The 55,275-nt window shown below is 64.2% G+C and carries 55 protein-coding genes and 1 pseudogene (2 of these 56 running past the window's edge); 22 read left to right on the top strand and 34 right to left on the bottom strand.

Annotated elements, in window-relative coordinates; translation table 11 throughout:
- Positions 1–1,206 carry the 3' portion of a Na/Pi cotransporter family protein gene (locus tag GYB81_RS16700; protein ID WP_161866083.1) on the top strand. It extends 630 nt beyond the left edge of the window, so only the last 1,206 of its 1,836 coding nucleotides appear in the window; the start codon falls outside the window, past its left edge; it ends in the stop codon at positions 1,204–1,206.
- A gap of 89 nt (positions 1,207–1,295) precedes the next feature.
- On the opposite strand, the gene ggt is transcribed toward GYB81_RS16700, so the two are convergent.
- The 7 genes from ggt to GYB81_RS16665 all read right to left on the bottom strand — a co-directional run bounded on the left by ggt (position 1,296) and on the right by GYB81_RS16665 (position 8,277).
- Positions 1,296–2,954, bottom strand: a complete 1,659-nt coding sequence (gene ggt, locus GYB81_RS16695; RefSeq protein WP_161866082.1) for a gamma-glutamyltransferase — start codon at positions 2,952–2,954, stop codon at positions 1,296–1,298.
- A 108-nt stretch (positions 2,955–3,062) separates the two neighbouring features.
- A complete protein-coding gene (locus tag GYB81_RS16690) occupies positions 3,063–3,314 on the bottom strand; it encodes a YfhL family 4Fe-4S dicluster ferredoxin (RefSeq protein ID WP_004373873.1) in 252 nt (83 codons plus the stop codon).
- Between the two features lie 155 nt (positions 3,315–3,469).
- On the bottom strand, positions 3,470–3,952 hold the full coding sequence (gene coaD, locus GYB81_RS16685) for a pantetheine-phosphate adenylyltransferase (protein WP_024309875.1): 483 nt from the start codon (positions 3,950–3,952) through the stop codon (positions 3,470–3,472).
- Between the two features lie 77 nt (positions 3,953–4,029).
- Positions 4,030–4,401, bottom strand: coding sequence for a phosphopantetheine adenylyltransferase (locus GYB81_RS16680; RefSeq protein ID WP_161866081.1), 372 nt, complete (start codon positions 4,399–4,401; stop codon positions 4,030–4,032).
- A 1-nt stretch (position 4,402) separates the two neighbouring features.
- A complete protein-coding gene (locus GYB81_RS16675; RefSeq protein WP_161866080.1) occupies positions 4,403–5,995 on the bottom strand; it encodes a GMC family oxidoreductase in 1,593 nt (530 codons plus the stop codon).
- A gap of 263 nt (positions 5,996–6,258) precedes the next feature.
- Entirely contained in the window at positions 6,259–6,804 is a 546-nt protein-coding gene (locus GYB81_RS16670) for a twin-arginine translocation pathway signal protein (protein WP_148119185.1), read from the bottom strand.
- A 42-nt stretch (positions 6,805–6,846) separates the two neighbouring features.
- Positions 6,847–8,277 (bottom strand): coniferyl aldehyde dehydrogenase, encoded by a 1,431-nt coding sequence (locus GYB81_RS16665; RefSeq protein WP_161866079.1) that lies wholly within the window; start codon positions 8,275–8,277, stop codon positions 6,847–6,849.
- Between the two features lie 210 nt (positions 8,278–8,487).
- Between GYB81_RS16665 and GYB81_RS16660 the strand changes: the two genes are divergently transcribed.
- A complete protein-coding gene (locus tag GYB81_RS16660) occupies positions 8,488–9,147 on the top strand; it encodes a TetR/AcrR family transcriptional regulator (RefSeq protein ID WP_161866078.1) in 660 nt (219 codons plus the stop codon).
- A 263-nt stretch (positions 9,148–9,410) separates the two neighbouring features.
- Here GYB81_RS16660 and GYB81_RS16655 read toward each other — a convergent pair whose 3' ends face one another.
- From GYB81_RS16655 to GYB81_RS16635, 5 genes are all read right to left on the bottom strand, one after another.
- Positions 9,411–10,394, bottom strand: coding sequence for a hydrolase (locus tag GYB81_RS16655; RefSeq protein WP_161866077.1), 984 nt, complete (start codon positions 10,392–10,394; stop codon positions 9,411–9,413).
- Positions 10,395–10,479: 85 nt separating this feature from the next.
- A complete protein-coding gene (locus GYB81_RS16650) occupies positions 10,480–10,698 on the bottom strand; it encodes a hypothetical protein (RefSeq protein WP_041769597.1) in 219 nt (72 codons plus the stop codon).
- Positions 10,695–11,297 carry a 16S rRNA (guanine(966)-N(2))-methyltransferase RsmD gene (gene rsmD, locus GYB81_RS16645; RefSeq protein WP_161866076.1) on the bottom strand — a complete coding sequence of 201 codons (603 nt, stop codon included), beginning with the start codon at positions 11,295–11,297 and terminating at the stop codon, positions 10,695–10,697. The genes GYB81_RS16650 and rsmD overlap by 4 nt, the downstream gene beginning before the upstream one ends.
- Positions 11,297–12,757, bottom strand: a complete 1,461-nt coding sequence (locus GYB81_RS16640; RefSeq protein ID WP_161866075.1) for a M16 family metallopeptidase — start codon at positions 12,755–12,757, stop codon at positions 11,297–11,299. Before GYB81_RS16640 ends, rsmD begins: the two co-directional genes overlap by 1 nt.
- On the bottom strand, positions 12,754–14,121 hold the full coding sequence (locus GYB81_RS16635; protein WP_161866074.1) for a M16 family metallopeptidase: 1,368 nt from the start codon (positions 14,119–14,121) through the stop codon (positions 12,754–12,756). Before GYB81_RS16635 ends, GYB81_RS16640 begins: the two co-directional genes overlap by 4 nt.
- A 142-nt stretch (positions 14,122–14,263) precedes the next feature.
- Between GYB81_RS16635 and ftsY the strand changes: the two genes are divergently transcribed.
- From ftsY to GYB81_RS16610, 5 genes are all read left to right on the top strand, one after another.
- The gene (ftsY, locus tag GYB81_RS16630; RefSeq protein WP_161866073.1) at positions 14,264–15,550 is read left to right on the top strand and encodes a signal recognition particle-docking protein FtsY; all 1,287 of its coding nucleotides are present in this window, start codon (positions 14,264–14,266) and stop codon (positions 15,548–15,550) included.
- Entirely contained in the window at positions 15,547–16,215 is a 669-nt protein-coding gene (gene ftsE / locus GYB81_RS16625) for a cell division ATP-binding protein FtsE (RefSeq protein WP_013717545.1), read from the top strand. Before ftsY ends, ftsE begins: the two co-directional genes overlap by 4 nt.
- Positions 16,215–17,231 carry a permease-like cell division protein FtsX gene (gene ftsX, locus GYB81_RS16620; protein ID WP_106733324.1) on the top strand — a complete coding sequence of 339 codons (1,017 nt, stop codon included), beginning with the start codon at positions 16,215–16,217 and terminating at the stop codon, positions 17,229–17,231. The genes ftsE and ftsX overlap by 1 nt, the downstream gene beginning before the upstream one ends.
- 144 nt (positions 17,232–17,375) lie before the next feature.
- Positions 17,376–18,230 (top strand): RNA polymerase sigma factor RpoH, encoded by an 855-nt coding sequence (gene rpoH / locus GYB81_RS16615; RefSeq protein ID WP_024309858.1) that lies wholly within the window; start codon positions 17,376–17,378, stop codon positions 18,228–18,230.
- 61 nt (positions 18,231–18,291) lie between these two features.
- A complete protein-coding gene (locus tag GYB81_RS16610; protein WP_161866072.1) occupies positions 18,292–18,903 on the top strand; it encodes a hypothetical protein in 612 nt (203 codons plus the stop codon).
- Here the strand turns inward: GYB81_RS16610 and mtgA are convergent, their stop codons facing one another.
- Complete coding sequence (gene mtgA, locus GYB81_RS16605) at positions 18,904–19,632, bottom strand: monofunctional biosynthetic peptidoglycan transglycosylase (RefSeq protein WP_161866071.1); 729 nt, start codon at positions 19,630–19,632, stop codon at positions 18,904–18,906. It abuts the gene before it with no gap.
- A gap of 336 nt (positions 19,633–19,968) precedes the next feature.
- On the opposite strand from mtgA, the gene GYB81_RS16600 reads away from it, so the two are divergent.
- The 5 genes from GYB81_RS16600 to GYB81_RS16580 all read left to right on the top strand — a co-directional run bounded on the left by GYB81_RS16600 (position 19,969) and on the right by GYB81_RS16580 (position 23,906).
- Complete coding sequence (locus GYB81_RS16600) at positions 19,969–20,340, top strand: DUF423 domain-containing protein (RefSeq protein WP_161866070.1); 372 nt, start codon at positions 19,969–19,971, stop codon at positions 20,338–20,340.
- Positions 20,341–20,442: 102 nt separating this feature from the next.
- Entirely contained in the window at positions 20,443–20,643 is a 201-nt protein-coding gene (gene thiS, locus GYB81_RS16595) for a sulfur carrier protein ThiS (protein WP_003463964.1), read from the top strand.
- Positions 20,644–20,661: 18 nt separating this feature from the next.
- Entirely contained in the window at positions 20,662–21,456 is a 795-nt protein-coding gene (locus GYB81_RS16590; protein ID WP_024309854.1) for a thiazole synthase, read from the top strand.
- A 67-nt stretch (positions 21,457–21,523) separates the two neighbouring features.
- Positions 21,524–22,240, top strand: coding sequence for a tRNA (guanosine(46)-N7)-methyltransferase TrmB (gene trmB / locus GYB81_RS16585; RefSeq protein WP_017363114.1), 717 nt, complete (start codon positions 21,524–21,526; stop codon positions 22,238–22,240).
- Positions 22,241–22,562: 322 nt separating this feature from the next.
- Entirely contained in the window at positions 22,563–23,906 is a 1,344-nt protein-coding gene (locus GYB81_RS16580; RefSeq protein ID WP_161866069.1) for a DUF1329 domain-containing protein, read from the top strand.
- Between the two features lie 7 nt (positions 23,907–23,913).
- On the opposite strand, the gene GYB81_RS16575 is transcribed toward GYB81_RS16580, so the two are convergent.
- Entirely contained in the window at positions 23,914–24,375 is a 462-nt protein-coding gene (locus GYB81_RS16575) for an N-acetyltransferase (RefSeq protein WP_161866068.1), read from the bottom strand.
- On the opposite strand from GYB81_RS16575, the gene GYB81_RS16570 reads away from it, so the two are divergent.
- The 3 genes and pseudogenes from GYB81_RS16570 (at position 24,374) to GYB81_RS25255 (ending at position 27,123) form a co-directional block, all read left to right on the top strand.
- Positions 24,374–24,922, top strand: coding sequence for a P-loop NTPase family protein (locus tag GYB81_RS16570; RefSeq protein ID WP_161866067.1), 549 nt, complete (start codon positions 24,374–24,376; stop codon positions 24,920–24,922). The two genes, GYB81_RS16575 and GYB81_RS16570, sit on opposite strands and share 2 nt — an antisense overlap.
- A gap of 242 nt (positions 24,923–25,164) precedes the next feature.
- Positions 25,165–26,265 (top strand): annotated as a pseudogene (locus tag GYB81_RS25260) (HAMP domain-containing protein); the annotation flags it as partial.
- A gap of 153 nt (positions 26,266–26,418) precedes the next feature.
- The gene (locus tag GYB81_RS25255; protein WP_438810715.1) at positions 26,419–27,123 is read left to right on the top strand and encodes a methyl-accepting chemotaxis protein; all 705 of its coding nucleotides are present in this window, start codon (positions 26,419–26,421) and stop codon (positions 27,121–27,123) included.
- Between the two features lie 179 nt (positions 27,124–27,302).
- Here the strand turns inward: GYB81_RS25255 and GYB81_RS16560 are convergent, their stop codons facing one another.
- The 11 genes from GYB81_RS16560 to GYB81_RS16510 all read right to left on the bottom strand — a co-directional run bounded on the left by GYB81_RS16560 (position 27,303) and on the right by GYB81_RS16510 (position 36,331).
- Positions 27,303–27,626 (bottom strand): DUF3392 domain-containing protein, encoded by a 324-nt coding sequence (locus tag GYB81_RS16560; protein ID WP_161866065.1) that lies wholly within the window; start codon positions 27,624–27,626, stop codon positions 27,303–27,305.
- A 98-nt stretch (positions 27,627–27,724) separates the two neighbouring features.
- Positions 27,725–28,885, bottom strand: a complete 1,161-nt coding sequence (gene hemW / locus GYB81_RS16555) for a radical SAM family heme chaperone HemW (protein ID WP_161866064.1) — start codon at positions 28,883–28,885, stop codon at positions 27,725–27,727.
- Positions 28,882–29,478, bottom strand: coding sequence for an RdgB/HAM1 family non-canonical purine NTP pyrophosphatase (rdgB, locus tag GYB81_RS16550; protein ID WP_161866063.1), 597 nt, complete (start codon positions 29,476–29,478; stop codon positions 28,882–28,884). The genes hemW and rdgB overlap by 4 nt, the downstream gene beginning before the upstream one ends.
- Positions 29,471–29,887: a DUF4426 domain-containing protein gene (locus tag GYB81_RS16545; RefSeq protein ID WP_161866062.1), complete on the bottom strand. Its 417-nt coding sequence runs from the start codon at positions 29,885–29,887 to the stop codon at positions 29,471–29,473. The genes rdgB and GYB81_RS16545 overlap by 8 nt, the downstream gene beginning before the upstream one ends.
- 14 nt (positions 29,888–29,901) lie before the next feature.
- A complete protein-coding gene (gene metW, locus GYB81_RS16540; RefSeq protein ID WP_161866206.1) occupies positions 29,902–30,519 on the bottom strand; it encodes a methionine biosynthesis protein MetW in 618 nt (205 codons plus the stop codon).
- 2 nt (positions 30,520–30,521) lie between these two features.
- Entirely contained in the window at positions 30,522–31,661 is a 1,140-nt protein-coding gene (metX, locus tag GYB81_RS16535) for a homoserine O-succinyltransferase MetX (protein ID WP_161866061.1), read from the bottom strand.
- 84 nt (positions 31,662–31,745) lie between these two features.
- Positions 31,746–33,722 carry a dynamin family protein gene (locus GYB81_RS16530; protein ID WP_161866060.1) on the bottom strand — a complete coding sequence of 659 codons (1,977 nt, stop codon included), beginning with the start codon at positions 33,720–33,722 and terminating at the stop codon, positions 31,746–31,748.
- Between the two features lie 182 nt (positions 33,723–33,904).
- Positions 33,905–34,198, bottom strand: a complete 294-nt coding sequence (locus GYB81_RS16525; protein WP_161866059.1) for a DUF167 domain-containing protein — start codon at positions 34,196–34,198, stop codon at positions 33,905–33,907.
- Complete coding sequence (locus GYB81_RS16520; protein WP_161866058.1) at positions 34,199–34,792, bottom strand: YggT family protein; 594 nt, start codon at positions 34,790–34,792, stop codon at positions 34,199–34,201.
- Positions 34,793–34,802: 10 nt separating this feature from the next.
- On the bottom strand, positions 34,803–35,621 hold the full coding sequence (gene proC / locus GYB81_RS16515; RefSeq protein WP_161866057.1) for a pyrroline-5-carboxylate reductase: 819 nt from the start codon (positions 35,619–35,621) through the stop codon (positions 34,803–34,805).
- A gap of 17 nt (positions 35,622–35,638) precedes the next feature.
- Complete coding sequence (locus GYB81_RS16510) at positions 35,639–36,331, bottom strand: YggS family pyridoxal phosphate-dependent enzyme (RefSeq protein ID WP_161866056.1); 693 nt, start codon at positions 36,329–36,331, stop codon at positions 35,639–35,641.
- Positions 36,332–36,407: 76 nt separating this feature from the next.
- Here GYB81_RS16510 and GYB81_RS16505 point away from each other — a divergent pair, with 76 nt between their 5' ends.
- Positions 36,408–37,442: a type IV pilus twitching motility protein PilT gene (locus GYB81_RS16505; RefSeq protein WP_004373763.1), complete on the top strand. Its 1,035-nt coding sequence runs from the start codon at positions 36,408–36,410 to the stop codon at positions 37,440–37,442.
- An 87-nt stretch (positions 37,443–37,529) separates the two neighbouring features.
- Positions 37,530–38,675, top strand: coding sequence for a PilT/PilU family type 4a pilus ATPase (locus tag GYB81_RS16500; RefSeq protein WP_161866055.1), 1,146 nt, complete (start codon positions 37,530–37,532; stop codon positions 38,673–38,675).
- Here the strand turns inward: GYB81_RS16500 and GYB81_RS16495 are convergent.
- Together GYB81_RS16495 and GYB81_RS16490 are read right to left on the bottom strand one after the other, a co-directional pair.
- A complete protein-coding gene (locus GYB81_RS16495; RefSeq protein ID WP_161866054.1) occupies positions 38,641–39,528 on the bottom strand; it encodes a TIGR03915 family putative DNA repair protein in 888 nt (295 codons plus the stop codon). The two genes, GYB81_RS16500 and GYB81_RS16495, sit on opposite strands and share 35 nt — an antisense overlap.
- Entirely contained in the window at positions 39,528–40,739 is a 1,212-nt protein-coding gene (locus tag GYB81_RS16490; RefSeq protein ID WP_161866053.1) for a putative DNA modification/repair radical SAM protein, read from the bottom strand. The genes GYB81_RS16495 and GYB81_RS16490 overlap by 1 nt, the downstream gene beginning before the upstream one ends.
- Before the next feature lie 147 nt (positions 40,740–40,886).
- On the opposite strand from GYB81_RS16490, the gene GYB81_RS16485 reads away from it, so the two are divergent.
- Positions 40,887–41,285 carry an NINE protein gene (locus GYB81_RS16485; RefSeq protein ID WP_161866052.1) on the top strand — a complete coding sequence of 133 codons (399 nt, stop codon included), beginning with the start codon at positions 40,887–40,889 and terminating at the stop codon, positions 41,283–41,285.
- A gap of 136 nt (positions 41,286–41,421) precedes the next feature.
- On the opposite strand, the gene ntrC is transcribed toward GYB81_RS16485, so the two are convergent.
- From ntrC to glnA, 5 genes are all read right to left on the bottom strand, one after another.
- Positions 41,422–42,855, bottom strand: coding sequence for a nitrogen regulation protein NR(I) (ntrC, locus tag GYB81_RS16480; RefSeq protein WP_004373752.1), 1,434 nt, complete (start codon positions 42,853–42,855; stop codon positions 41,422–41,424).
- Entirely contained in the window at positions 42,852–43,940 is a 1,089-nt protein-coding gene (gene glnL / locus GYB81_RS16475; protein ID WP_129482515.1) for a nitrogen regulation protein NR(II), read from the bottom strand. Before glnL ends, ntrC begins: the two co-directional genes overlap by 4 nt.
- Positions 43,941–44,198: 258 nt before the next feature.
- Positions 44,199–44,813, bottom strand: coding sequence for a DUF4124 domain-containing protein (locus GYB81_RS16470; protein ID WP_161866051.1), 615 nt, complete (start codon positions 44,811–44,813; stop codon positions 44,199–44,201).
- Positions 44,814–44,815: 2 nt separating this feature from the next.
- Entirely contained in the window at positions 44,816–45,382 is a 567-nt protein-coding gene (locus GYB81_RS16465) for a DUF4124 domain-containing protein (RefSeq protein WP_161866050.1), read from the bottom strand.
- 276 nt (positions 45,383–45,658) lie between these two features.
- Entirely contained in the window at positions 45,659–47,065 is a 1,407-nt protein-coding gene (glnA, locus tag GYB81_RS16460; RefSeq protein WP_013717510.1) for a glutamate--ammonia ligase, read from the bottom strand.
- A gap of 329 nt (positions 47,066–47,394) precedes the next feature.
- On the opposite strand from glnA, the gene thiI reads away from it, so the two are divergent.
- The gene (thiI, locus tag GYB81_RS16455) at positions 47,395–48,849 is read left to right on the top strand and encodes a tRNA uracil 4-sulfurtransferase ThiI (protein ID WP_161866048.1); all 1,455 of its coding nucleotides are present in this window, start codon (positions 47,395–47,397) and stop codon (positions 48,847–48,849) included.
- Positions 48,850–48,999: 150 nt separating this feature from the next.
- A complete protein-coding gene (gene typA, locus GYB81_RS16450; protein ID WP_161866047.1) occupies positions 49,000–50,820 on the top strand; it encodes a translational GTPase TypA in 1,821 nt (606 codons plus the stop codon).
- A 282-nt stretch (positions 50,821–51,102) separates the two neighbouring features.
- Here typA and gbca read toward each other — a convergent pair whose 3' ends face one another.
- Complete coding sequence (gbca, locus tag GYB81_RS16445; RefSeq protein ID WP_161866046.1) at positions 51,103–52,395, bottom strand: glycine betaine monooxygenase oxygenase subunit; 1,293 nt, start codon at positions 52,393–52,395, stop codon at positions 51,103–51,105.
- 315 nt (positions 52,396–52,710) lie between these two features.
- Between gbca and gbcB the strand changes: the two genes are divergently transcribed.
- Entirely contained in the window at positions 52,711–53,817 is a 1,107-nt protein-coding gene (gbcB, locus tag GYB81_RS16440) for a glycine betaine monooxygenase reductase subunit (protein WP_161866045.1), read from the top strand.
- Positions 53,818–53,923: 106 nt separating this feature from the next.
- Here the strand turns inward: gbcB and GYB81_RS16435 are convergent, their stop codons facing one another.
- Positions 53,924–54,964: a threonine aldolase family protein gene (locus GYB81_RS16435; RefSeq protein ID WP_161866044.1), complete on the bottom strand. Its 1,041-nt coding sequence runs from the start codon at positions 54,962–54,964 to the stop codon at positions 53,924–53,926.
- Positions 54,965–55,203: 239 nt separating this feature from the next.
- Here GYB81_RS16435 and GYB81_RS16430 point away from each other — a divergent pair, with 239 nt between their 5' ends.
- Positions 55,204–55,275, top strand: partial view of a hypothetical protein gene (locus GYB81_RS16430; RefSeq protein ID WP_161866043.1) — the 5' portion only. Its footprint extends 228 nt past the window's final position; 72 of the gene's 300 nt are visible here — the first part of the coding sequence; the start codon lies at positions 55,204–55,206; its stop codon lies beyond the right edge, outside the window.

Here is a 55,275-nt window from a genome sequence, read left to right as displayed (position 1 = left end):
CAATCGAGCCATGCCACCTTGATGCTGACCCTGGCCGCGCTGGCCAGCGGTCAACTGGAGCTGGGGCAGAGCCTGGCCATCGCCATCGGCTCGAACATCGGCAGTAGCGTCACCACCGCCTTCGTCGGCTCGCTCGGCGGCAATCGCAGCGGCCAGCGCCTGGCCCTGGCCCATGTGCTGTTCAACATCAGCACCGGCCTGCTCGCCTTCTGTCTGCTCGGCCCGCTGACCTGGCTGGTGCATGCCCTGGCCGAGCCACTGGGCCTGGGCGAGAACAGCCTGATCCAGCTGGCGATGTTCCATACCCTGTTCAACGCCATGGGCGTGGCGCTGTTCTGGCCGTTGCAGGGGCGCCTGGCGCAGTTGTTGATTCGCTGGCTGCCGGAGCGGGCCGAGCCGCAGGTACTGATCGCCGAGGTGGCGCCTGCGCAGGTGGCCGAGCCCGAGCCGACCCAGGCGCGTTATCTCAACGAGCGTGCGCTGGACTCGGTGGAGTCGGCGTCCGTCGCGGTGGTGCAGGAGCTCGGGCATCTTGGCCGCCTGAGCCTGGAGGTGATCTGCCATGCGCTCTACCTGCCGGTGGATCAGCTGGCGCAGGCCAGGGCGGACGAACAGTTGCTGCAGGCCAGACCCGCGCAGGCGGGATTCGACGCCGACCAGCTCTATCGCCGTCATATCAAGGGCGTGTACGGCGATCTGCTGAGCTTCATGGGGCGTATGGAACTGCCCATGGACGAAGCACACCAGCAGTTCTGGGTCAGTTGCCAGCTGGCGGCACTGCAACTGGTGGACGCGGTCAAGGATGCCAAGCATCTGCAGAAGAACCTCGGCCATTACCTGGAGCAGCCGCCTTCGGGCGCACGCACCTGTTATGTCGAATTGCGCCGCCACCTGTTGCTGGCCTTGCACGAGTTGCGTGAACTGGCCCGCGCCGAGCTGGAGGATGAGGCCTGGCGTTCGCGTCTGGCCTGGCTGGACGAGCAGGCAGCGACCTTCGATGCACAGTTCCGCCAGCGTCTGTTCAGTGAGGTGCGTTACGGCCACCTCGATGGCCTGCAGACCAGCTCGCTGATGAACGATCTGGGCTATGCCAGCCGCATCTTCCAGAGCCTGCGCAACGTGCTGATGCTGGGTAGCGAGCAGGCGCTGTTCCGTGAGCTGCGCAAGTTCGGTGATGAGCAGGAGAGCCTGATCCGGCTCTCCTGACACAAGGCGTAGCCCGGATGAAATCCGGGAGCGGTTGTGCAGTTTCCCCGGATTGCATCCGGGGTACGGTCACCTGCGGTCGATGCGCATCAGGGCGTCGCTTCACCTATCCCGCGCGGGTCGCTGGCGGCCTGCACCTCGCCGCTGACCTTGTCCCAGAACAACACCTGCTGGTTGCCGTACGGCCGATCCAGGCGTTTGAGTGCGTAGCCGCGTTCCTGCAGCTCGGCGATCTGCTGGTCGCTGAAGGTATCCGGCTCGTGCTCGATCACATCGGGCATGAACTGGTGATGGTAGCGTGCCACTGCGGGCCAGCGCTCGACGGGCTGGTCGTCCAGGTACTCGAGCATCGACAGCAGCACCATGCTCGGAATGCGGCTGCCGCCCGGTGTACCGAAGGCGGCGAATTCATCGCTGCTTTCGATGAAGCTCGGGCTCATGGACGACAGCGGACGTTTGCCGCCGGCTATGGCATTGGCCTGGCTGCCGGCCAGACCATAGGCGTTGGCGCCCTGTACGTCGGCAGCGAAATCGTCCATCTCGTCGTTGAGCAGCACACCGGTGCCGGGCACGGTGAAGGCCGCGCCGAAGGGCAGGTTGATCGACAGCGTGGCGGCGACTGCGTTGCCTTCTGCATCGAGCACGGCGAAGTGCGTGGTGTGGTCCCCTTCATGCCAGGTGCCGGCCGGCGGCAGGCTGGCGCTGGGTGTGGCCTGCTCCGTCTCTATACTGCCGGCGAGTACGGCCAGGTGCCCGGGCGAGAGCAATTGATCCACTGGATTCCTGACGAAGTCCGGGTCGCCCAACAGGCCGCGATCACGATAAGCGCGGCGCAGCGCCTCCACCACGTAATGCACGCGCTGCACCGGCTCGGCGTCGCGCCAGGGCAGTTGAGCAAGCATCGCCAGGCTCTGCGCCAGGGCCACGCCGCCTGCTGAGGGTGGCGGTGCGCTGATCAGCTCGCGGCCGTCTTCGAGGGCGAAACGCAGCGGCGCGCGATGAACGATGCGGTACTCGCGAAGGTCGTCCAGAGTCCAGATACCGCCAGCATGGCGCACACCGGTCACCAGGCGCTCCGCCACCGGCCCTGAATAGAAACCTCCACGGCCGTGCGCGGCCAGTGCTTGCAGGGTGGCGGCGAGATCGGGCTGGCGCAGCAGATGGCCTTCGCCGGGGATTTCACCCTGGTCGAGGAACAGCCTGGCGCTCTCGGGATCATCGCGCAGCGCCGACAGGCGCCAGGTCGCGCGTTCGCGGTAGACGCGATCCACCGAAAAGCCCTCGCTGGCCAGGCGAATCGCCGGAGCCAGGCTGGCTTTCAGGGGCAGGCGGCCGTGCTTCTCGGCCAGCTCGACCAATGCTGCCGGCAGCCCTGGAATGGCAGCGGCCAGCGCGCCATTGAGCGACAACTCGCGCTGCACCTTGCCTTCGCGGACATAGAGGTCCGGCTTGGCCTCCAGTGGCGCGCGCTCACGGGCGTCGAGGAAGTCGTAACCGGGGGCGTCGCCAGCAGTGCGCAACAGAAAGAAGCCGCCACCACCCAGGCCGGAGCCATAGGGCTCGACCACCGCCAGGGCGGCGCTGGCGGCTACGGCTGCGTCGAAGGCATTGCCGCCGGCGTCGAGCATCTGCTGCGCTGCAGCGGTGGCGGCGGGGTGGGCAGTGGCAATGGCGGGTTGCTGCGGAGCGGCCTGAGCCAGCAGGCTGGCGCCGAGCAGCAGGGTCGATAGCAGGAGTTTGCGCAACATGCGATCTACCAGAGGCGGCTGAAGGAAGCTTGCAGCTTAACAGCCTCGCTCGGGCGAGGGGGCAACGGGCGCGGAGAAAGCAGGAGGCCGCCGGCCTCCTCGGAAGCCTCAGGCCTTGCCGGTGATGATGCGGTACTTCTGCATCAGTTCATCCTTGCTCTCGACGTTGTTCTCGTCGAGCGGAATGCAGTCCACCGGGCAGACCTGCTGGCATTGCGGCTCGTCGTAATGGCCGACGCACTCGGTGCACAGGTTGGGGTCGATCACGTAGATCTCCTCACCCTGGGAAATGGCGCCGTTGGGGCACTCGGGTTCGCAGACGTCGCAGTTGATGCAATCGTCGGTGATGATCAGGGACATGGGTAACTCCTGTCGCGGCGACGCCGAGACACTGGCAGACAACGATGCGCGAATTGTGCCGGATTGGTGCAGCTTGTGTCATGCGCCCGTGCTGCATCTGTGGGAGGGGCTTTAGCCGCGACAGTCGCCGCTGAAGCGCCTCCCACAAGTGCTCTTCAGCTTTTTTGAAAGCGCGCGTTGAGTGCGTCGGCGACGGCCGGATGCACGAACTTGGAGATATCGCCGCCCAGGGCCGCGATCTCGCGAACCAGGGTCGAGGAGATGAAGGAGTACTTTTCCGACGGAGTGAGGAACAGACTTTCCACATCCGGCGCCAGCTGGCGGTTCATGTTGGCCAGCTGGAACTCGTACTCGAAGTCGGACACCGCGCGCAGGCCGCGCAGGAACACGTTGGCGCCCTGTTCCTTGACGAAGTGCGCCAGCAGCGAGGAGAAACCCACCACTTCGACATTCGGCAGGTGCTTGGTCACTTCACGGGCCAGCTCGACGCGTTGTTCCAGCGGGAACAGCGGGTTCTTCTTGGGGCTGGCGGCAACGGCGATGATGACGTGATCGAAAAGTCGCGCGGCGCGTTCGACCAGATCGCCATGGCCTTTGGTGATGGGGTCGAAGGTACCCGGGTACAACACTCGATTCATCGCTTCGTCCTGTTCGAGGCGGCAAGAGTCGCGGATGGTAGCGCAGCGTTTCCCTTGCGGCCAAGCGCGACGAAAGCTCAGTCACTGCGCAGATGCAGCAGCAGCGCAGGCAGCAGGCAGGCGAGGGCGATCCAGTCGGCGATCACCACACGGCGCAGAGCCTCGTTGTAGACGGGCGCGCTCCATGCCAGCAGGAGAAAGGCGAGCACGCTGATCAGCCCGCCGATCAGTGCCGCGCTGCGCAGCGCCGGGATGAAGGCTGCGGCCACCAGCAGGCTGCCGAGCAGGCCGAACAGCACGGCGCGGTGGCGCATGAGGATCTGCAGGTTGGGCTCGTCCAGGGCGATGCCGTACAGTGCATTGAGGCGTTCACCCCCGAGCACGCCGACCAGCGGCAGCAGATGGATAACGCCGGCCACCAGCAGCAGAACGGCGATCAGCTTGCTCACCTCAGGCCCTCAGGCGTTCGCCCAGCAGGGTGGCGAGCTTGGCAGTCAGGCCATAGATCGACAGCTGCGGGTTGGCGCCGATGCTGGTGGGGAACAGCGAACCATCGTGGATCGACAGGTTGGCCAGGTGGTGGTGGCGGCCGAGGCTGTCGACCACCGCCTGCTGCGCATCCTCGCCCATGGCGCAGCCGCCCATGACGTGGGCACTGCCCAGGCGGGTGCGGTACAGCGCCAGGTCGAGGTTCTCGATCATGTCCCGGGCCTCCTTCCAGCTGCCGACGTAACGTGCATCGGCATGGGTCGGCATCACCGCCTTGGCGCCGGCGGCGAACTGGATTTGCGCCATGGTCAGGAAAGCACGGCGCACCCCGTCCCAGGTGTAATCGGTCATCTGGTAATCGAGCACCGGGCTGCCGTCGCCCCGTAGCTCCACGCGGCCTTCGGCGCAATCCGGGTGGAAGCCGTCGCGCAGCAGGGCAAGCATCACGTTGGTATGCGGCAGCTGCGCCATGCGCAGGGCGTTCTCGCGGCCGAAATCGCCGAGCAGGGTGGCGGTCAGTGCCGGTTGCAGCGGCGGCACTTCCAGTTTGTAGGAGAGACGTCCGTCGGTGCCGTCGTCCCACTGGAAATGATCCGAATAGACCGACTGCGGCGCACCGTAGAAGGGGTTGATGACCTGCTCGAACTGCGCCGCGGAGAAGTTCACCAGGTGCAGGTAGGTGCGCCGGCCGACGCGCTGGTGCGGGTCGGGCGCATTGGAGCGCAGCAGCAGGCCGGGGGTGTTGATGCCGCCACCGGCCAGCACGTAGTGCCGCGCCTTGACCCGGATGCGCTTGCCATTGGGCGCCACGCAGCGTTCGTCCATGCCCAGGCAGTCGATGCCGACCACCTTGTCGCCTTCGATCAGCAGCTTGTCGGCGCGCGCCAGATAGAGCAGCTCGCCGCCGGCGTCGAGGGTGGCGGGGATGGTGGTGACCAGCATCGACTGCTTGGCGTTGGTCGGGCAGCCCATGCCGCAGTAGCCGAGGTTCCAGCAGCCGCGCACATTGCGCGGGATCGGCGCCCAGTGATAGCCGAGCTTGTCGCAGCCGCTGCGCAGCACCTCGTTGTTGGCATTCGGTGGCACCGCCCAGGGCGCCACGCCCAGGCGCTGCTCCATCTTCTCGAACCAGGGCGCCATGGACGCGACGTCATGGCCCTTCACCCCATGCACCTCGGCCCAGTGCGTCAGGGTCTGCGGCGGCGTGCGGAAGCTGCTGGTCCAGTTGATCAGCGTGGTGCCCCCAACGGCGCGGCCCTGCAGGATGGTGATGGCGCCGTCCTTGCTCATGCGGCCGATGCCTTCCTGATAGAGGTTCGGGTAGGCATCGGCCTCGCGCATCTTGAAGTCGTCGCTGGTCTTGAGCGGACCTTCCTCGATCAGCAGCACCTTGTAACCGGCGACGCTGAGGATTTCCGCCGTCGTGCCGCCACCGGCGCCGCTGCCGACGATGGCGACATCGGCTTCCAGCGTCAGGTCGTTTTCCAGGCGCGAACCGTCATATGTCTTCCAACCCCTGGCCAGGCCTTGCTTGAACAAATCGGGTACAGGCATTGTTTTTCCTCGGAGTCACTGAAACCTACTACGCGATCCGATTGCGGCGTCAGGTTCTCGCCCGTGGCTCGGCGTACTGCAGACAGCCTCGCCACGTGCTGCGAGCCTTCCTTGCACTCGAACCGCTCGCTACGGTTTCAGAGGCCTCATTCTGATAACCGCGGCTAGCTAAATTCCATTGGTAGGGTGGGCTTCAGCCCACCAAGCTGTCTCTGTTGGTGGCTGAAGTGGATCGCCGCTCGGCCCACCCTACGAATCAGCCCTTATACGGTGGGCGGCCCCGGATAGCCGCAATGCGCCCAGGCCTCCTGGCGGCTGTACCAGGCCATCATCACCAGTTGCAGCAGCGAGGCGTGGCCCATGCGCAGCAGGCTCAGGCTGCTGTTCTGCCAGCGCGTGAGGAAGTTGCGCACGTCATCGGCGCTGGCGTTGTCCCAGCTGCCCCAGACCCCGGTCAGCGGGCCGCGGGTGATGGGCAGGGCGAGCACGTCGAACAGCTGCACGGTGAGTTTGAGCATCTCCGGCGACAGGTGCGCCAGGCTGGTGTCGAGGCTCTTCAGCGTGCCGTCGATGGCCTGCGGCATCTGCTCGGCGCTGACGGCGCCGTCGAGCATCACCGGGATCAGTGCGCGCAGAAAGGGCAGGTCGCTGCTGCGCAGGATCAGGTAGCCATTGGCTGGCGTGCTGGCCGAGCAGCCGCTGAGGGTGGCGGTCAGCCCGGCAGTGCCGAGCAGCGCCGTACCCAGCAGGCCGACCTTGAGCAGATTGCGCCGCGACAGCTGCGGCGCGTTGAGGGTGGTGTCGTTCATTGTTGTTGTCACCAGGCGTAAAACGGGCGCTGCCCGCGTTGTTCAGCGTACGAACAGCTTGTAGACCAGCTTCTGGATCGCCTTGCCATAGGGCGGGTAGATCAGCCGCGCGGCGTTGAAGCGCTGCTTGATGAACACGCCCTTGGCCTTGCTGAAGGTCAGGAAGCCTTCGTGACCGTGGTAATGGCCCATGCCGGAGGGGCCGATGCCGCCGAACGGCATGTCGTCCTGCGCCACGTGCAGCAGGGTGTCGTTCAGGCACACGCCGCCGGAATGGGTCTCGTGCAGCACGCGCTGCTGCTCGCGCCTGTCGTAGCCGAAGTAGTACAGCGCCAGCGGCCGGGGCCGCGCGTTGACGTAGGCGAAGGCGTCTTCAATTCGCTCGTAGGGCACCACCGGCAGCAGCGGGCCGAAGATCTCGTCCTGCATCAGCTTCATGTCGTCGTTGACGTCCAGCACCAGGCTCTGCGGCAGGCGCCGGCCCTGGGCTTCGGGGTAGATCGGGACGATGCGCGCGCCCTTGGCCTGGGCGTCCTGCAGGTAGCCGTTGAGGCGGGCCAGCTGGCGCTCGTTGATGATCGCGGTGTAGTCGGGGTTGTCCTTGAGCTGCGGGTAGAAGCGCTGCACGACGTCGCGGTAGGCGCTGACGAAACCGTCGACGCGATCGCGCGGCACCAGCACATAGTCAGGCGCCACGCAGGTCTGCCCGGCGTTGAGGGTCTTGCCGAAGGCGATGCGCTCGGCGGCGTGCTCCAGCGGCACGTCGGCGGAAACGATGGCTGGCGACTTGCCGCCCAGCTCCAGGGTCACCGGGGTCAGGTTCTCGGCGGCGGCGCGCATCACATGCTTACCGATGCTGGTGGCGCCGGTGAACAGCAGGTGGTCGAACGGCAGCCTGGAGAAGGCCATGCCGACTTCCGCCTCGCCCAGGGCAACGCTGACCAGGTCCTCGGGGAAGATGCGCGCCAGCAGGTCCTTGACCAGCTGCGAGGTGGCCGGGGTGAACTCGCTCATCTTGATCATCACCCGGTTGCCGGCGGCCAGCGCGCCGGTCAGCGGGCCGATGGCGAGAAACAGCGGGTAGTTCCACGGCACGATGATGCCGACCACGCCCAGCGGCTGGTAGACGACCTTGGCCGCGGCGGGCATGAACTGCAGGCCGACGCTGCGCCGCGAGGGCTTCATCCACTTCCTGATGCGCCTGGACGCGTAATGGATGCCATGCAGGCTGGGCATCAGCTCGGCGAGCAGGGTCTCGTCGGTCGAGCGATTGCTGAAGTCCCGCGAGATCGCCGCGATCAGCGCATCCTGCTGCTCGGTCAGCAGTTCGCTGAGGGATTTCAGCCACTGGATGCGCTGCTCGGCCGACGGCATCGGGTTGGCGGCGAAGGCCGCGCGCTGCAGGGCGAAGGTGGCGTCCAGCTGGTTGATCTGCTGTTGGCTCTGCTGCAGATAGGCGATGTCGGCGACCATGGGTTTCTCCTCGACGTTCCAGCGGGCTGCTTGGGACTGTGCTGGATTTCTAGAGCAATTACTCTAATGTGTCAAATAGGATGCCGCGTCGCTGCCTGAGTCGCACCCTAACCAAAGGCCAGCGGCAGCATTTGAGATGCGTCGAGGGGTAACACTTCGGCTGTTTCGCCTGTACCTTTGCCACTTTTGAAGTCGAGATCGAGCTGCGTCATGGCGCCACCCAAGACCCGCGACCGCATCGTTGCCGAGAGCCTGGCCCTGTTCAACGGCCAGGGCGAGCGCAACGTCACCACCAACCATATCGCCGCGCACCTGGGCATTTCGCCGGGCAATCTGTATTACCACTTCCGCAACAAGCAGATGATCATCGCCGAGCTGTTCGCCCAGTACGAAGCGCAGGTCGACAGCTTTCTGCGCCGTCCCGAAGGCCGCGCGCTGACGGTGGAAGACAAGACCTTCTATCTGGAGGCGCTGCTGGCGGCGATGTGGCACTACCGCTTCCTGCACCGCGACCTGGAGCACCTGCTGGAATCCGACGCCGAGCTGGCCGCGCGTTACCGCGCCTTCGCCCGGCGCTGCCTGGTGGGGGCGCAGTCGATCTACCAGGGGTTCGTCGAGGCCGGCATCCTGCTGATGACCCCGGCGCAGATCGAGGCGCTGACGCTCAACGCCTGGATCATCATGACCTCCTGGGTGCGCTTTCTCTGCACGGCGGGTGCCAGCCCGGACAACCTCAGCCAGGACATGCTGCGTCGCGGCATCTACCAGGTGCTGGCGCTGGAGGGCGGCTATATCGCGCCTTCGGCGCGTGCGGCGGTCGAGGCGCTGTATGATCGCCTGCATGTGCCGCTGGAGCAGGTGCTGGGGTGAGCGGTTCGGTGCCGCCGGATGCGGTGTAGCCCGGATGCAATCCGGGGAGCTGTGCCGGAGCATTCGCGGATTTCATCGGCGCTACGACTTCGCGGCTCGGTAGGAGGGGCTTTAGCCGTGAGCTTTTCGCCGCTGAAGCGCCTCTCACGATCTGCAGCGACTGCCTTGCCCGCTTGCAATCCGTAAGGGCCTTTGTCGCGTCTTCCCGGACTTTATCCGGACTACGGTTCTTGCCGCCTGCGCAGGAGCGGCTTCAGCCGCGTTTACCCGAGGTTCGCCAACCACTGCGGAATTCGTCTTTCCAGGTAATAAGCAGGACGGCGCGGGCTGCCTTCGACGAAGCCGACATGCCCGCCCTTGGCATGTAGTTCGAACTCGGTACCGGGAGCCAGCTCGCTGGCCTCGGGCAGGCTGTGACGGAAGATGAAGGGATCGTCTTCGGCCTGGATGATCAGCGTGCGCGTGCGAATGTCGCCCAGGTAGAAGCGGCTGGAGGCGCGCCGGTAGTAATCGTGGGCATCGGCGAAGCCGTGCAGCGGCGCGGTGATGCGCCCGTCGAAGTCCCAGAAGGTACGCATGCCGTCCAATGGGCCGAGGCGCTCCAGCACCGACAGGCGCTCGCTGTGGCCCTGCTCGGTGAACAGGCGCTGCTTGTTGCTGACATAGGCAACCATCTCGCGCATGAAGTGCGCCTGGTAAACCCGCGAGAAGCCCAGGCCGATGCGGTCGGCGCATTGATCCAGACGAAACGGCACCGACACCGCCACCGCTGCCTGCAGCTGGCTCTGCGCGCCGCTTTCGCCCAGATACTTGAGCAGCACGTTGCCGCCCAGCGAATAGCCGACGGCGTACAGCGGCGCCATCGGCCGTTGCGCGCGCAGGTGGGCGACCGCTGAAGCCAGATCCTCGCTGGCGCCGGAGTGATAGCCGCGCGGCAGCAGGTTCGGTTCACCGGAGCAGCCACGCCAGTTCAGTGCCACGCTGGCCCAGCCGCGCGCAGCCAGGGCCTGTTGCAGGCCGAGCACGTAGAGCGAATTGGAGCTGCCGGTCAGGCCATGCAGCACCAGCACCAGCGGCGCGTGGGCGTCATGCGGGCCGTACCAGTCGAGGTCGAGAAAGTCGCCATGGTCCAGCCACAGCCGTTCGCGTGGCCGTTCCAGTTGCGGCGGCTTGCGGCAGAAGGGGTTCCACAGCGTCTGCAGATGCGGGCCGGGGAGCCACCAGGCGGGGCGAAAGTCAGTGTTCATGGTGCAGTCGATCGTCGGCAGTAGACGTAGCCCGGATGCAATCCGGGAATGGTGGCCCTGGATTTCATCCAGGCTACGGAGCTATTCAGCGTCGGCGCTTGCGGAGTATGCGCCAAGCGCACCAGGCCAATACCAGTAACGCGACGATACGCTGATTGGTAAGTCCGATGACGATACCTTGCTGATGCTCCAACAGTATCGTGCGATTCAAATTCAGCGGAATTTCCTGCTGGCTGAGCAGCACCGGCAGCGCCAGTGCGATCAGCAGCAGGTAGGGCAGGTGGGCGTAGATAAAGTCCTTCATCCACGCTGCCACAGCGCGTAATGCACCTGACCCGTGTGCTTCTCCCGATGCAGGCGCCAGTTGCCGGGCAGGCCCAGCGTCGAGGGCGCGGTTTCGCTTTCGGTGTAGATCCAGGCGTCGTCGGCCAGCCAGTTCTGAGCTTCCAGCAGGTCGCAGGCGCCTTGCAGCAGATCCTTGTGGAACGGCGGATCGAGCAGGACGATATCGAAGCGCCGCGGCGCCGGCCGGGCCAACAGTTGCAGGGCGTCGCCCAGCTGGATTTCGCCGGCGCTGCACTGCAGCGTCGCCAGATGCCCGCGCAGCGCAGCCACCGACGCCGGGTTGAGGTCGCAGGCCAGGCCGCTGGCAGCGCCGCGCGACAGTGCTTCGAGCAGCAGCGCGCCGCTGCCGGCGAAAGGGTCGAGCACATGGGCGCCCTCGACATAGGGCGCCAGCCAGTTGAACAGCGTTTCGCGCACCCGGTCCGGGGTCGGGCGCAGGCCCGGGCCGTCAGGAAAGGCGAAGCGCCGCGAGCGCCATTGCCCGCCGATGATGCGCAACTGGCCCTGGCCGCCGTGGGCCTTGCCCGCGGCGGGTTTTTGCGGAGCGCGACCGCGCATCAGTGCGGCACCGTGCTGGGCAGCTCGGCCGGGCGGTCGGTGGGCGGCGGCAGCTCCTTCTGCGGCACGGTCGGGCCGGCAGTAACCACCACCAGCGCCTCGGGGTCGAGGTGCTTGGCCATCGCCGCTTTCACCTGCTCGGTGGTGAGGTTCTGCACGTCACGCATAAAGTCATCCAGGTAGCTCAGCGGCAGGTCGTAGAAGCCCATCGAGGCCAGCTGGCCGACGATATCGGCATTGCTTGCGGTGGACAGTGGGAAGCTGCCGGCCAGCTGACGCTTGGCGTTGTCCAGTTCCTGCTGGGTCGGCCCATCTCGCAGATAGTCGGCCAGCAGTTGCTTGACCAGTGCCAGGGTACCCTGGCTGAGCTCGGCACGGGTCTGCAGGTTGATCATGAACGGGCCGCGTGCCTGCATGGCGCTGAAGCCGGAGTAGACGCCGTAGGTCAGGCCACGCTTCTCGCGCACCTCGCTCATCAGACGGGTGCCGAAGCCACCACCACCGAAAATCTGGTTGCCCAGATACAGCGCTGCATAGTCCGGGTCGCGACGGTCGATGCCCAACTGAGCAAGCATCAGATGGGTCTGGTTGGACGGGTATTCGATATGGCTGGTGCCGGGCTTGGGCGTTTGCGGCTGGGCTATCTTCGCCAGGGCCGGGCCTTGCGGCAGGGCGGCTGATACCTGATTGGCGATGGCCTCGGCCTCGGCACGAGACAGGTCGCCAACCAGCGCGATCACGGCATTACCGGCGGCATAGGCGCGGGCATGGAAAGCCTGCAACTGCTGGCGGGTGATGGCCGGAATCGATTGCGCCGTGCCGTCGCTGGGATGGGCATAGGGATGCTGGCCGTACAGGCGCTCGAATAGCTCCAGGCTGGCCAGCTTGCCCGGGTTCTGCTTCTGGAACTCGAAGCCGGCGAGCAACTGGTTCTTGATCCGCGCCAACGAATCGGCAGGGAAGGTGGGCTTGCCCAGCACATCAGCGAACAGCGCCAGTGCAGGTTCACGTTGTTCGCGAGCGCTCAGGCTGCGCAGGCTGGTCACGGCCATGTCGCGGTAAGCGCCGTTGCCGAACTCGGCACCGAGCCCTTCGAAACCGGCGGCGATGGCGCCGACGTCCTTGCCCGGTACGCCTTCGTTGAGCATGGCATTGGTCAGGGTGGCCAGCCCCGGCACGCCGCCGTCCTGGCTGCTGCCGGCGGCGAAGGTCAGGCGCAGGTCGAACATCGGCAGCTCATGAGCTTCGACGAACAGCACCTTGGCGCCCTGAGCCGTTTGCCAGGTCTGGATATCCAGGGTGCGGCGCAATGGCGCCTTGTCGTCGAGCGCAGCCAGCGACTGCAGCTTGGCGGCGTCGCCGGTTGCCGTGCTGTCGGACAGGCTGGCGCAGGCACCCAGTGCCAGGGCGGTGGACAGGACCAGGCCGAGCAGGCCCAGACGGCGTTGCTCAGTCTTCATGGGCGGGACTCCTCATTGCGGGACTCTTCGGGCAGAACGTGGGCGACACTCAGGCGGTCGCGAACGAAGAAGGTACGGGCGGCCTGCTGGATGTCCGCCGGGGTCACGGCTTCCAGTTCGGCCAGTTCCTGGTCGATCAACTGCCAGGACAGGCCGACGGTTTCCAGTTGACCGATACCGGTGGCCTGGCTGGTGATCGAGTCGCGCTCGAATACCAGGCCGGCGATGACCTGGGCGCGTACGCGCGCCAGTTCGGCAGCGGACGGCGGGGCCTTCTTCAGTTCCTCCAGTTCGCGCCACAGGCCGGCTTCGGCCTGCTCCAGGGTTTTGCCTTTCTGCACATTGGGCGTGGCCGAGAGGATGAACAGGCTGTCACCGCGGGTGAAGGCGTTGTACCAGGCGCTGGCGCCGGAGACGAGCTCCTCGCCGCGCTCCAGGCGGGTCGACAGGCGTGCACTGTAGCCGCCGTCGAGCAGGGCGGCGGCCAGGCGCAGGGCGTAGACCTGGCGCGGCGTTTCGGCGGTGGCCAGGCCCGGCACGTTGAAGCCCATGATCAGATTGGGCAGTTGGGTCTTCAGATACAGGGTGGTACGTCGCTCACCCGCTGCGGCCAGCTCCAGCGGCAGTTTGGCGGTCGGCACCTCGCGGCGCGGAATGTCGCCGAAGTAACGCTGCACCTGGCTCTTGACCTCGTCCACGCTGACGTCGCCGACCACCACTAGGGTAGCGTTGTTCGGCGCGTACCACTTCTGGTACCAGGCGCGCAGTTCGTCGATGTGCATGCGGTCCAGGTCGGCCATCCAGCCGATGGTAGGGATGCTGTAGCCGCTGGCCGGGTAGGCCATGGCCTTGAAGCGCTCGAAGGCCAGCGAGGAAGGGCGGTCGTCGGTGCGCAGGCGGCGCTCTTCCTTGATTACCTCGATTTCCTTGGCGAACTCGTCTGCCGGCAGTTTCAGGTTGGAGAGGCGGTCGGCTTCCAGCTCCAGCGCCACGCCCAGGCGGTCGCTGGCCAGCACCTGGTAGTAAGCGGTGTAGTCGTCGCTGGTGAAGGCGTTTTCCTCGGCGCCCAGTTCGCGCAGGATGCGCGAGGCTTCGCCGGGGCCGAACTTGCGGCTGCCCTTGAACATCATGTGTTCCAGGGCGTGGGACAGGCCGGTGGAGCCGGGCGTCTCGTAGCTGGAGCCGACCTTGTACCAGAGCTGGCTGACCACCACGGGCGCGCGGTGATCCTCGCGGACGATAACCTTCAGGCCGTTGTCCAGTTCGAATTCGTGGGTGGGTTGAGCGGGAGAAGCGAAGGCCGCGAGTGGCACGCAAAGGGCGCCGAACAGCAGGCCGAGGGAACGGCGGGCAATTGCATTCATCAAAAGTCAGACCTGTCGGATAGCCTGGGCGGTCGTACCGCCGGCGGGCGAAGAGGTGCTAGGATACCCCATCCTTTTCCGGGGCGGCGCGGCAAGGCTTTACAGCCTGTTAGCGTTCGCTCCCCTGAGATGCAAGCGACCCATGTTTGGTTCCAATGACGACAAGAAGTCGCCGGCCGAGGCTGGCGCGCAGACCCCGCCTGTGACCGAAGAAAAGAAATCCCTGTTCAGCTGGTGGCGCAAGAAGCCGGCAGAGACAGCTGCGGAGCCGGCCAAGCCTGCGCCCGCCGAGCCGTCGACCTCTGAGCCCGAAGCCTTGCCGGTAGCGGCTGACGTCGCGCCAGCCCCAGCGCCGCAGCCTGAACCGCTCATTGCCGAAACTCCGGTTGCCGCACCTGCGGTCGTCGAACCGCCGCCCGTCGTAGCCGAGCCCATCGTCGAGGCCGCTCCGGTGGCGGCTGCGCCGGCGCCTGTCGCCGCGCCGGCCACGCAGGAAAAGCCCGGCTTCTTCGCCCGTCTCAAGCAGGGCCTGTCCAAGACCAGCGCCAGTCTCGGCGAAGGCATGGCCAGCCTGTTCCTCGGCAAGAAGGCCATCGACGACGATCTGCTCGACGATCTGGAAACCCGCCTGCTTACCGCCGACGTCGGCGTCGAGGCGACCACCACCATCATCGGCAACCTGACCAAGCGCGTGGCGCGCAAGGAGCTGGCCGACAGCGGTGCGCTGTACAAGGCACTGCAGGAAGAGCTGGTCAGCCTGCTCAAGCCGGTCGAGCAGCCGCTCGTGATCGACGGCGCCAAGCAGCCCTATGTGATCCTCGTCGTCGGCGTCAACGGCGTGGGCAAGACCACCACCATCGGCAAGCTGGCCAAGAAGCTGCAGCAAGACGGCAAGAAGGTCATGCTCGCTGCCGGCGATACCTTCCGCGCTGCCGCCGTTGAACAGCTGCAGGTCTGGGGCGAGCGCAACAACATCGCGGTCATTGCCCAGCACACCGGCGCCGACTCGGCCTCGGTGATCTTCGATGCGGTACAGGCCGCCAAGTCCCGCGGTATCGACGTGCTGATCGCCGATACCGCCGGGCGCCTGCACACCAAGGACAACCTGATGGAAGAGCTGAAGAAGGTCCGTCGGGTGATTGGCAAGCTGGACGAGACGGCGCCGCACGAAGTGCTGCTGGTGCTCGATGCCGGCACCGGGCAGAACGCCATCAGCCAGGCCAAGCAGTTCAACCAGACGGTGAACCTCACCGGCCTGGCGCTGACCAAACTCGACGGCACCGCCAAGGGCGGCGTCATCTTCGCCCTGGCCAAGCAGTTCGGCCTGCCGATTCGCTACATTGGCGTGGGTGAAGGTATCGATGATCTGCGTCCGTTCGAGGCGCAGGCTTTCGTCCAGGCACTCTTCGAGGAGCGTGAGCGCGGATGATCCGATTCGAGCAGGTCGCCAAGCGTTACCCCAATGGCCATGTCGGGCTGCACGAGCTGACCTTCCGCGTTCGCCCCGGCGAATTTCTCTTCGTCACCGGCCACTCCGGTGCCGGCAAGAGCACGCTGCTGCGCCTGCTGCTGGCGATGGAGCGGCCCACCAGCGGCAAGTTGCTGCTGGCCGGGCAGGATCTGTCGACCATCACCAACGCGCAGATTCCCTTCCTGCGTCGGCAGATCGGCGTGGTGTTCCAGAATCACCAACTGCTGTTCGATCGCACGGTCTACGACAACGTCGCCCTGCCGCTGCAGATTCTCGGTTTGTCCAAGCCGGAGATCGCCAAGCGAGTCGGCGCCGCGCTGGAGCGCGTCAGCCTCAGCGACAAGGCCGCGCAAGCGCCGGGGGATCTGTCCACCGGTCAGCAGCAGCGCGTTGGCATCGCCCGCGCCATCGTCCACAGGCCGGCCCTGCTGTTGGCGGATGAGCCCACCGGTAACCTTGACCCGCGCCTCGCTGCCGAGATCATGGGCGTGTTCGAGGACATCAACCAGCTGGGTACCACGGTGCTGATCGCCAGCCACGACCTGGCGCTGATCGCGCGCATGCGCCAGCGCATGCTCACCCTGCAACGCGGTCGCCTGATCGGTGATGGGGAGGCTGCCTGATGAGCGCATCGAAGATGCCCACCCCGCAACCGGCCGAGCGTGTCGGCGCGGCGCCGCGCAACAAGGTGGTGGACGGCCCGGCCGACGAGCCGGATTTCCGCACGCTGTTCCATGCCTGGCTGGAGAGCCATCGCGCCAGCCTGGTGGACAGTCTGCGCCGCCTGGCCCGTCAGCCCATTGGCAGCTTCTTCACCTGCTGGGTGATGGCCGTGGCGCTGAGCCTGCCCATGGGCCTGTCGCTGCTGCTGGACAACGTCGAGAAGCTCGGCGGCTCCTGGCAGCGCGCCGCGCAGATTTCCCTGTTTCTCGACATGTCCGCCGGTGAGCGCGATGGTCAGGCGCTGCGCGAGCAGATCGCGGCGATGGATGATGTTTCCGACGCCGAGTGGATCAGCCGCGAGCAGGCGCTGGAAGAGTTCCAGCAGCTCTCCGGCCTGGGCCAGGCGCTCAAGGAACTGCCGGAGAACCCGCTGCCAGGCGTGGTCCTGGTCACGCCGAAGGAAGTCGACAAGGCCAAGCTCGAAGCCCTGCGCCAGCGCCTGGCGGAGCTGCCCAAGGTGGAGCAGGCACAGCTCGATCTGGTCTGGGTCGAGCGTCTGACTGCCATCCTCAAACTGGGTGATCGCTTCGTCTTCGGTCTCAGCCTGCTGCTGATCCTGGCGCTGCTGCTGGTGATCGGTAATACCATCCGCCTGCACATCGAGAATCGCCGCGCCGAGATCGAGGTGATCAAGCTGGTAGGTGGAACCGATGGCTACGTGCGACGTCCCTTCCTTTATATGGGCGCGTTGTACGGTTTCGGTGCCGGCATCTTCGCCTGGTTGCTGCTGGCCTTCGGGCTGGATTGGCTGAACGATGCTGTAGTACGTTTGGCCGGACTTTACGGTAGCGATTTCGCCCTGGGTGGCGTACCTTCGTCCGACGGTTTTTCGCTGCTGCTTGGCGCCGTGCTGTTGGGCTATATTGGCGCCTGGCTGGCAGTGGCGCGTCATCTGAACGAACTGGCGCCCCGCTAAGGGCGCTGCTCGATACGGCTGAACGCGAGCTGACAAGTCATTGTTTTGGTTGATATTGACTATCTGACAGGGAACTTATCCACAGGCTCTTAATCAGATAGCGCAGTGCTACACTGCACGAGTTTCGTGAATCGGAGGATTCGAATGTCCACTTCCTTGCAACCTGTTCATGCCCTTGTTCCAGGCGCCAACCTGGAAGCTTACGTGCATGCGGTCAACAGCATCCCGCTGCTGACGCCCGAGCAGGAGCGTGAACTGGCCGAAAATCTCTACTATCAGCAGGACCTCGAGGCCGCCCGCCAGATGGTGCTGGCCCACCTGCGTTTCGTGGTGCATATCGCCCGCAGCTACTCCGGTTATGGTCTGGCCCAGGCCGACCTGATCCAGGAAGGCAACGTCGGCCTGATGAAGGCGGTCAAGCGCTTCAACCCGGAAATGGGTGTGCGTCTGGTGTCCTTCGCAGTGCACTGGATTCGTGCCGAGATCCACGAGTTCATCCTGAAGAACTGGCGCATCGTCAAGGTGGCCACCACCAAGGCGCAGCGCAAGCTGTTCTTCAACCTGCGCAGCCAGAAGAAGCGTCTGGCCTGGCTGAACAACGATGAAGTCACCGCGGTAGCGGAAAGCCTGGGTGTCGAGCCGCACGAAGTGCGCGAGATGGAAAGTCGCCTGACCGGCCAGGACATGGCCTTCGACCCGGCAGCCGATGCCGACGACGACAGCGCCTTCCAGTCGCCCGCGCATTATCTGGAAGATCACCGCTACGACCCGGCTCGCCAGCTCGAGGATGCCGATTGGAGCGACAGCTCCAGCAGCAACCTGCACGAAGCGCTGGAAAGCCTGGACGAGCGTAGCCGCGACATTCTCTACCAGCGCTGGCTGGCCGAAGAGAAGGCGACGCTGCACGACCTGGCCGCCAAGTACAACGTCTCGGCCGAGCGTATACGCCAGCTCGAGAAGAACGCCATGAACAAGCTCAAGGGCTGTATCGCCGCCTGAGCCTGTCGTAACCCGAAAAGCCGCACCCTGGTGCGGCTTTTTGCTGTCTGGAGCAACCGCCTTGAACAAAGCCCCGCTGAAAGCGCAGCACTGGCTGATATTCGCGATCGTTGCCGTGCTGTTCTTCGCTTGGGGCGCCTGGTTGATGCGCAGCAGCGAGGTTCAGCCGGTGGCCAACCTGCAGCAGTGGCGCGATGCGCTGTTGCAGCCGCTGGCCGAAGATGGGCTGACGCTGCGTGAGGTGCAGGCGCTGGCCCCGGGCGAGCTGTGGCTGGAGCCGCGCCTGGACGGCGCACGGCTGTCCTATCGAGCGACGCTCGAAGGGGAGGAGGGCGAGTGGTCGCTGCAGGCTGAACTGGCCTTGAGCAAGAATCAGCGCGACAGCCTGATGGCGGCGCAAGGCCTGAAAGCAGGCGATGCAGAACTAGCGCTGGATGAGTCGCTGACCGCGCAGATGGCCACCTTCCCCATCGCCAGCCTCAATCTGCACGCACCGCAAGCGCTGGCCAGCGAGCGCCTGGCCGCCAGCCTCGGGCAGCCTCGTCTTTCCCTGGAGCTGGCCGATGGTCAGGCTTGGGTGTATCCGCAGTGGGGTTTGACCGTGCATCTGCATGGCGATGACGTCGCGCTGTTGCATGCGGTGCCGCGCAAGGCGTTTCGCGCTACTCGCTAGCTACAGCCAGCGCGGCCACCAATCGGGGCGTTGCGGCTTGAGCTGGTTGAGGTAGTGGCTGCCGCCGAGCTGATTCATCTGCTGGCGAATCCAGGCCGCGCGGCGGATCACGTAGCCATTCGGCCGGCCTGCGCTCCAGCGCAGCGGGTTGGGTAGCACGGCAGCCAGCTGGCTGGCCTGCTGGCGATTGAGGTAAGGCGCGCCGACGCCGAAATGGTGCTGTGCGGCGGCTTCGGCGCCGAAGATGCCATCGCCCCATTCGACGCTGTTGAGATAGACCTCGAGGATGCGTTCCTTCGACCAGAGCAGCTCGATCAGCGCGGTGAACCAGGCTTCCAGCCCTTTGCGCAGCCAGCTGCGCCCGGACCAGAGGAACAGGTTCTTGGCCACCTGCTGGCTGAGGGTGCTGGCACCACGCAGCGAGCCGCCACTCTGATTGTGCGCCAGCGCTGCCTGGATGGCATTCATGTCGAAGCCCCAGTGCTCGGCGAACTTCTGGTCTTCGGCGGCGATCACCGCCATCTTCAGATGGTCCGGCAGCTCGTTCCACGGGCGCCACTGACGCTTGAGTTCCAGCGACTGCCCGCTGCCCCAGGACTCGATCTTGCGTTCGATCATCAGCGCCGTGCCGGGCGGCGGCACCCAGCGCAGCAGGAGCACCAGCAGGGAACTGGCCAGCATCAGCCAGAGCAGCAGTTTCAGCAGGCGGCGGGTCAGGGCTCGGAGCATGGAGTCTCGCAATGATTGGGCGTGGCGCTATTAAAACAAAAAATCGCCGGGAGCGATTTTTGACGTCGGCTCTGCCGACGGCCCGAAGGGTTGCCGCCAGGGATGGCGGGCAGCAAAAAATCGCCGGGAGCGATTTTTGACGTCGGCTCTGCCGACGGCCCGAAGGGTTACCGCCAGGGATGGCAGGTAGCAAAAAATCGCCGGGAGCGATTTTTGACGTCGCCTTGTACATTCCCGAGACACCACAGGTTTGGGAGCGGGTGTGACAATAACGACACTCTCGCCACACGAGCCAGTGGTTAAACTGCGTTCTGGTCGACCTATTCAGGAGTTTCCATGGCTCGTCTCTGGCTGCTGTTATCCGCTTTTGCAGGCTTTACCGGCGTCGCGCTGGGCGCCTTTGCCGCTCACGGTCTGAAAAATCGTCTGACGCCTGAATACCTGGCGGTTTTCCAGACCGGCACGCACTATCAGCTGATCCACGCGCTGGCCCTGTTCGGCGTCGGTCTGCTGGCGCTGCACATGCCCGGACGCTTGGTAAACCTGGCCGGTGGCGCCTTCGCCGTGGGCATTCTGCTATTCTCCGGCAGCCTTTATCTGCTGACCCTCAGCGGCATCGGCAAGCTCGGCATGATCACCCCGTTCGGCGGTGTCGCCTTCCTGATCGGCTGGCTGTGCCTGGGGCTGGCGGCCTGGAAGCTGACCTGACCCTGGCGTCAGAAATGAGGACGAATGGCGCCTTTTAGCCTTGGTCGCAGACGGCTGTCGGGCTAGAATGCCGGCCCTCTTCCTAGTTGTGACCGAGTCGCCATGCGTATCCAGTTGAATGGTGAACCCTTCGAACTGCCGGATAACCAGAGCGTCGCCGACCTGTTGGTTCGCCTCGACCTGACCGGGCGCCGTGTGGCGGTCGAGCTCAATCTGGACATCGTTCCACGCAGCCAGCACGACAGCACCCAGCTCGCCGAAGGCGATCAGGTGGAAGTGGTGCACGCCATCGGCGGCGGTTGACTTCACGAGGAGTATTCCATGAGCCAAGTTCTCAGCGACAAGCCCTTCACCCTGGCCGGTCGTACCTTCCAGTCGCGCCTGCTGGTCGGTACCGGCAAGTACAAGGATATGGACGAGACCCGTGATGCCATCGCGGCTTCCGGTGCCGAAATCGTCACCGTGGCCGTGCGCCGCACCAATATCGGCCAGAATCCCGGCGAGCCGAACCTGCTCGATGTGATCAGCCCGGACAAGTACACCATCCTGCCCAATACCGCCGGCTGCTACGACGCCGTCGAGGCCGTGCGCACCTGCCGCCTGGCGCGTGAGCTGCTCGATGGCCACAACCTGGTCAAGCTGGAAGTGCTGGCTGACCAGAAGACCCTGTTCCCCAATGTCATCGAAACCATCAAGGCCGCCGAAGTGCTGGTCAAGGACGGTTTCGACGTCATGGTGTACACCAGCGACGATCCGATCATCGCCCGCCAGCTGGCCGAGATCGGCTGCATCGCGGTGATGCCGCTGGCCGGCCTGATCGGCTCGGGCCTGGGTATCTGCAACCCCTACAACCTGCGCATCATCCTCGAGGAATCGAAGGTGCCGGTGCTGGTCGATGCCGGCGTGGGCACGGCCTCCGACGCCACCATCGCCATGGAGCTGGGCTGCGAGGCGGTGCTGATGAACAGCGCCATCGCCGAAGCGCAGAACCCGGTGCTGATGGCGCGTGCCATGCAGCATGCCGTCGAGGCCGGGCGCCTGGCCTACCTGGCCGGGCGTATGCCGAAGAAACTCTATGCCAGCGCGTCGTCGCCGCTGACTGGCCTGATCAACTAAGGATGACGATTGGCTGCGCGTCGGCTCGCCGGCCCGCCAAGTCGTAAACACCCTACAAGAGCCCAGCATGACCGATACCCAACAGCCCGAACTGACCGAAGACGGTCGCCAGCGCCGTACCATCAAGAGCTTCGTGATGCGCGCCGGGCGCATGACCGAAGGCCAGCAGCGTGGCATCGACAAGGGCTGGCCGCTGTTCGGCCTGGAACTGGAAGACGGCCTGCGTGACTTCGACCAGGTGTTCGGGCGCAGCGCGCCGCGCACCTTCGAGATCGGCTTCGGCATGGGCCATTCCACCCTGGAGATGGCCGCCGCAGCGCCCGAGCAGGATTTCATCGGCGTCGAGGTGCACAAGCCGGGCGTTGGTGCGCTGCTCAATGGCGCCATGACGCAGAACCTGAGCAACATCCGCGTGTACAGCTGCGATGCGCTGGAAGTGCTGCGTGATTGCGTCGCCGATGCCAGCCTGGATCGCGTGCTGCTGTTCTTCCCTGATCCCTGGCACAAGTCGCGTCATCACAAGCGCCGCATCGTGCAGCCGGCCTTCGCCGAGCTGGTGCGCAGCAAGCTGAAGATCGGCGGCGTGCTGCACATGGCCACCGACTGGGAAAACTACGCCGAGCACATGCTCGAGGTGATGAACGCGGCGCCGGGCTATCGCAACCTGGCCGCCGATGGCACCTATGTGCCGCGCCCCGAGGAGCGTCCGGTGACCAAGTTCGAGCGTCGCGGCGAGCGCCTCGGCCATGGCGTATGGGACCTCAAGTTCCAGCGCCAGGAATGATGTCGGGCGATCCCTGCCGCCAGGGACCGCCCAGGCCAGAATCTGAAGGATGCATGACTAGATCGGGATAAACCGACGGCCAGGATGGCGCCTCACCTCAGAACCTGTTCACGATCTGCTGCGCGCCGCCGCTACTGCGTTAAAAACAAGCTCGGATGCTCATTTACTACTTGTAGACTCCGCTTCCTCGCTTGCTTTTGCCTTGTATCGCGCTAGCTCGCGAGATCGTGAAAAGGCTCTCAAGACACAACAACGATAAGCATGCCTGCAAGGCCTGTAGATATTGGCGACGCCACTGCCATGGCGTCGCAAGGAGAGCATTGTGTTGAGATCGGTTTCCATTCTTCTGCTGACCGCCCTGGCCTTTCAGGCCCAGGCCAAGGTCGATGCCAGCCAGGCTGCGCGCCTGGAGCAGGACCTGACCCCGCTGGGCGGTGAGCGTGCGGGTAATGCTGCCGGCACCATTGCGGCCTGGACGGGTGGTCTGGCGACGCCGCCGGCCGGTTACCAGTCCGGTATGCACCACCCTGACCCTTACGCCGGTGACAAGCTGCTGTATCGTGTCGACGGGCACAACCTGGCGCAGTATGAGCAGCTACTGCCGGTCGGCCTCAAGGCCCTGCTGCAGCAGAACCCCAGCTTCTATCTGCGCGTCTTCCCGACTCGCCGCAGTGCAGCTGCGCCGCAGCGCATCTACGATGCCACCCGCTTCAATGCGCTCAATGCCGAGCTGATTTCCGGCGGCAACGGCGTACAGGGTGCTGCGGCCGGCGTGCCGTTCCCCATACCGCAGAACGGCCAGGAGGCCATCTGGAACCACATCATGCGTTACCGTGGCGACCAGATCAGCATGGCCACCAACCAGGCCGCCGTGCTCGCCAATGGCAGCTACAACCTGCTCAAGCTCGAGCGCGACATCTATTTCCTCTACGGCCGCGAAGGCGTTGCCCCGCAGGATCTGGACAACACCCTGTTCTTCTACAAGTACAAGGTCGTGGCCCCGGCCAAGCTGGCCGGCTCGGCACTGGTGGTGCAGGAGACGCTCGATCAGGTGCTGGCCATCCGCAAGGCCTGGCGTTTCAACCGCGGCGAGCGCCGCGTGCGTCGCCTGCCAATGCTCGCCTACGACACCCTGCAACCCGATACCAACGGCATGGCCACCGCCGACCAGGTGGACGCCTACAATGGTGCGCCGGATCGCTACGAATGGCAGCTGCTGGGCAAGCGCGAGATGCTGGTGCCCTACAACAGCTACGCGGTTCATCAGCAGGGCATTCCCTATGCCGACATCCTCCAGGCCAAGCACATCAATCCCGAACTGCTGCGCTACGAGCTGCACCGCGTCTGGGTGGTCGAGGCGGACCTGCGCACCGGCTTCAGCCATCCGTACGGCAAGCGTCGTTTCTATCTGGACGAGGACAGCTGGCAGATCCTCGCCGTCGACCTGTACGACCGCAATGGCGACCTGATCGGCCTGCAGGAAGCCCACCCGATCAGCTACTACGACGTGCCGATGTTCGGCTCGACCCTGGAGACCATCTACGACCTCAAGGGTGGCCGCTACTTCGCCGACGGCCTGGACAACAACGAGAAGATGTACGACTTCGACGCCCGGCTGAGCCCGCGCGACTTCACCCCGCAGGCCCTGCGTCGCGAAGGCAACTGAGCCGGCATCATCCGCGCGACCAGCGCATCGTCAGCTCCGGCTGGCCGGTGTGCGGGTCGCGCGTCTCGTCCACCGTCATGAAACCACCTGCACGGTAGAAGGCCACCGCCCGGGTATTGGCGCGGTACACGCCCAGCTCGAGGCTGTCGCGTCTGCGCTTGGCTTCGTCCAGTAGCCGACGGCCCAGGCCACGGCCCTGAGCGTCCGGGCTGACGAACAATGCGGCCAGGCGCTGTTCGTGTAGCGATGCGAAGCCCAGTACCTGCCCCTTTTCCTCCAGTACCAGGGTTTCGGCCTGCGGCAGATAGAGGTCGCGCATGGCGGGCAGCTGCTCGCGCCAGAAGCTCTCCGGCACGAAGTCATGGGCCAGGATGGAGGCCTTCAACCAGAGGTCGAGTACGGCGTCGCTGTCTGCGGGATGGTAGAGGCGAATCATGATCAAGCCCTGTTCGAGGAGAAGTGAATCCATGGCGGTCCGGTTACATATCTTCGGTGCATCCGGCTCGGGCACCACTACCCTGGCCTGCACGCTGGCCGAGCGCAACGGCTGGCTGCATCTGGATACCGACGATTTCTACTGGTTGCCCAGTGAGCCGCCCTATGTGTACAAGCGGTCGCCCGAGGAGCGCGTCAGGCTGATCCGCGAGCGTACCGCACAAGCGCCCGACTGGGTGCTCAGTGGCTCGCTGTGCAGCTGGGGCGAGGCGTTGATCCCGTCCTTCAGCCATGCCCTGTTCCTGCGCCTGGACGACCAGGAGCGCATGCGCCGACTGCGTCAGCGTGAAGCGCAGCGTTATGGTGCGCGCATCCAGCCGGGAGGTGACATGCATGAGCAAAGCCAGGCCTTTCTGGAGTGGGCCGCGGGCTACGAGCAGGGCGACTTGAATACCCGTAGCCTGGCCATGCACGAGGCCTGGATGGCTCGCCAGCTGAACTGTCCGCTGCTGCGCCTGGACTCGACCCGGCACAGGCCCGAGCAATTGGCCGAGCAGGTGATGAGCTGGTTGGTGCGCTGAGCGAAAACGCCGCGTATAGTCCCGGCCTGAATTAAGAAACCGCTCTAAATCGGTGCTTTCGGCGCTATCGAGCTGCTTTGGTTTCAATTTTCCCGGTGCGTGGTCGCTTATTAGCCGCGTACGGCCCGTCAGAACTACCCAGGTTCACGGGCAATCCCAAACTGCTTCCAGATTCCGGTGATAACGCTCTGCGCTGAAAAGCCCGACCAGAGGCTTCTGCTCCCAGGCTCCATCGCTTGCTCATGGATCTGGCTTTCAACGGCGGCTGGCCAGCCCGGTGCGCCATCAATGGAGTCCTTAGCATGAACATCAAGGATTTGCCGCTGCGCCTGAAGATCACCCTGACGGCGGCGGCGCTGTTATCGCTGGTCAGCATCGCGCTGATCTGGCAGAGCGTTTCCTCTCTGGACAGGACGGTCAATGACACCCTGCAACGGGATATCGACGGCTTCGCCCAGTCGGTGTCGGTCAACCTCGGCAACTGGATGCATGACCGCATCAACGCGGTGAAGATCACCGCCAGCAGCCTGGTCGAGCAGCCGCAGATCGCCCCGCACATTCTGCTGCAGCAGACCTGGGCCACCTTCGCCTTCAACATCACCTATATCGGCACCACCGACGGACGTATGCTGCAGAACGACCCGAGCGTGGTCCTGAAGAACTACGATCCGCGCCAGCGCGGCTGGTATCAGGGCGCCGAGAAGAGCAACGATGTGTTCATCAGCGATCCTTATGTATCGCTGACCGATGGTGCCTACGTAGTAACCATCGCCTATCCGGCGCGTCGTGATGGTTCGCTGATCGGCGTGGTCGGCGCCAACCTGACGCTCGGCACCCTGACCGAGACCATCGGCAGGCTGAGCATTCCCGGCGACGGCTACGCGCTGCTGATCGATCAGAGCGGGCAGATGATCGCCCATCCCGACAAGGACTGGCGCACCAAGTCGGCCTCCGACTTCTCGCCGACGCTGGGTGGCGAGCAGCTCAAGGCGCTGGTGCAGCAGCGCCGCCTCACCGAGGCCGATGTGGCGGGCACCGAGAGTCTGCTGTTCGCCGTCGAGATTCCCAACACGCGCTGGACCTTCGTGATGGTCATGGACAAGGCCAAGGTGCTTGCTCCGGTGCGTCACCAGTTGTTCGTGCAGCTGGCCATCGGCACCGGCATGCTGGTCGTTGCCATTCTGGTGCTGGCGCTGCTCGGCCGTGTGCTGTTCCGCGACCTGGAGCAGATTCGCCGCAACCTCAACGCTATCGCTGCCGGTAACGGCGACCTGACCCAGCGACTGCCGGTCAACTCAAACGACGAGATCGGCCAGTTGTCGAGCAGCTTCAACCGCTTCATCGACCAGCTGCACGGCATCATCTCGCGTCTGCGCGATGTTGCCGTGGCGCTGAGCAGTGAGTCCGCACAAGTGGCGAAGGATGCCGACGAGCAGAACCAGCGCGTGCAGCAACATCAGTCGGAGCTGCACCTGGTGGCCACTGCGGTGACGCAAATGGCTTCCGCCACCCAGGAGATTTCCCGCAACGCCGAGACGGCCTCCGGCCAGGCGGTGGATTCGGTCAGCCTCAGTGTGGAAGGACGACGCCAGGTGGAGCGCAGTCAGGAATCGATCTCGCTGCTGGCCGAGGAGGTCGAGGGGGCGGGGCGCATCATCGACGAGCTGCACCGCCACTCCAACGAGATCAGCTCGATTCTTTCCACCATCGCCAGTATTGCCGACCAGACCAACCTCCTGGCTCTCAATGCGGCCATCGAGGCGGCGCGTGCCGGCGAGCACGGCCGCGGCTTCTCGGTAGTGGCCGACGAGGTGCGGGTGCTGTCCAAGCGCACCCACGAGTCGACTCGCGAGATCGAGGCGATGATCCAGGTGCTGCAGGATGCCACCCGTCAGGCGGTCGGGGTGATGGACAACGCCGGCACCAAGGCCTCGCAGAGCGTCACCGATGCTCAGGCGGCCAGTGATCTGCTGCAGCGCATCACCGAGGCGGTCGGGCAGATCAACGACATGGCCGCGCAGATCGCATCGGCGGCCGAGGAGCAGGCCAGCGTGACCGTCGAGGTCAACCGCAACACCGAGAACATCCGCAGCATGGGTGACCAGATGTCGCAGAGCAGTCACGCTGCCTCGGCAGCGGCCTCCAATCTGCAGGCGCTCGGCCGGCAGATCGGCGACGAGGTTACCAAGTTCGTGCTGTAAGGCGGCTGCGCTACCCGCCGTAGGAGCGGCTTCAGCCGCGAAACTGGCGAGCGCAATCGCAGCTGCAGCGGAATGCCGTCCAGCCGCTCCTGCAAGAAGATCGAGTGCAGAGAAAACGCCGCGACTCCGGTAAGGAGCGCGGCGTTTTCGTTTCAGCCCGCGATGAGGCGGCCCAGCGTCTAATTCCTGTCGGCCATGATGCCGATCACCACGAAGATCAGGATCAGCACCGGGGCCAGGGTGTAGTTGTTGAAGTGTGCCAGGCCCTTGGCCAGCCAAGGCGTGAGGAAGACGATGGCCAGGCCGTAGCCGACCGCGCAGAACACCACGAACAGCAGGGTGCGCAGCACGAAGTTGAGGTTGCCGATGGTGCGCTGGACCCAGGCGTTGATGGCCGGGCCGAACAGCACCAGCAGGGTGGCCATGATGGCCAGGGAAATATCGCTGAGGTGGCTGCGGCTCCAGCGCGAGAGGGTGACGATCAGGTCCAGTAGCAGATCCATTCAGACTCCTTGGCAGGCATAACGGTCAGCGCAGCGGCAGCACGGCTGCACGAGCGAAGCGCACAAGCCTACCGGATTGCGGAGGCTTAGTGGGTGATCTAGGCGAGGAACAGCTGCAGCAGGTCGTTGAGAAACAACTGGCCTTTGGCCGTGGCGACCAGGCGGGTGTCGTCGGCCTGTAGCAGGCCCAGGCGCTCGGCTTCTCGACGCGCCTGGTCGAGTTGTCGCACGGGCAGGCCGGTGCGCTGAGTGAACAGCTCGGCGGGCGCGCCTTCGCTCAGGCGCAGCACGTTCATGAGAAACTCGAAGGGCAGCTCGTCGGCTTCGAGGACACGTTCGCCGGCCTGGAAGGCTTTGCTGCGGTCCAGATAATCCTTGGGCAGGCGGGTTTTCCAGGTGCGCTGAATGCGTCCGTCGGGCGTGCTCAATTTGGCATGGGCGCCGGCACCGATGCCGAGAAAGTCGCCGAAGGTCCAGTAATTGAGGTTGTGCCGCGCCTGCTTGCCTGGCCGGGCGTAGGCCGACACCTCGTACTGCGCGTAACCCTCTGCAGCGAGCAGCGCCTGGCCGGCTTCCTGAATGTCCCACAGCAGATCGTCTTCCGGCAGCACCGGCGGCTGGCTCCAGAACACCGTGTTCGGCTCCATGGTCAGCTGGTACCAGGAAAGATGCGTGGGTGCCTGAGCGATGGCCGTGCGCAGGTCGAACAGGGCATCCTCGATGCTCTGCTCGGGCAGGCCGTGCATCAGGTCGAGGTTGAAGTTGTCGAAGCCGGCGGCGCGGGCCATGTCGGCAGCGCGAATGGCCTCGTTGCCGTCGTGGATGCGACCCAGCGCCTTGAGCTTGTCCTGCTGGAAGCTCTGCACGCCGATGGACAGGCGATTGATGCCCAGCGCCCGGTAGCCCTTGAACTTGGCCTGCTCGAAGGTGCCCGGGTTGGCTTCCAGGGTGATCTCGATATCCGGGGCGAAGGCCACGCGCCGTTCGACGCCTGCCAGCAGACGGCCCAGGGCTCGGTCGGAGAACAGGCTGGGGGTGCCGCCGCCGAAGAAGATCGACGTCAGCGGCCGGCCATGCACGTGGCGCAGGTCGACATCGAGGTCGGCGAGCAGGGCGTCGACGTATTCCTCTTCAGGCAGCGTCGGCCCGGCGGCGTGGGAGTTGAAGTCGCAGTAAGGGCATTTGCGCACGCACCACGGGATGTGGATGTAGAGCGCCAGAGGCGGGAGCAGGAAACGCCCGCCAGCGGTATCGCTCATGCCAGCCCCAGGCGCTGCTTGAGCAGGGCCATGGCGCGGGCGCGGTGGCTGATGCGGTTCTTCTGCTCGGGCGGCATCTCGGCGCTGGAGCATTGGCCTTCCGGCACCCAGAACAGCGGGTCGTAACCGAAGCCATGTTCGCCACGGGCTTCGTGCAGGATGCTGCCGTGCCACAAGCCTTCGCAGAGGATCGGCAGCGGATCGTCGGCGTGCCGCACCAGCGCCAGGGCGCAGACGAACTGGGCGCCACGCTCGGCATCCGGCACGTCTTTCAGGGCCGCGAGCAGTTTGGCGTTGTTCGCCGCATCGCCCTGGCCATCGGCATAGCGTGCCGAGTAGATACCGGGCGCGCCGCCGAGGAAGTCCACCGCCAGGCCGGAGTCGTCGGCCAGCGCCGGCAGGCCGGAGATGCGCGCGGCGTTGCGCGCCTTGAGGATGGCGTTCTCGACGAACGACAGGCCGGTTTCTTCCGGCTCGACCTGGCTGAACTCGCCGATCGAACGCACGCGCACGGCGTCGCCGAGCATGGCCTGCAGTTCCTTGAGCTTGCCGGCGTTATGGCTGGCCAGGACCAACTCTTTGAAATTAGTCATCCGGGAACATTTCCTGGTTGAAGGTGATGCGGTGGGCGTCGTCGCCCTGGCGCACGTTGAGCGTGAAGCTGAGCACTTCGCGGGTCTTGAACGGGAACTGCGCCAGGTAATAGATGGCCTCACCTTCGGTGACCTGACGGAAGGTCAGCGTGGTGCTCTTGCCCAGCAAATCCTTCACCTCACCGCCCACTACCGCCGTGCTGGGCTTGCCGGCCTTGAGCACGGCGACGTTGATCACGCCCTGGGTCTTGCTGCGCACCAGGCCGGCGGCGCTGGCGATATCCGGCTGGATGAAGCTGGAGTTGAAGACGCTGTAGTGCACGTCGAGATCGCCGAAGCTCTGCTTGCGCTCGGCGGCGGCCGGCAGTGCCAGGCACAGGGCGATCAGGAAGGGAATGATGCGGCGCATGGTGTTCTCCTCGTTCAGACCGCGACGCGGTGGGCGGGGGCCGCACCGCTGATGCGGTAGATGCCGATCTCGCCCAGCAGGTTGGGCCAGATGCGGCTTGCCAGGCCATGGCGATGGTCACGGTCCACCGCCAGGCGTTCTTCCACACGGGCACCCTGGGCGTGGCAGAGACGCTCGAAGTCCTCGAAGGTGCAGAAGTGGATGTTCGGTGTGTTGTACCAGGTGTAGGGCAGGAAGTCCGACACCGGCATGCGACCTTTTGTCGTCAGGTACCAGCGGCAGCGCCAGTGGCCGAAATTGGGGAAGGTGATGATGCAGGTCTTGCCGACGCGCAGCATCTCGGCCAGCACCTTGTCCGGGTAATGCAGCGCCTGCAGCGACTGGGTCATGACCACCACGTCGAAACTGTTGCTGGCGAAGTTGCCCAGGCCCAGGTCGAGGTTCTGCTCGATGACGTTGACGCCGCGCTCGATGCACAGGGCGATCTTGTCCGGGTCGATTTCCAGGCCGTAGCCGGAAACCTGCTTGTTGTCGCGCAGCCAGGCCAGCAGTTCGCCGTCGCCGCAGCCCAGGTCGAGCACACGGCTACCCGGGGCGATCCATTCCTGGATGATGTCCAGATCCGCTCGCATGCTCATACCTCGATTCGCTTCATGTAGCTGCCGAATGCCTGCAGGTAGCGCGGGATCGGCATGAGGAAGGCGTCGTGGCCCTGGGGTGCATCGATCTCCAGGTAGCAGACGTTCTTCTTCGCCGCGGTCAGCGCGTCGACGATCTCCCGCGAGCGGGCCGGGGAGAAACGCCAGTCGGTGGTGAAGGACATCAGGCAGAAGTCCGCCTTGGCCGCGGCCAGGGTCCTGGCCAGGTCGCCGTCGTGGGCGGCGGCAGGGTCGAAGTAGTCCAGCGCCTTGGTCATCAGCAGGTAGGTGTTGGCGTCGAAGCGCCCGGAGAACTCCTCGCCCTGATAGCGCAGGTAGCTTTCCACCTGGAACTCGACGCTGTGGAAGTCGTAGTTGAGCTTTTCGCTCTTCAGACCGCGGCCGAATTTCTCGCCCATGGCGTCATCGGACAGGTAGGTGATGTGGCCGACCATGCGCGCCAGCATCAGGCCGCGCTTGGGGATCACGCCCTGTTCCTGGAAATGCCCGCCATGGAACTCCGGGTCGGTGAGAATCGCCTGGCGTGCCACCTCGTTGAAGGCGATGTTCTGCGCCGACAGCTTGGGCGCTGAGGCGATGGCCAGACAGTGACGCACGCGCTCGGGGTAGCTGATGGTCCACTGCATGGCCTGCATGCCGCCGAGGCTGCCGCCGATCACCGCGGCCCATTGCTCGATGCCGAGTACATCGGCCAGACGCGCCTGGCTGTGCACCCAGTCCTCTACGGTCATCACCGGAAAGTCGGCGCCGTAGGACTTGCCGGTCGCCGGGTTGGTGCTGCTCGGGCCGGTGGAACCGTTGCAGCCGCCGAGGTTGTTGAGGCTGACGACGAAGAACTTGTTGGTGTCGATCGGCTTGCCGGGGCCGATGCAGCTGTCCCACCAGCCGGGTTTGCGATCATCCGGGCTGTGGTAGCCGGCGGCGTGATGGTGGCCGGACAGAGCATGGCAGATCAGCACGGCATTGCTGCGTGCGGTATTCAGCTCGCCGTAGGTTTCGACGACCAGTTCGTACTCGGCCAGGCTGCGCCCGCAGGCCAGCGCCAGGGGTTCGCTGAAACGGAACACCTGGGGGCTGACCAGGCCGACGGAATCTTCGGGAAATGCAGTGGGCATGAAGGCGCTGCTAATGAATCGGAGGAGGGCGCCAGTCTAAAGAGCACCGCCGGTAGCGGCAAGCGAGCAGGGCGCCCGCTTGTGCTACAGGCTTTGTTGCCGCGCCGCCACCGGCAGGCTGACCACCTTGCCCTGGCGCTGTACCGGCGCCGGGCGGCGCAGGATGCGAAGCATGTCGCTGGCCTGGGCCAGCTGTTGCTCCAGCTCTTCCTGGTAGCGCGCCAGTTGCAGGCTGCGCTTGCGCGTCTGTTGGGTTTCCTGTGCCAGTGCCTTGAGGCGCAGCATGTGGCTTTCCAGCATCTGCTTGTGTTCCAGGGTGTGCTGCATCAGCGGCATCAGGGCGTCGGCGGCCCATTGCTCGGCGTCCAGGCGCAGGCGCTGGTGCAGGCCGATCACTTCCTGCGCCAGAGTGGCGAAGAAGCGCCGGGTCAGGCTGCGCTGTTCGGTGAGCAATGTTTTCACGTGCAGGCGGAACTGATCGCCCTTGTCCTGCAGTTTCTTCAGCTCGCGCAGGTAGCGCTGGATCTTGAACTGCGGCGCGTCGACGCCGCCCAGCGGGCTGTCTTCGTTATGCCGGCGATAGATGGCGGCGACCATCTTGTTGGCCATCTCCGCTTCGTGCTCCAGGTTGTGCAGGTCCTGCTCGACGGCGCGGAAGAAATGCAGGATGGCCTGGTTGATGCCGAGGGTAGTCCAGCTGCCGGTGAGGTTGCGACGCACCTCGCTCAGGTGTTGCTCCAGACGCTCGGCGCGTGCGGCGTGGCGCAGCAACTGGCCCTGGCGTTGCAGCAGGCGCTGATTGGTCTTCAGGCCGAGCAGGCGCTTGTGGTGCCGGGTGTGGTCCTCCTTGGTCTTGGCGGTCAGCTCGAACAGCAACTGGCCATTGTCCTGCTGGTGGTTGCCAAGCAGGGCCAGTTGTTCGCTGACCTTTTCCAGGCGCAGGTTGAGGACGTGCTGGCTGTTGTTCACCAGCGCCAGGACCTGGCGTACCACGTGGTCTTCGATCAGGCGCTCCTTCTGCGCGACGATTCGTTCGCACAGCAGGTTCTCCAGGTCAGCCATCTGGCTGCGGGCCAGCAGCTCCTCGTCCTTGCGGACCTTGGCCAGCAAGGCCTGCTTGGCAGAGAGCGGCAGTACGTCCTGCTTGGCGATGCCCAACTGCTTGGCGGTGGCGCTCTGAATCTGGCTGATGGCGTTCTGCACGAAGGTCTCGCCGGCCAGATCGTCCCAGAGCACGTCGATCTTGTTCAGCACGGCGAACAGGCAGGTCTGGGTATCTTCATCGAGCTGACGAATGTGCTGCTGCCAGATGCTCATGTCACTCGCGGTTACGCCGGTATCGGCGGCCAGCAGGAAGATTATCGCCTGGGCGTTGGGCAACATCGACAGGGTCAGCTCCGGCTCGCTGCCCAGGGCGTTGAGGCCCGGTGTGTCGAGAATGCGCAGGCCCTGGCGCAGCAGAGGGTGATCGAAGTTGACCATGGCGTGGCGCCAGGCCGGCACCAGCACCTGGCCGCGCTTGCCGGTGCCTTCGAGCATGTCCGGGTGGAAACCGAGCTGAATCGCCTGCTCCACCGGCATGGGTTTGGTCTTGGCGACCTGGCTGAAGGCCAGGGCCATGTTGGCCGGGTCGCTGGTATCCAGCGGAATGTTCACCCAGTGGCGGGGAATGCGTTTGAACTGTGCGACGCTGGCCGAGGCGGTGCGGGTCTCGATCGGCAGCAGACGAATGTAGGGACGTTCCGAGCGCGGGTCGAAGAACAGCTCGGTGGGGCACATGGTGGTGCGCCCGGCATGCGAGGGCAGCATGCGCTGGCCGTATTCGGAGAAGAACAGGCTGTTGATCAGCTCGGTCTTGCCGCGCGAGAACTCGCCGACGAAGGCCAGGGTGATGTGATCGGTGCGCAGGATCTTCAGCGCGCGTTCGAGCTTGGCCTGAACCGCCTCGGAGTTGAGCCGGTTGTGCTCCAGCCAGCTGCGATAGCGCGTGATCTCGCGCATCAGTTCGCGTTTCCAGGTGACGTAGGCATCGACCTGCTGGCTGAGACGTTCCATGCTCATCCTGGCTCTCCTCTCGGCAAGATCATCCACTTGCGGGGGCTATATAAAGATTGGGTTGGGTTTGCCGCCAGGACGCACGGCGTTTCACGAGAACAGTTTGCATTATGCGGGGTACAAGGCAGCCGTCAATTGGCTGAAACAGCAGTCCCGCCTTATGGTCGGCTATGGCGGTCGAGTGGTCGTCAGGCGCGCTGCAGGCCGGGAATCGGCGGCAGGCTCTGCGGGGCACGAATGCGCAGGCGTTTCTGCCGATTGAGTTCGCCGCTTTCCAGGCTCACCTGGCTCTTGGCTACGCCGAACGCCTTGGCCAGGAAGGCCAGCAGGTGGGCGTTGGCCTTGCCGTCGACCGGCGGGGCGGTGAGGCGGATCTTCAGCCTTTCACCATGCAGCCCGGCGAACTCGTCCTTGCTCGCCTTGGGCTGCAGGTGGCAGTCGAGGATCAGATCCTCGCCGTCCCAGCGAAAGTAGCTCGCCACTCAGAGGAAGGGGCTGAGCATCGGCGGCAGGCCGGTGGAGGCTGCCAGGGCTCCGATCACGAAGCGGTCGATCAGGTTGATGGTGATGAAGGCGAAGATCGGCGAGATATCCAGGCCGCCAAGGTTCGGCAGCAGCTTGCGGAACGGTGCCAGCAGCGGTTCGCAAATCTGGTTCACCAGTTGCGCGCCGGGGTTGTAGCTGCCCGGTGCGACCCAGGAGAGGATCACGCTGATGATCAGGGCGAAGAAGAACACCTTGAGGAACAGCGAGGTCACGCCGATCACCGACCACACCAGCAGTTGCGCGATGAAACCGCCAACGTTGTAGCCCATCAGGGTCAGGGTGACGATCATCAGCAGCAGCTGCACCAGAATGGCCAGCACCAGTGAGGCCAGGTCCAGCCCGGCGAAGCCCGGGATGATGCGACGCAGAGGCGTCAGCAGCGGTTGCGTGGCCTTGACGATGAACTGGCTCAGCGGGTTGTAGAAGTCTGCACGTACCAGCTGCAGGATGAAGCGCAGCAGCACGATCAGCAGATACAGGCTGCCCAGGGTCTGGATGATATAGATGAGGGCTTCGATGAGTCCGGACATGTGTGCTTCCTTATTGACCCAGTTGTTCGGCCAGTTCGGCCGAGCGATTGGCGGCGGCGTTAAGTGCCTGTTTTACCAGCGCTTCGAAGCCGCCGGCCTGGAAGGTTTTGATCGCCGCTTCGGTGGTTCCGTTCGGTGAGGTCACACGGCGACGCAATTCGGCCGCGTCGACATCGCTCTCGCTGGCCATGCGCGCGGCGCCCAGTGCAGTCTGGATGCTCAGGCGTGCTGCGGTTTCACGCGGCAGGCCGAGCTGTTCGCCAGCCGTGGTCATCGCTTCGATCAGCAGGAAGAAATAGGCCGGGCCGCTGCCGGAGACGGCGGTGACCGCGTCGAGCTGGGTTTCTTCATCCAGCCACAGGGCCAGGCCCACGGCGCTCAGCACCTGTTCGGCCTGGGCCTTCTGCGCAGCGTTGACCCGCGGGTTGGCGAACAGGCCGGATACGCCCTGGCGCAGCAGCGCCGGGGTATTGGGCATGCAACGCACCACAGGGCGCTCGCCCAGCCAGTTTTCCAGGCTGGCGCAGCTGATGCCTGCGGCAATGGAGATGATCACCTGGTTGGCGGCCAGGTGCGGCGCCAGGTCCAGGCATACCGCTTTCATGATCTGTGGTTTAACCGCCAGCACGATCAGATCGGCGCCTTTGATGGCCTCGCCATTGTCGGCGAAGGTGGCGATGCCATGCTCTTGCTGCAGGCGCGCGCGCTGTTCGCTGCCGGGCTCGCTGGCGCGGATGGCGCTGGCTGCCACGCCCTGGGCGCGCAGGCCGCTAATCAGGCTGGCGGCCATGTTGCCGGCGCCGACGAAGGCGATGATCGGGTTGTTCATTGCGGGAATTCCTTCATTCAGTGAGTGGGCTGGCCGTAATCGCGGGCGCCGAATAGCGCGGTGCCGATGCGCACCCAGGTGGCACCTTCGGCGATGGCAGCCTCCAGGTCATGGCTCATGCCCATGGACAGGGTATCGAGATCGAGCGCCAGGTCATCGCGCAACTGGCGCAGACGGGCGAAGGCTGCGTGTTGCGCGGCGACGTCGTCGGTGGGCTCGGGAATGGCCATCAACCCACGCAACTGGAGGTTGGGCATGGTGCTAACGGCTCTGGCCAGCTCCGGCAACTCCTCGGGGCTGCAGCCGGACTTGCTGTCCTCACCGCTGACGTTGACCTGCAGGCAGATGTTCAGCGGCGGCAGATGCGCGGGGCGCTGATCGGACAGGCGTTGAGCGATTTTCAGGCGATCCACGGAATGCACCCAGTCGAAGTGCTCGGCGATGGGCCGGGTCTTGTTCGACTGAATGGGGCCGATGAAGTGCCAGATCAAGGGCAGTTCGGTCAGCGCGGCCTGCTTTTCCAGAGCTTCCTGCAGATAATTCTCGCCAAAATCGCGCAGGCCGGCGGCGTGCGCTTCGCGGATGGCGTCGGCCGGTTTGGTCTTGCTCACCGCCAGCAGGCCGATGTCCGAAAAATTGCGCTGCGAGGCTTGCGCCGCCTCACGGATGCGCGTTCCGACCTTTGCAATATTCTCTGCTATCGTGGACATTACCTGCGCTCTATATAAAGCCCGCTCGTTAAGCGTTCGCGGCATTCTACCTGCTTGCTTGTAATTGGGGAGTCCCATGGATATCACTGAGCTGCTCGCCTTCAGCGCCAAGCAAGGCGCGTCGGATTTGCACCTCTCGGCGGGGCTGCCGCCGATGATCCGCGTCGACGGCGATGTGCGCCGCATCAACCTGCCGCCGCTGGATCACAAGCAGGTACACGCGCTGATCTACGACATCATGAACGACAAGCAGCGCAAGGATTACGAAGAGTTCCTCGAGACCGACTTCTCCTTCGAGGTGCCGGGCGTGGCGCGCTTCCGGGTCAACGCCTTCAACCAGAACCGTGGCGCCGGTGCGGTGTTCCGTACCATTCCGTCCAAGGTGCTGACCATGGAAGACCTGGGCATGGGCGAGGTGTTCCGCAAGATCACCGACGTGCCGCGTGGACTGGTGCTGGTCACCGGCCCCACCGGTTCGGGCAAGTCGACCACCCTGGCGGCGATGCTCGACTACCTCAACAGCAACAAGTACCACCATATCCTCACCATCGAGGACCCCATCGAATTCGTTCACGAGTCGAAGAAGTGCCTGGTCAACCAGCGTGAGGTGCACCGCGACACCCACGGCTTCTCCGAAGCGCTGCGCTCGGCCCTGCGGGAAGACCCGGACATCATCCTGGTCGGCGAGATGCGCGACCTGGAAACCATCCGCCTGGCGCTGACCGCCGCGGAAACCGGTCACTTGGTGTTCGGCACCCTGCACACCACCTCGGCGGCCAAGACCATCGACCGCGTGGTCGACGTGTTCCCCGCCGAAGAGAAATCCATGGTCCGCTCAATGCTTTCCGAATCGCTGCAGGCGGTGATCTCGCAGACCCTACTGAAGAAAATCGGCGGCGGTCGTGTCGCCGCCCACGAAATCATGATCGGTACGCCGGCCATCCGTAACCTCATCCGCGAGGACAAGGTGGCGCAGATGTACTCGGCGATCCAGACCGGCGGTGCGCTGGGCATGCAGACCCTCGATGCCTGCCTCAAGACGCTGGTGTCCAAAGGCCTGGTCAGCCGCGACAGTGCGCGCGAGAAGGCCAAGAGCCCGGAAAACTTCTAACAGCCGTAGCGATTGTGCCGCACGCCGCCAGTCGCCAGGCCCGCTCAGGGCCTTCATCGGGCGTGCAGTTGATTGGCGAGACCCAAGATGGAATTCGAAAAACTACTGCGCCTGATGGTCGAAAAAGGCGGCTCCGATCTGTTCATCACCGCTGGCGTGCCGCCGTCGATGAAGGTCAATGGCAAGATCATGCCGGTGACCAAGAACGCCATGTCGCCGGAGATGACCCGCGAAACCGTGCTGGGTGTGATGAACGAGGCGCAGCGCCGCGATTTTGCCGAGAACCACGAGTGCAACTTCGCCATCAGCGCCCGTGGCATCGGTCGTTTCCGCGTCAGTGCCTTCTACCAGCGCAACCTGGTGGGCATGGTGCTGCGCCGCATCGAGACCAACATCCCCACCATCGATGATCTAAAGCTGCCGGAGATCCTCAAGAAGCTGGCGCTGACCAAGCGCGGCCTGGTGCTGTTCGTCGGTGCCACCGGTACCGGCAAGTCCACCTCGCTGGCGGCGATGATCGGCTATCGCAACAAGAACAGCAGCGGCCACATCATCTCCATCGAAGACCCGATCGAATACATTCACCAGCACCAGAACTGCATCGTCACCCAGCGCGAAGTGGGCATCGACACCGAGTCCTTTGAGGTGGCGCTGAAGAATACCCTGCGTCAGGCGCCGGACGTGATCCTCATCGGCGAGGTGCGGACCCGCGAGACCATGGACCACGCCGTGGCCTTCGCTGAAACCGGTCACCTGTGCCTGGCCACCCTGCACGCCAACAACGCCAACCAGGCGCTGGACCGCATCATCAACTTCTTCCCGGCCGACCGGCAGAACCAGGTGTGGATGGACCTGTCGCTCAACCTCAAGGCCATCGTCGCCCAGCAGCTGGTGCCGACCCCGGACGGCAAGGGCCGTCGCGCGGTGATCGAGGTGCTGATCAACACCCCGCTGGCCGCCGACCTGATCCGCAAGGGCGAGGTGCACGAGCTCAAGGGCCTGATGAAACGCTCCACCGAGCAGGGCATGCAGACCTTCGATCAGGCGCTGTACAACCTCTACACCCAGGGCGAGATCACTTACGAAGACGCGCTGCTTTACGCCGACTCGGCCAACGACCTGCGCCTGATGATCAAGCTCGGTTCGGAAACCGACGGCGATCACCTGACCAGCATGGCCCAGGGCCTGGCGCTGGAGGTCAGCGAGGAAGATCCGGGGCGTCGCTTCCGCTGACGCTGCCTGACGGGGGGCGCGCTGCGTCCCCTTCGTTTATCTGGGCGATGCGTTTGCCCTTTCTGCCTGCCAGCACCAGTGCCTGCCCATCGCGCTGCGCGCCGGCGCGCGCTTCGCTCATCAGTTGCGGAATCAGCGGGCCTTCCGGCAGGTGCTTCCAGAAGCGCGCTGGCAAATGCTGCTGCATCACCGTGCGGTTAAGGCGCGCCGGGTTGAAGGTGCTGCCGTAATAGGCGCGCCACAGGGCCTGGCCGTCATCTTCGGGCTGCCGTGCCCAGGCTTGCCACTGCACCGGGCAGTGGCGCTCGTGCTGCAGGCGCTGGCCATCCCAGAACACGCCATCGCGCGGCGTGGCGATCAGCCAGCTGTGCTTGCCCAGGCGCTCGGCGAAATGGCCGCTGGCCGAGGCGAGGATGTCGTGCGCCGGCTCGAACCAGGCGACGAAATCCGGCGCGCCTTGCGCCTTGCTCGGCTGAAAGCGCACGAAGGCGTGTAGGTGATGGGCCTCGCGGCGCACCGCCTTGAGCCTCCGATGCAACTCGCTACCGTCAGGATCGCCGGCCAGCACGGCGCTGCGCTCGCCCTGCACGAAGCGCCAGAGCACGCGGTAGAGCAGGCTCCAGCGCTCCTCGCCGCGGTACTGCGCGGCGCTTTCCAGCAGCTCCAGCAGTTCGGGCGATACGCGCAGGCGACCATTGGGCTCCGGCGCGCGTTCGGCAGGTTGATCGAACAGGCCAGGCGCCACTTCTTCGTCCAGCCACTGCAGCTGATGCGGCGCCAGGCCCTGCAGCAAGGCGCGGCGCGCGGCCTGGCGCCAGGTGGCGAAGGTGCCGTCGAAGCGCAGGCTGTGCATCACCACAACGCCATCTGCGCCGGGGTGTCGCGCAACTGCTGGCGCAGCACCAGGGATTCGTGTTCGGCCCGCGGCGGCCGGTAGTCCTGGGTAACGATGAAGGGCTTGGCCTTTTCCAGCACGCAGCGCAGGCGGGTCAGATCCTCATAGCGGATGCGCCGTTCACGCCGCAGCGCACCCAGGCGCTTGGCACTGAGCACGCCGATACCGGGCACGCGGGCGATCAGCGACTCGTCGGCGCGGTTCAGGTCCACCGGAAACTGCTCGCGATTGGCCAGCGCCCAGGCCAGCTTGGGGTCGATATCCAGCGCCAGGTTGCCGGGGCCGGCCAGCAGCTCCGTGGCGCTGAAGCCATAGCCGCGCATAAGGAAGTCGGCCTGGTACAGGCGATGCTCACGCAGCAGGGGCGGCGCCTCGAAGGGCACGGTTTTCGGGCTTTGCGGGATGGGGCTGAACGCCGAGTAGTAGACGCGGCGCAGGCGATAGTCCTGATACAGGCTCTGCGCGTTGTGCAGGATGGTGCTGTCGTCGGTGGCATCGGCGCCGACGATCATCTGCGTGCTCTGCCCGGCCGGGGCGAAGCGCGGCGCGCGGCGTTCTTCCTGGGCCTCGCGCTCACCGAGATGAATGCTGTGCATGGCCTGATGGATGCTGCCGACGTTCTTTTCCGGCGCCAGGCGCACCAGGCTGGTTTCGGTGGGCAGTTCGATATTGACGCTGAGGCGGTCGGCATAGAGGCCGGCTTCTGCGATCAACTCCGGCGCGGCATCGGGGATGGTCTTCAGATGAATGTAGCCACGGAACTGGTGCTCCTGGCGCAGCAACTTGGCGACGCGTATCAGCTGCTCCATGGTGTAGTCGGCCGAGCGGATGATGCCGGAACTGAGGAACAGGCCGCTGATGCAGTTGCGTTTGTAGAAGTCCAGGGTCAGGGTGACCACTTCCTCGGGGGTGAAGCGCGCTCGCGGCACGTCGCTGGAGCGGCGGTTGATGCAGTACTGGCAGTCGTACAGGCAGAAGTTGGTCAGCAGGATCTTCAGCAGCGCCACGCAGCGCCCGTCCGGGGTGTAGCTGTGGCAGATGCCCATGCCGTTGGTCGAACCGATGCCGTCCTTGCCCTTGGAGCTGCGCTTGGGCGCGCCGCTGCTGGCGCAGGAGGCGTCGTACTTGGCGGCGTCGGCGAGGATGGTGAGTTTTTCGATCAGTTGCATGGCAGGCGATATCGATACTGTTTTTTTATACAGTATATGGGCATCGTACAGCTATCAAGCCATTCGTTGAGTTGCACCGTCTCGTCGCAGATGAAACCTTCACTAGACGCGCAGCGTCATAGCTGCATCTCGCACAAGGAGCTCGCCATGCAACGACAGGACACCCATAGCAAGCTGATCGGCTACCTGCTGTGGATCTTCGGTTTTCTCGGTTCGCACCGTTTCTATTACGGCAAGCCGGTCACCGGCACCATCTGGTTTTTTACCCTCGGTCTGCTGTTCGTCGGCTGGATCATCGACCTGTTTCTGATCCCCTCGATGGATCGCGAGGCGGACCTGCGCTTCACCGCCGGCGATACCGACTACAACGTCGCCTGGATCCTGCTGACCTTCCTCGGCGTGTTCGGCGTGCACCGCATGTACCAAGGCAAGTGGATCACCGGGATCATCTACCTGCTGACCGGCGGCCTGTTCCTGATCGGCGTGCTCTACGACTTCTGGACGCTCAATACGCAGATCTCGATCAAAAACGCACGGCGCGGTTGAGTCAGAGGCAAGTGAGTTGCACGATCTGCCCCTCTCCCGCAAGCGGGAGAGGGGAGACAAGCGTCGTAGCCCGGTTGCAATCCGGGGAATGAAAAGGGCATCCCGCGGGATGCCCTTTTCGTTGCTGCTGGCGGGATCAGTCGTCGCTGTCGTCGTCGTCCGCGCCGTCGACCTTCATGCCCAGCTCCTTGATCTTGCGCGTCAGGGTGTTGCGGCCCCAGCCCAGCAGCAGGGCGGCGTCGCGGCGGCGGCCGGCGGTGTGCTTGAGGGCGGTCTCGATCATGATGCGCTCGAAGGCCGGCACGGCGGTATCGAGCAGGTTGGACTGGCCGCGTGCCAGGGCCTGATCGGCCCACAGGCGCAGCGCCTGTTCCCAGTTGGTCACCGGTGCGGCGTCCTGCGGCTGGGTCAGCAGCTCCGGGGGCAGGTCGTCGACATGCACTTCGCGCCCCGAGGCCATTACGGTGATCCAGCGGCAGGTGTTCTCCAGCTGGCGCACGTTGCCCGGCCAGGGCAGGTGCTTGAGGTAATCCTCGGTCTCGCTCTTGAGCAGCTTCGGTTCCACCGCCAGTTCCTGGGCGGCGCGGGCGAGGAAGTGGTTGGCCAGGGTGGGGATGTCCTCGCGGCGGTCGGCCAGGCGCGGAATGTGGATGCGGATGACGTTGAGGCGGTGGAACAGGTCTTCGCGGAACTTACCGGCCTGCACCAGAGTTTCCAGGTTCTGGTGGGTGGCGGCGATGATGCGCACGTCCACCTTCACCGGGGTGTGGCCGCCGACGCGGTAGAACTCGCCATCGGCCAGCACGCGCAGCAGGCGCGTCTGGGTGTCGGCCGGCATGTCGCCGATCTCGTCGAGGAACAGGGTGCCGCCATCGGCCTGCTCGAATCGACCGCGGCGCTGGTTGGCCGCGCCGGTGAAGGCGCCTTTCTCGTGGCCGAATAGTTCGGATTCCATCAGATCCTTGGGTATCGCCGCCATGTTCAGGGCGATGAAGGGCGCGGCTGCGCGCGGGCTGTGGCGGTGCAGGGCATGGGCCACCAGCTCCTTGCCGGTCCCGGATTCGCCGTTGATCAGCACGGTGATATTGGAGTGCGACAGGCGGCCGATGGCGCGGAACACCTCCTGCATCGCCGGTGCCTCGCCGATGATTTCCGGCGTACGTGCCTGCGCGGCGGGGGCGGCCAGGCTCTGCTGTTCCTGGGCATGCTGGAAGGCGCGTTTGACCAGCGATACCGCCTCGTCGACGTCGAACGGCTTGGGCAGATATTCGAAGGCGCCGCCCTGGTAGCTGGCCACCGCGCTGTCCAGGTCCGAATGCGCGGTCATGATGATCACCGGCAGGCGCGGGTACAGCTCGCGGATGCGGGCCAGCAGGTCGAGGCCGCTGGCGCCGGGCATGCGAATGTCGGAGATGATCACGTCCGGCTGCTGGCGGGTCAGGCGGGCGAGTACACCGTCGGCGCTGTCGAAACTCTGGGTGGTCATGCCTTCCTGTTGCAGGGCCTTTTCCAGTACCCAGCGGATGGAACGATCGTCGTCGACAATCCAGACGGTTTCACTGCGGCTCATGGCGTGGTCGCTCCTTGTTCCAGTGGCAGGAAGATCGAGAATACGGTGTGGCCGGGGTGGCTCTCGCACTCGATCAGGCCCTGATGCTGACTGATGATGTTCTGGGTGATGGCCAGGCCCAGGCCGGTGCCGTCGGCACGCCCGCTGACCATGGGATAGAAGATGGTTTCCTGCAGTTCCGGCGGAATGCCGGGGCCGTTGTCGATGATCTCCACCTTGACCACCAGGCGGTGGCGCGTGTGGCCGATGGTGAACTGGCGCAGGGTGCGGGTGCGCAGGCTGATGCGCCCCAGCCCCATGTCGTGCTTCTGCCCGGCGATGGCCTGCATGGCGTTGCGCACGATGTTGAGCACGGCCTGGATCATCTGCTCGCGGTCGATCAGCAGGTCCGGGATGCTCGGGTCATAGTCGCGCACCAACGTGATGCTGCCTTGGGCTTCCGCCTCGATCAGGTTGGCGACCCGTTCGAGCACTTCGTGCACGTTGGTCATCGCCAGCGACGGCAGCTTGTTCGAGCCGAGCATGCGGTCGACCAGGTTACGCAGGCGGTCGGCCTCCTCGATGATGACGTTGGTGTAGTCCTTGAGCTCTTCGTTGGGCAGTTCGCGCGACAGCAGCTGGGCCGCGCCACGAATGCCGCCGAGCGGGTTCTTGATCTCGTGGGCCAGGCCGCGCACCAGCAGTTTGGTGGTTTCCTGCTTGGACAGCTGCGCCTCTTCCTTGGTGATGCGCAGCAGGCGGTCGCGCGGGTGCACTTCCAGCAGCAGCAGGGTCTCGCCCTTGCTGAACAGTGGCGTCACCGCATAGTCCACGGTCAGTGTCTGGCCGGTGACCGAGGTCAGCACGGCTTCACGCTTGTTGAACGGATGCGCCTGCTCCACCGCCTGGCGCAGCGACGACAGCGCCTCGGGCGATTCGGTGAACAGGTCGCTGATGAACTGGCCATGGCTGCGCTGGCCACTGACGGCCAGGAGCATTTCCGCCGCCGGGTTCATGTACTCAAGGCACAGCTGGCTATCGAGCAGCAGGGTGGCGGTGGTCAGGTTGTCGAGTAGCAGTCGGTGCAGCGCGTCGTTGATGGTCATAGGCAGTGCGTTCCGGCAATGGGCAGGAAAATGCAAGAAGCAAACCAAGGCCCCGAAAAGACGCATTTTTTTTGCCCGCCCTTGCTGGCGGCCCGTCTTTGGCGCTCGCCAGCCGGCTCAGACGTCGCTCCCGGCTGCTTTTGGGGCGTTCGCAGGCAGGCGCAGCCGAGGCGACGCCGCTGGGCAGGGGAAGCGACCCAAAACAGGGAGAGCTTAGGAGGTGGTGTGCATGATTGCACCATAAAGGTGCGAGCTGGCTCAGAAGAAGGGCAGGATGCTGACCTCTTCCTTGGGCTTGTCTTTCAGGGGGCACTCGGGACGTACACCGTATTCATCCTTCTTGCACGGGTTCACCTTGCGCTTCTGCGCCAGGCTCATGCGGTGCATGTGAAAGGGCTGCGCCGGCGTGCGCTCGACGATGAGGCCGGCAGAGTCGATGATCTCTGCCACCAGTTGGTGCGTGCCGCGGTCGACGTGCCGCAGGGAAAACACCGGGCTGCGGCTGATTTCGCCCTGAGGTTCGCCATCGAGCAGCAGACGGTAGCTGTGGCCGGGCAGCAGGCCCGGCTCACTGTTGAGGGTCACGATCATATCCCCCGAGCCGTTGTGGATCGAGGCGTCCGGCTCCGGCACGAGAATGCGCAGCACCTGGTAGTGCACCGTGGGCTTGGTAACCGCGGGTGGGGCCATGCGCACCGTGGGCTTGGGCTGGCTCAGCTCCACGCTGTTGGCAGGCGCCAGCATCACCCGTTCGGCATTGCTGCTGCGTGGCTTGTCGGTGAATACGCGGTTACCGTCGGCGTCGATGTAGGTGTAGACCTGACCGAAAGCGAGCGGTGCGGCGAGCAGAAGCAGGATGAGCGGAAATCGCATAGTCAATTGGCAGGCTTCGGCTTAGGGCGTGGAGGCGGTGGTGGGGTCTGGCGCGCCGGACTGTTCAGGCTGATGCGCTGTACGGTAAAGGTTTCGGTGGCGCTCTGCTGGACGATTCGGTCGCCGGCCATCACGGCCACGGCCAGTGCGTGCTCGCCACGGTCGATATTGGTCAGTTGCAGGCTCGGAACGTTGCTGGCCTGGCCGTAGGGCTCGCCATCGAGAATCAGGCGCAGACGGTGACCGGGCTGCAGGCGCGGCTTAATGTTCACGCCAACGATGAAGGTGCCGTTGTTGGCGCGCATGGCCTCATCATCCGGGATGCCGGTCAGGCTCAGCTCGGCATAGGGCGCTTCGCTCTGCGCCGAAGTATCGTCTTCGGCCGGCGGCATGCTGGGCGTCTGCATCTCCACCGTGTTGGTTGGCGGCAACTCGACACTCTCGGCAGCCGTGCCGTCCGGCGGCTGATTGGTGAAGACGGTATTGCCGTTGGCATCGGTGTACTTGTAAATCTGCGCACTGGCCGGCAGGGCCAGGGCAAGCAACAGGCAGGCGAGTAATGGGCGCATGGGCCGATCCCTCCTCGGGTGATGCGCTAAGCCTTGCACTGCTATCGGTTCCTGGCAAGCGCAGGGCGCCATGGCTGTGACGTTTGGCTACAAAAAGTGGAATCGGATCTGCCGTCGGAGCGAGCTCTGCTCGCGAACCTGGCGACCTGAAGAGCTTCGCGAGCAGAGCTCGCTCCTACAGGGCATGGTGTTGTTGCCTGCCCATAAAAAAGCCCCGCCAGGCAGGGCCGGGCAGGGCTCTTGAAGCGCGCCGCACGAGGGCGGCGCGAATCTGGTTTAAACGCTGTAGTACAGGTCGTATTCCAGCGGGTGTACGAAGGTACGTACCTTGATTTCTTCTTCGCTCTTCAGCTCGATGTAGGCATCGATGAAGTCGTCGGAGAACACGCCGCCCTTGGTCAGGAATGCGCGGCCCTTGTCCAGCTCTTCCAGGGCTTCTTTCAGGCTGCCGCACACCTGCGGGATCAGCTTGCCTTCTTCCGGCGGCAGATCGTACAGGTTCTTGTCGGCGGCATCGCCCGGGTGGATCTTGTTCTGGATGCCGTCCAGACCGGCCATCAGCAGTGCAGCGAAGCACAGGTACGGGTTGGCAGCCGGGTCCGGGAAGCGCGCTTCGATACGGCGGGCTTTCGGGCTGGAAACGTACGGGATACGGATCGAGGCGCTGCGGTTGCGAGCCGAGTAGGCCAGCATGACCGGAGCTTCGAAGCCCGGAACCAGACGCTTGTAGGAGTTGGTCGACGGGTTGGTGAAGCCGTTCAGGGCCTTACCGTGCTTGATGATGCCGCCGATGAAGTACAGAGCGGTCTCGGACAGACCGGCATAGCCTTCGCCTGCGAAGGTGTTCTTGCCGTCCTTGGAAATCGACATATGCACATGCATGCCCGAACCGTTGTCGCCGTACAGGGGCTTGGGCATGAAGGTAGCGGTCTTGCCGTAGGCGTCGGCCACGTTGTGCACGCAGTACTTCAGGGTCTGAACTTCGTCAGCCTTGGCAACCAGGGTGTTGAACTTCACGCCGATTTCGTTCTGGCCGGCAGTGGCCACTTCGTGGTGGTGCACTTCGACGACCAGGCCCATTTCTTCCATGGCATTACACATGGCAGTACGGATTTCGTGGTCGTGGTCGCACGGCGGAACCGGGAAGTAACCGCCTTTGACGGCCGGACGGTGGCCCTTGTTGCCGCCTTCCACGTCCTGGTCGGTCATCCAGGAGCCTTGCTCGGAGTAGATCTTGAACATCGAGCCGGAGATGTCGGACTTGAACTTCACTTCGTCGAAGATGAAGAACTCGGGCTCCGGGCCTACGAATACGGTGTCACCGATGCCGGTGGTTTTCAGGAACTCTTCGGCACGCTTGGCGATGGAGCGCGGGTCACGATCGTAGCCCTGCATGGTGCTCGGCTCGATGATGTCGCAAACGATGATCAGGGTCGGCTCTTCGGTGAACGGGTCCAGCACGGAGGTTTCGTCGACCGGCATCAGGATCATGTCGGAGGCTTCGATGCCTTTCCAGCCATGGATGGACGAGCCATCGAACATCTTGCCGTGCTCGAAGAAGTCCTCGTCCAGGGCGTCACGGGCCGGCATGGTCACGTGGTGCTGCTTGCCTTTGGTGTCGGTGAAGCGCAGGTCTACCCACTTCACGTCGTGTTCTTTGATCAGTTGAACAGCCTTAGACATGTTGTCCTCCAGATGGAAAAGGCTCGCTTCGTGGAGCCCCGATATGTGCGGTGAAGCCCGGCGGGATAGTCCTTCAGGGCGACCTGCCTCACAAGGGAGCAAATTGCATGCCAGTGCCCTTTAATGGGCAGAGACCGCGAAACTCAGGCACTGCGCCGGCTGCACGCTGATCTCGTGCAGATATTTGCACCATTTTAGAGCTGCAATTTCTCGTGAAGACCTATTTTGGTGCGCTGTCTCGGTGCTGCAGTATTTTTGGTCAAAGCTTGAACAATTTCCGCTATAATCCGCGCCCCTGTTTTTTCGTCCCCCAGGTGGGCGGCCTATTCATGAAGCTGATCGTCAAAGTTTTCCCGGAAATCACCATCAAGAGTCGCCCGGTGCGCAAGCAGTTCATTCGCCAGTTGGGGAAGAACATTCGCTCCGTGCTGCGTGACCTTGACCCCGAGCTGCGGGTCACGGGTGTCTGGGACAACCTGGAGGTCGAGACCGACCTGGACGATCCGCGCCTGCTCAGCGAGATGACCGAACGCCTGCGCAACACACCGGGCATCGGCCTGTTCCTCGAAGTCAACGAATACCCGCTGGGCGATCTGGACGAGATCACCGAGCATTGCAAGCGCCACTACGCCGACCAGCTGCCGGGCAAGATCTTCGCTGTACGCTGCAAGCGCGGCGGCAAGCACGTGTTCAGCTCCATCGATGTCGAGCGTCATGTCGGTTCGCGCCTGCGCCAGGAGTGCGGTGCAGCCGGCATCGACCTGAAGAAGCCGGAAGTCGAAGTGCGCATGGAAATTCGTGACCAGCGCCTCTTCGTGGTGCACAACCGTCACGAAGGCCTCGGCGGCTACCCGCTGGGCTCGCTGGAGCAGACTCTGGTACTGATGAGCGGCGGTTTCGACTCCACCGTCGCGGCCTATCAGATGATGCGTCGCGGTCTGGTCAGCCACTTCTGCTTCTTCAATCTGGGGGGGCGTGCCCATGAATTGGGCGTGATGGAAGTGGCGCACTACATCTGGCAGAAGTTCGGCCGCTCGCAGCGCGTGCTGTTCGTCAGCGTGCCGTTCGAAGAAGTGGTCGGCGAGATTCTCGGCAAGGTCGACAACAGCCAGATGGGCGTCATCCTCAAGCGCATGATGCTGCGCGCCGCCAGTCGTGTTGCCGAGAAGCTGCAGATCGAGGCGCTGGTCACCGGGGAGGCGATCAGCCAGGTGTCGAGCCAGACCCTGACCAACCTGGCGGTGATCGATTCGGCGACCGACATGCTGGTGATGCGTCCGCTGATCGCCAGCCACAAGCAGGACATCATCGACACCGCCACGCAGATCGGCACCGCCGAGTTCGCCAAGAACATGCCCGAGTACTGTGGCGTTATCTCGGTCAACCCGACCACCAAGGCGCGCGGTTACCGCGTCGAGAAGGAGGAGGCGCAGTTCGACATGGCCATCCTCGATCGTGCTCTGGAACGTGCCACCCAACTGCCCATCGACCGCGTGATCGACGAGCTGGGCAAGGACGTGCAGGTCGAGGAGGTGCGTGAGGCGCTGGCCGGGCAGATCGTCATCGACATCCGCCATCCCGATGATGCCGAAGACGAGCCGCTGGACGTGCCAGGCGTCGAGGTGCAGGCGCTGCCGTTCTATGCGCTGAACAACAAATTCAAGGAACTGGATGAGAACCGCCAGTACCTGCTGTATTGCGACAAGGGCGTCATGAGCCGCCTGCATGCCCATCACCTGCTGAGCGAGGGGCATGCCAATGTGCGCGTTTATCGTCCGGCATAGGACGCCGGGGTTGAATGGCGGGAGTATCCGCCATCGCCCTCCCGACCCAGCGCTTCAAGCGATGCCCTGTCTGGTTCGCTGAAACAGTTTTGTTCATATTCGTCGTCCAGGCTGGGCGACACACCGAATCCTCTGATCGAGATACACACAGTGATCGAAAATCTGCGCAACATCGCCATCATCGCCCACGTCGACCATGGCAAAACCACCCTCGTCGACAAACTGCTGCGTCTGTCCGGCACCCTCGACCGCAAAGAGGCGGAAAACGAGCGCGTCATGGACTCCAACGACCAGGAGAAAGAGCGCGGCATTACCATTCTGGCCAAGAACACTGCGCTGAAGTGGGGCGACTACAACATCAACATCGTCGACACTCCCGGACACGCCGACTTCGGCGGTGAAGTGGAGCGTGTGATGAGCATGGTCGACTCCGTATTGCTGGTAGTCGACGCTCAGGACGGCCCGATGCCGCAAACCCGCTTCGTGACCCAGAAGGCGTTCAAGGCCGGCCTGCGTCCGATCGTCGTGGTGAACAAGATCGACCGTCCGGGTGCGCGCCCTGACTGGGTCATCGACCAGATCTTCGACCTGTTCGACAACCTCGGTGCCACCGACGAGCAGCTGGACTTCCCGATCGTCTACGCCTCGGCCCTGAACGGCATCGCCGGCATGGACCACGAGAAGATGGACGACAACATGGACGCGCTGTTCCAGGCCATCGTCGACCACGTTCCGGCTCCGGTCGTCGACGTCAACGGTCCGTTCCAGATGCAGATCTCGCAGCTGGACTACAACAGCTTCCTCGGCGTGATCGGCATCGGTCGCATCGCCCGCGGCACCATCAAGGCCAACAGCCCGGTGACCGCCATCGGTGCCGACGGCAAGCGTCGCAACGGCCGTATCCTGAAGATCATGGGCCACTCCGGCCTGCAGCGCGTCGAAGTGCAGGAAGCCACTGCCGGTGACATCGTCTGTGTATCGGGCATGGACGAGCTGTTCATCTCCGACACCCTGTGCGATCAGAACAACGTCGAGGCCCTGCCGCCGCTGACCGTCGACCAGCCGACCGTGAGCATGACCTTCCAGGTCAACGACTCGCCGTTCGCCGGCAAGGAAGGCAAGTTCGTCACCAGCCGCAACATCAAGGATCGCCTGGAGAAGGAACTGCTGCACAACGTCGCCCTGCGCGTCGAGCCGGGCGAGACCCCGGAGAAGTTCAAGGTCTCCGGCCGTGGCGAACTGCACTTGTCGGTGCTGATCGAAACCATGCGTCGCGAAGGCTTCGAGCTGGCCGTCGGCCGTCCTGAAGTGGTGATCATCGAGAACGAAGCCGGCGAGAAGCAGGAGCCGTACGAGAACGTCACCATCGACATCGAAGAACAGCACCAGGGTTCGGTGATGGAACAGATGGGCCTGCGCAAGGGCGATCTGACCAACATGGTTCCCGATGGCAAGGGCCGTATCCGCCTGGAATACACCATCCCGGCGCGCGGCCTGATCGGCTTCCGTAACAACTTCCTGACCCTGACCTCGGGCAGCGGCATCCTGACCTCGACCTTCAGCCATTACGGCGCGATCAAGGCGGGCGAAGTCACCAACCGTCAGAACGGCGTTCTGGTCTCCATGGCCACCGGCACCGCGCTGACCTACTCGCTGGAAACCCTGCAGGCGCGCGGCAAGTTGTTCCTCGAGCCGGGTCAGGAAATCTACGAAGGCCAGCTGTGCGGTATCAACAGCCGTGACAACGACCTGGTGATCAACCCCACCAAGGGCAAGAAACTCGACAACATGCGTGCTTCCGGCAAGGACGAAGTCATCGCCCTGGTGCCGCCGATCAAGTTCACCCTGGAGCAGGCGCTGGAATTCATCGCCGACGACGAGCTGGTGGAAGTCACGCCGAAGTCGATCCGTCTGCGCAAGAAGTACCTGAACGAGAACGACCGCAAGCGCTTCGAACGCGCCAAGGTCTGAGTCTTTTCAGGCTGAAATGAAAAGCCCCGCCAGAGCGATCTGGCGGGGCTTTTTCATGGTCTGTCATATCTGGGTGCAGCTCTAGGGGGTGTCGCGCGCTAACGTCAGACGTTGCTTCCGGCCATTTCGGCTCCATGCCGCCTGAGCGGAGCAGGGCGGCAAAAGAAAACCCCGGTCTCCTTGCGGAGCCGGGGTTTCTTGATTTGCCTTAGCCTGCGTTCGGTCGACAGGCCAGCAGCCCGTAGGCTGTGAGCCCGATCAACAGTAGCAGGCTGAGCGTCATCACTCGCCCGCGACCTGACGCAGGTTCTGCGCAGGAGTATCGTCGAGGTTGTTGAGCATGCGCTCGCTGTACCAGTCGAGGAAGTTGATCACGCCGAACTCGTAGGTCTTGGAGTACGGGCCGGGCTGGTAGGCGGTGGAGTTGATACCGCGCTGGTTTTCCTCGCCCAGGCGGCGGTCCTGGTCGTTGGTGGCATCCCAGACTTCGCGCAGGCGCGCTACGTCGTAGTCGACGCCTTCCACGGCATCCTTGTGTACCAGCCACTTGGTGATGACGATCGACTCCTGGGCGCTGATCGGCCACACGGTGAAGTTGATCATGTGGTCACCCATGCAGTGGTTCCACGAGTGCGGCAGGTGCAGAATGCGCATCGAGCCCAGGTCCGGGTCGGTGATGCGGCCCATCAGCTTCTTGCAGCCCTGCTTGCCGTCCATGGTCATGGATACGGTGCCCTTGAGCAGCGGCATGCGCACGATACGGTTGCGCAGGCCGAAGCTGGCGTGGGCGTAGGGAATGTTGTCCTTGTCCCAGCGGGTGGTGCACTCGGCGACCTGGTCCTTGAACGCCTGGCTGGCGCGCGGGTCGGTGACGTCGTCCCATTCCAGCAGGGTGTTGAGCAACTCCGGGTGCGAACCGTTGCAGTGGTAGCACTCGCGGTTGTTCTCCAGCACCAGTTTCCAGTTGGCCTGCTCGCGCATGACGCTCTGCACGGCAACCTTGGTGTTTTCCATATCGTACGGTTCCATGTAGTGGGCCAGGGTGGCCAGGAACTCGTCGATGGCAGGCGGGTTCTCCGCCAGCGAGATGAAGATGAAGCCGCCAGCGGTTTTGCAGGCAACCGGCTTGAGGTTGTAGTCGGACAGTTTGAAGTCCTGACCCATCTCGGTGCCGGCGAACAGCAGGCGGCCGTCCAGCTCGTAGGTCCACTGGTGGTACGGGCAGACCAGCTTGGCCACCTTGCCCTTGTCAGTTACGCACAGGCGCGAGCCGCGGTGACGGCAGACGTTGTGGAAGGCGTGGATCTGGTTGTCGTTGCCGCGGATGATGACGACCGGGTTGTCACCGATCTGCTGGGTGATGAAGTTGCCTTTGGCCGGAATCTCGCAAGTCATGCCGGCGATGAGCCATTCCTTGAGGAAGATTTCCTGCATGTCGACCTGGAACAGGCGCTCGTCGTTATAGAAGGGCTGCGGCAGCGAGAAGGTGTGGTCGCGCTCGTGCAGCATCTGGGCAGTGGCCTTGCGGACGGGCTCCAGTGGGTCGCCCAGGCTCAGGTTTTGGGTGCAGTCCATGATGACTCCTCAATTGGCCGGTGCCTTGCACCTGCCGGAAATAGTGGCTGATACGGTATGTGCCGCAAGGTGTTGAGAGACCGCTGCTGCCTGCTAGGGGCATGCATGCTTGGTGAGGCGGAGTGTGGATCCGGGCAAAGGTGAATCCTTATCCATGGACGACATGGCCGGATTTGTTTCCGACGCGCCAAGCCCCGTGTATTGGGGCAGGTCGCGATAAGTATGCGGATGTCGCTGTTAGATAAATGACGGCACTCAGCCTTTCGCACAATCCGCCCCATATGAGCCGATATCCGGCCGTGTGGAGAGCTGTTCATGACCACCACTAACTCCTTCCTCAACCCGGTTACCACGCAGACCTGGACCAATGGCCGCCACTTGGTGCGCTGCGTCAAGGTCATCCAGGAAACCTGGGATGTCCGCACCTTCTGTTTCATGGCCGACCAGCCCGTGCTGTTCTTCTTCAAGCCTGGACAGTTCGTCACCCTGGAGCTGGAGATCGACGGTCAGCCGATCATGCGTTCCTACACCATCTCCAGCTCGCCTTCGGTGCCTTACAGCTTCTCCATCACCATCAAGCGCGTGCCGGGTGGCAAGGTGTCGAACTGGCTGCACGACAACCTCAAGGAAGGCGACGAGGTGCCGGTGCATGGTCCGGTAGGGCTGTTCAACGCCATCGATTTCCCGTCCGACAAGGTGCTTTTCCTGTCGGGCGGCGTCGGCATCACGCCGGTGATGTCGATGGCGCGCTGGTTCTATGACACCAATGCCAACGTCGACATGGTCTTCGTGCACAGTGCGCGCTCGCCCAAGGACATCATTTACCAGCGCGAGCTGGAGCATATGGCGGCGCGCATCAACAACTTCAGCCTGCACGTGATTTGTGAGAAGCACGGCCTGGGCGAGTCCTGGGCCGGATATCGCGGTTACCTGAACAAGCCGATGCTGGAGCTGATGGCGCCGGACTTCCTCGAGCGGGAAATCTTCTGCTGCGGCCCGACGCCCTACATGAGTGCGGTCAAGCGCCTGCTGGAAGTGGCCGGCTACGACATGAGTCGTTACCACGAAGAAGCCTTCGGCCCGACGCCGCCGGAGATTCGTGCCGAGGTCAAGGAGCTGGCTGCCGAGGCCGCCGAGGCCCCGGAGGTGCCGGTCGGCGATCTGCATCAGGTCGAGTTCACCAGCACCGGCAAGAGCATTCGGGTCGCCCCCGGCGAAACCGTGCATGCCGCCGCTGCCAAGCTTGGCCTGCATATTCCCAAGGCCTGCGGTATGGGTATCTGCGGCACCTGCAAGGTGATGAAGACGGCAGGCGAAGTGGATATGGAGCACAACGGCGGCATCACCGACGAGGACGTGGCCGAAGGCTATATCCTGTCGTGCTGCAGCGTGCCGAAAGGAGACGTGGCGATCGATTATTGATCGCCGCAAGGTGGAGTCCGGCTGCAATCCGGGTTGCCAGTCCCGTCGTTGCCGGATTTCATTTGCTGCACAATCAGAAGCCCCACTTGTGGGGCTTCTGTCGTTTTCAGGCGCTCATCACTTCGCGGATGTCGGCGGCCAGCTGGCGTACGCGGGCTTCGTCGGTATCCCACGAGCACATGAAGCGCGCGCCACCGGCGCCGATAAAGGTATAGAAGCGCCAGCCGCGGGCGGTGAGGGCGGCGATGGCCGGCTCCGACAGTTGCAGGAATACGCCGTTGGCTTCCACCGGGAACATCAGGCTGACGCCTGGCACGTCTTCGACCAGCGATGCCAGCAGCTGCGCGCAGCGGTTGGCGTGGTTGGCATACCTGAGCCAGGCGTCATCCTGCAGGATGCCGACCCAGGGCGCCGACAGATAGCGCATCTTCGAGGCCAGCTGGCCGGCCTGCTTGCAGCGGTAGTCGAAGTCTTCGGCCAGCGCCTTGTTGAAGAAGATGATCGCCTCACCCACTGCCATGCCGTTCTTGGTGCCGCCGAAGCACAGCACGTCGACACCGGCTTTCCAGGTCAGCTCCGCCGGGCTGCAGCCGAGGAAGGCGCAGGCGTTGGAGAAGCGTGCGCCGTCCATGTGCAGGTTGAGCTTCAGCTCCTTGCAGACCTGGCTGATGGCGCGGACTTCTTCCGGGCGATACACGGTGCCGACCTCGGTGGCCTGGGTGAGAGTGACTACCCGTGGTTTCGGGTAGTGAATGTCCTGGCGCTTGAGGGCGATCTCGCGGATCGCCTGTGGCGTCAGCTTGCCGTTGTCGGTCTTGGCCAGTAGCAGCTTGGAACCGTTGGAGAAGAATTCCGGCGCGCCGCACTCGTCGGTCTCGACGTGCGCGGTCTCCGAGCAGATCACGCTGTGATAGCTCTGGCACAGCGAGGCCAGGGCCAGCGAGTTGGCGGCGGTGCCGTTGAAAGCGAAGAACACTTCGCAATCGGTCTCGAACAGGCGGCGGAAATGATCGGCAGCGCGTGCCGTCCATTCGTCATCGCCGTAGGCGCGCTGATGGCCTTGGTTGGCTTCGGCCATGGCGGCCCAGGCTTCGGGACAGATGCCGGAGTAATTGTCACTGGCGAATTGCTGGGCATTGTCGGGCATGGGTGCGTTCCTTCTGAAGAGCCTGGCGGCAGGTCTGCCGGCAAAGCATCAACTTTACTCTCAAGGCCCCGCTTCAGGCGTCCGAGGCGGCGACGAGTTGTTGCGCTGATGCGTACTGCCCGGTCCGTCCGCGAACGGCCGTTCGGCTTGGAGATGGAACTTGAGGCTCGCCCTGGGGTTCACACCTAGCAGAGGGCGGCACTGGATCCGCCCTTCGCAATCAAGAGAAGGAGTGTCATATGACTTATCGTCACCTGCTCGCCCTTGCCCTGCCGCTGGCTGTGGCGCTGCCCGTTTCCGCTGCCCAGTGG

Origin of the sequence: Pseudomonas yangonensis, assembly GCF_009932725.1 — a bacterium.
GTDB classification, from domain to species: domain Bacteria; phylum Pseudomonadota; class Gammaproteobacteria; order Pseudomonadales; family Pseudomonadaceae; genus Aquipseudomonas; species Aquipseudomonas yangonensis.
The sequence above is the reverse complement of the archived record's forward strand: the minus strand, read 5'-3'. Positions and strand labels throughout refer to the sequence as shown.

Coding starts and splice junctions, on each gene's coding strand:
- GYB81_RS16560 (WP_161866065.1), bottom strand. CDS start 27,626: ATGGATCTGCTACTGGACCTGATCGTCACCCTCTCGCGCTGGAGCCGC.
- GYB81_RS16465 (WP_161866050.1), bottom strand. CDS start 45,382: ATGCGCCCATTACTCGCCTGCCTGTTGCTTGCCCTGGCCCTGCCGGCC.
- GYB81_RS16650 (WP_041769597.1), bottom strand. CDS start 10,698: ATGAAGGACTTTATCTACGCCCACCTGCCCTACCTGCTGCTGATCGCA.
- trmB (WP_017363114.1), top strand. CDS start 21,524: ATGACCGATACCCAACAGCCCGAACTGACCGAAGACGGTCGCCAGCGC.
- GYB81_RS16520 (WP_161866058.1), bottom strand. CDS start 34,792: ATGTCCGGACTCATCGAAGCCCTCATCTATATCATCCAGACCCTGGGC.
- GYB81_RS16495 (WP_161866054.1), bottom strand. CDS start 39,528: ATGCACAGCCTGCGCTTCGACGGCACCTTCGCCACCTGGCGCCAGGCC.
- GYB81_RS16675 (WP_161866080.1), bottom strand. CDS start 5,995: ATGCCTGTACCCGATTTGTTCAAGCAAGGCCTGGCCAGGGGTTGGAAG.
- GYB81_RS16600 (WP_161866070.1), top strand. CDS start 19,969: ATGGCTCGTCTCTGGCTGCTGTTATCCGCTTTTGCAGGCTTTACCGGC.
- GYB81_RS16635 (WP_161866074.1), bottom strand. CDS start 14,121: ATGAATGCAATTGCCCGCCGTTCCCTCGGCCTGCTGTTCGGCGCCCTT.
- GYB81_RS16510 (WP_161866056.1), bottom strand. CDS start 36,331: ATGTCCACGATAGCAGAGAATATTGCAAAGGTCGGAACGCGCATCCGT.
- thiS (WP_003463964.1), top strand. CDS start 20,443: ATGCGTATCCAGTTGAATGGTGAACCCTTCGAACTGCCGGATAACCAG.
- metW (WP_161866206.1), bottom strand. CDS start 30,519: ATGCGAGCGGATCTGGACATCATCCAGGAATGGATCGCCCCGGGTAGC.
- GYB81_RS16575 (WP_161866068.1), bottom strand. CDS start 24,375: ATGGATTCACTTCTCCTCGAACAGGGCTTGATCATGATTCGCCTCTAC.
- GYB81_RS16435 (WP_161866044.1), bottom strand. CDS start 54,964: ATGCCCGACAATGCCCAGCAATTCGCCAGTGACAATTACTCCGGCATC.
- rsmD (WP_161866076.1), bottom strand. CDS start 11,297: ATGCGCGGTCGCGCTCCGCAAAAACCCGCCGCGGGCAAGGCCCACGGC.
- GYB81_RS16660 (WP_161866078.1), top strand. CDS start 8,488: ATGGCGCCACCCAAGACCCGCGACCGCATCGTTGCCGAGAGCCTGGCC.
- glnL (WP_129482515.1), bottom strand. CDS start 43,940: ATGACCATCAACGACGCGCTGCACCGACTGCTACTCGACAACCTGACC.
- hemW (WP_161866064.1), bottom strand. CDS start 28,885: ATGAGCGATACCGCTGGCGGGCGTTTCCTGCTCCCGCCTCTGGCGCTC.
- rpoH (WP_024309858.1), top strand. CDS start 17,376: ATGTCCACTTCCTTGCAACCTGTTCATGCCCTTGTTCCAGGCGCCAAC.
- gbcB (WP_161866045.1), top strand. CDS start 52,711: ATGACCACCACTAACTCCTTCCTCAACCCGGTTACCACGCAGACCTGG.
- GYB81_RS16590 (WP_024309854.1), top strand. CDS start 20,662: ATGAGCCAAGTTCTCAGCGACAAGCCCTTCACCCTGGCCGGTCGTACC.
- GYB81_RS25255 (WP_438810715.1), top strand. CDS start 26,419: ATGGCTTCCGCCACCCAGGAGATTTCCCGCAACGCCGAGACGGCCTCC.
- GYB81_RS16485 (WP_161866052.1), top strand. CDS start 40,887: ATGCAACGACAGGACACCCATAGCAAGCTGATCGGCTACCTGCTGTGG.
- GYB81_RS16505 (WP_004373763.1), top strand. CDS start 36,408: ATGGATATCACTGAGCTGCTCGCCTTCAGCGCCAAGCAAGGCGCGTCG.
- ftsX (WP_106733324.1), top strand. CDS start 16,215: ATGAGCGCATCGAAGATGCCCACCCCGCAACCGGCCGAGCGTGTCGGC.
- GYB81_RS16500 (WP_161866055.1), top strand. CDS start 37,530: ATGGAATTCGAAAAACTACTGCGCCTGATGGTCGAAAAAGGCGGCTCC.
- GYB81_RS16640 (WP_161866075.1), bottom strand. CDS start 12,757: ATGAAGACTGAGCAACGCCGTCTGGGCCTGCTCGGCCTGGTCCTGTCC.
- rdgB (WP_161866063.1), bottom strand. CDS start 29,478: ATGACTAATTTCAAAGAGTTGGTCCTGGCCAGCCATAACGCCGGCAAG.
- GYB81_RS16690 (WP_004373873.1), bottom strand. CDS start 3,314: ATGTCCCTGATCATCACCGACGATTGCATCAACTGCGACGTCTGCGAA.
- GYB81_RS16570 (WP_161866067.1), top strand. CDS start 24,374: ATGGCGGTCCGGTTACATATCTTCGGTGCATCCGGCTCGGGCACCACT.
- coaD (WP_024309875.1), bottom strand. CDS start 3,952: ATGAATCGAGTGTTGTACCCGGGTACCTTCGACCCCATCACCAAAGGC.
- GYB81_RS16490 (WP_161866053.1), bottom strand. CDS start 40,739: ATGCAACTGATCGAAAAACTCACCATCCTCGCCGACGCCGCCAAGTAC.
- proC (WP_161866057.1), bottom strand. CDS start 35,621: ATGAACAACCCGATCATCGCCTTCGTCGGCGCCGGCAACATGGCCGCC.
- gbca (WP_161866046.1), bottom strand. CDS start 52,395: ATGGACTGCACCCAAAACCTGAGCCTGGGCGACCCACTGGAGCCCGTC.
- ftsY (WP_161866073.1), top strand. CDS start 14,264: ATGTTTGGTTCCAATGACGACAAGAAGTCGCCGGCCGAGGCTGGCGCG.
- GYB81_RS16470 (WP_161866051.1), bottom strand. CDS start 44,813: ATGCGATTTCCGCTCATCCTGCTTCTGCTCGCCGCACCGCTCGCTTTC.
- ggt (WP_161866082.1), bottom strand. CDS start 2,954: ATGTTGCGCAAACTCCTGCTATCGACCCTGCTGCTCGGCGCCAGCCTG.
- GYB81_RS16655 (WP_161866077.1), bottom strand. CDS start 10,394: ATGAACACTGACTTTCGCCCCGCCTGGTGGCTCCCCGGCCCGCATCTG.
- mtgA (WP_161866071.1), bottom strand. CDS start 19,632: ATGCTCCGAGCCCTGACCCGCCGCCTGCTGAAACTGCTGCTCTGGCTG.
- GYB81_RS16670 (WP_148119185.1), bottom strand. CDS start 6,804: ATGAACGACACCACCCTCAACGCGCCGCAGCTGTCGCGGCGCAATCTG.
- glnA (WP_013717510.1), bottom strand. CDS start 47,065: ATGTCTAAGGCTGTTCAACTGATCAAAGAACACGACGTGAAGTGGGTA.
- metX (WP_161866061.1), bottom strand. CDS start 31,661: ATGCCCACTGCATTTCCCGAAGATTCCGTCGGCCTGGTCAGCCCCCAG.
- GYB81_RS16665 (WP_161866079.1), bottom strand. CDS start 8,277: ATGGTCGCCGACATCGCCTATCTGCAGCAGAGCCAACAGCAGATCAAC.
- GYB81_RS16530 (WP_161866060.1), bottom strand. CDS start 33,722: ATGAGCATGGAACGTCTCAGCCAGCAGGTCGATGCCTACGTCACCTGG.
- thiI (WP_161866048.1), top strand. CDS start 47,395: ATGAAGCTGATCGTCAAAGTTTTCCCGGAAATCACCATCAAGAGTCGC.
- GYB81_RS16545 (WP_161866062.1), bottom strand. CDS start 29,887: ATGCGCCGCATCATTCCCTTCCTGATCGCCCTGTGCCTGGCACTGCCG.
- ftsE (WP_013717545.1), top strand. CDS start 15,547: ATGATCCGATTCGAGCAGGTCGCCAAGCGTTACCCCAATGGCCATGTC.
- ntrC (WP_004373752.1), bottom strand. CDS start 42,855: ATGAGCCGCAGTGAAACCGTCTGGATTGTCGACGACGATCGTTCCATC.